Source organism: Caballeronia sp. AZ7_KS35, from assembly GCF_023631045.1.
Lineage (GTDB): Bacteria > Pseudomonadota > Gammaproteobacteria > Burkholderiales > Burkholderiaceae > Caballeronia > Caballeronia zhejiangensis.
In genome coordinates this window covers 226137-282523 of record NZ_JALQDV010000032.1, presented here as the reverse complement: position 1 = coordinate 282523, position 56387 = coordinate 226137, and the positions used below count along the sequence as shown (strand labels likewise).

Sequence of the window (56387 nt, the reverse complement as noted above, 5' to 3'; positions counted from 1 at the left end):
TTTTATGACAGAATACGCAAAGTGCGAGCGGGGCGTCGAGTAAATCTTGCGCATTCCGCCCGGTTTCAACGTTTATCTCTGTGAGGTTAGGTGATATGGGAAGTCTTAGCATCGGGCATTGGCTCATCGTCTTGGCTATCGTCGCGCTCGTTTTCGGCACCAAAAAGCTGCGTAGCGTCGGTTCCGATCTCGGCGGCGCGGTCAAGGCTTTCAAGGATGGCGTGGGCGAAAGCGCGACGCCGGCCGCCAATGCAACGGCGACCATCGACGTCCCGGCCAAGGATGTGACCGCACGATAAGTTGCGCGCGGTGATCGCTCAATCGATGTTCTTCACGCAGCGAAATCCCGCATAGACGTACTGGTAATGCCCCTGGAACCAGTTGCGGAAGCTCGGCCGCAACATGCACGCCGCCGTGCGGGCCGAGCCGCCCTTTATCACGAAATGCTTGCCGTCGAAGAAATTCGCCGAATAGCCGAGATAAAACGGAAACGGCTCGAAGCCGTTCAGCGGGCCGAATTCCGTCGACGTCCATTCCCAGCCGTTGCCGAATTGCCCTTCGACGCCGAACTCGCTGCGATTCTCCGGATGCGCCTGCACCGGCGCCGGGTCCCATCGGCGGAAATCGAAGTTGCCTTCCGCGACATGCGGCGCGCCCGATGCGGCGCGCTGCCATTGCGCCTCGGTCGGCAACGACTTGCCCGCCCAGCGCGCGTACGCCTTCGCTTCGGCGTAGCTCACGTAGACGGGCCAGTCGGGCGGCAGCGCGATTTCGTCGAACATCGTGCGTAGCTGCCATGCGTTCGCGTCGTCGCCGGGAATCCAGAACGCCGGGTGCGCGATGCGCTGCTCTTCCTTCCACGCCCAGTCGGCGTCGTCCCAGTAATCGCGATTCCAGTAACCGCCTGCATCGATGAAACGCAGATAGTCGCCGTTCGTGACCATATGGCGGTCTATCTCGAACGCGGGCACCTCGATGCGTTCCTCGCCGAACTCGTTGTCCCAGCCGAACAGGCCGCTTTCCCGCGTCAGCCCGAGCGTCGTGCTGCCCGCCGGCACGCGCACGCTTTCGTGCGACAGATCGCGATCCGACGAACGTTCCGAAAACGCATTCGATGGCGCGATTTTTCTATCGACCGGCAATTGATGCAGCATGTACGCGAGCGTTTCCGCGTGCATCAGCCGATGCTCGATCGCCACTTCGAGCAGCTTCGCGGGCGGCTCGTCTGCCGAAAGCGGCGCCGCGGCGATCCTGATCGGATCGAAATGCGCGTCGATCTCGGCGCGAACCGTGTCGCGATACGCGCGCACTTCGTCGAGCGAAGGCCAGTCGGACGGTTGATCGGTCGGCAGGCCGCCGTCCACCGGATCGATCCCGAAAGCGAAAAGCTGGTCGTAGGCGGGATTCGGGCTCGGCAGATCGAAGAGCCGCTGATCGAGCAGATTGCGGTCGAAGGCTTCGAGATGCCCGATATAGAAAACGATGCGATGCCGCTCGGCGATCGGCCTGTCGTAAAGGTGCTCGGGCTTGACGACATTGAAAAGCTCGTCGGTGACGCGGCGCGCTTCGGCGAGGCGCTCGAGCAGCGGATGACGCAGGGAAGGTTCGCGGTTCATGTCGCCCAATCTCCGTGGCTGGCCAGTGGCTTCGCAATCGACCAAATCGCGCGCCGTAGCGCGCGTCGGTCGAATCGAAAAGACTAAACCGTAGCGAAGCGCATGCCAACAGAAAAATAGGCGGCGATTATTCGGGCCGACGCAATAATCGCAGACGATGTCCCGTCAGACGGCGCGCAGCGCGTCGAAGTCGCGAATGCGGATGAACTTGCCCTGCGTCTCGATGAGGCCCGCCTTGTCGAAACGCGACAGGGTGCGGCTCACGGTTTCGAGCGTCATGCCGAGATAGCTGCCCATGTCGTCGCGCGTCATACGCAGCGTGAATTCCGACGACGCGTAACCGCGCTTCGACAGCCGCGACGAAAGATCGAGCAGCAGCCGCGCGACGCGCTCGTCGGCCCGCAGCATGCCGAGCCGCACGACGTGATTCGCCTCGCGGTTCACCGCGTGACTCATCATGCGATGCAGGCGCTTTTGCAGCGCGTCGGTTTCGCGGCACATGCGCTCGAAAAGCGAATACGGCACGACGCAGACGGAGCTGTCTTCGAGCGCGATCGCATCGCACGTATGCTCGCCTTCCTCGATGCCTTCGAAACCGAGCGCATCGCCCGCGAGCAGCAGCCCCGTCACCTGCTCGCGGCCGCCGTCGTGCGTGATGACCGTCTTGATCGACCCGGAGCGCACGGCGAACAGGGCATCGAAGCGGTCGCCCGCGCGAAAGAGCGCGTCGCCGCGCTTGACCTTGCGCGTCACCGAAATGATGTTCTCCAGCTTGGCGATGTCGTTCGCGCACAGGCCTTCGGGCATGCACAGATGACGCATCGCGCACGTGGAGCAGTGCGCCGAATTGCGGCGCGCACGGGAAAGTTCGGACACGACGGACATTTTGGGCTTCGTTTTGTTGATGAATGACAAAACGATTCTCCCATAGGGCAACCATTGGCCCGCGTGAAAAATTGACGCGGGCACGGCATCGGTCAAACTTTTTTACCTTACTGGGTTGCTTTTTTACCGAGATCGCCAATGGTCGACGGAATCAGCGCCGATGCTTTTTTGCGATAGGTCGATCTGGCGCAAGTCAGGCCGTACAATTCGTGGTTCTTCTACATCAGCGTCCGCTTAACAAACGGCGGCGCGATCTCTTTTTAGCACCTCTCCATCCCGCCCGCCCGACCGTGACTCAATCGCCGCCTGCTTTACCGTTCAGAACCGCTCTCTACGCGATGCTCGGCATCGGCCTCGTCAACATGCTCGTCGCGCTCGATCAGACGGTGGTCAGCACCGCGCTGCCGTCGATCGTGGCGGAGCTGCACGGCTTCGAGTTCTACGCGTGGATCGCGAGCGCGTATCTGCTGGCGTCGGTCGTGACGGTGCCGGTGTTCGGGCGGCTCGGCGACTACTTCGGCCGCAAGCGCTTCGTGATCGCCGCGGTGATTACGTTCACGGCCGCGTCGGTGCTGTGCGGCCTCGCGCCCAGCATGTTGTTCCTCGTGCTCGCGCGCGGGCTGCAGGGCGTCGGCGGCGGGATGATGGTCGGCACCGCGTTCGCGTCGATTCCCGATCTGTTCCCCGATCCGCGCGCCCGCGTGCGCTGGCAGGTCGTGCTCGCGGCGGCTTACGGCATCGGCACGGCGGCCGGGCCGTCGCTCGGCGGCTGGATGAGCCAGCACTGGGGCTGGCGCTCGACGTTTCTCGTCAATCTGCCGGTCGGCGCGGCGGCGCTGTATTTCATCTGGGCGCATCTGCCGAACCTGCATCGGCCGCGCGAGGGCGGCGTGAAGATCGACTGGACGGGCGCGGCGCTCGTCGCGCTGGTGCTCGGCGGCTTTCAGGCGCTGATCGAGGCGCTGCCGCAGGACGGGCTGACGGCCGCCAATGTCGCGCTCGGCATCGGCGTAGCGGTGTGCGCGGTGGCGCTCCTGATCTGCGAGCGGCGCGCGACGCATCCGATCATCCCGCTCGACATTTTCCGCGACGCGCAGATGAACACGCTCTTCACGCTCTCGTTTCTCGCGGGCTTCGTGATGTTCTCGCTGATCTTCTTCGCGCCGCTCCTGCTGCAAGGCGGCTTCGGCCTGTCGCCGCAGGCCGCGGGTCTGCTCGCGACGCCCATCGCCGCGTGCATCGCGCTCGGCAGCTTCATCAACACGCGCATCGTGATTCACATGAAGAAGCCGGTGAATATCCTGTCGATCGGCTTCACGCTGCTTTTGATCGCGTCGGTCGGACTCGCGTTCGCGCGCGAATCGACGCCGCACGTGTGGATCGAATTGCCGATGGCCGCGACCGGCATCGGCCTCGGCTTCATCCTCAACAACATGAATATCTTCGGGCAGGAGATCGCGGGCCGCGAGCGCTTCGGCATCACGACGGCGCTCCTGCAATCGACGCGCATGGTCGGCGGGATGATGGGCACGAGCATCGTCGGGACGATCGTCGCGCATCACTATGCGAGCGTCGTGGCGCGCACGGTGAGCGTGCTCGGGCCGTCGGTGTCGGCGCAGTGGCTGCCGCGGCTGTCGGATCCGCGCATTCTCGTCGATGAAGCGTTGCGCGAGCGCATCCTCGCCGAACTGGGCGCGGCCGGTCTCGACGGGCCCGCGCTCTTCGATGCCGCCCGCGACGCGCTCGTGCAGTCGATCCACATCGGCGTGCTGCTGACGGCCGTCGCCGCGCTCGTGGCGGCGCTGCTGGTGCGGCGCATCGCGCACATCACGTTCAGGAAGTCCGCGACGCCCGTCGCCAAAACCTGAGGCGCTTCCTTTCGCAAGTGGTGCGTCGCGCCTATAGTTTCTGGCGTCAACGCAAGACCGGTTTTCGCTTCGGCTTCGACCGCGCACCGCATTTGCTTCACCGCTCTCGATGACCACTCGCACGCCTCGCGCGGAACGCTTGCGCGGGGCGCGGGTCACTCGCTTTAGCGGGCGGCCGCGCCCAGCGCTCGCCGCCCATCGCCAACAAGAGATGAGGAGCTGAAATGAAGATCACCGGAGAAATGCTGATCGGGGCATCGGCCGTGCGGGGCACCGATGCCACGCTCCGCGCGTTCGACCCCGCGCGCAACGCCGATCTCGAACCCGAGTTCGGCGGCGGCGGCGCGGCGGAAGTGGCGCGCGCGTGCGAGCTGGCCGAAGCGGCGTTCGACGACTATCGCCACGCGCCGTTCGAAACGCGCGCGCAGTTTCTCGAAGCGATCGCGGACAACATCATCGCGCTCGGCGATACGCTGATCGAGCGCGCGATGGCCGAATCCGCGCTGCCGAAGGCGCGTCTCGAAGGCGAGCGCGCCCGCACGGTCGGGCAGTTGCGGCTCTTCGCATCGCTCGTGCGCGAGGGCCGCTGGCTCTCGGCGACGCTCGATTCCGCGCAGCCGGACAGAAAACCGCTGCCGCGATCCGACCTGCGTTTGCAAAAGATTCCGCTCGGCCCGGTCGCCGTGTTCGGCGCGAGCAATTTTCCGCTGGCGTTTTCGGTGGCGGGCGGCGATACCGCCTCGGCGTTCGCGGCGGGCTGTCCGGTGGTCGTGAAATCGCATCCGGCGCATCTCGGCACGTCCGAACTCGTCGGCCGCGCGGTGCAGAAGGCGGTCGCCGACAACGGCTTGCCCGAGGGCACGTTTTCGCTCGTCGTCGGCGCGGGCAATGCGATCGGCGAGGCGCTCGTCGCGCATCCGGCGATTCAGGCCGTCGGCTTTACCGGCTCGCGGCGCGGCGGGCTCGCGCTCGTCGATATCGCGGCGAAACGCCCGGTGCCGATTCCCGTCTTCGCCGAAATGAGCAGCGTGAACCCGGTTTTCGCGTTGCCGGGCGCGCTGGAAGCGCGCGGCGACACGCTGGCGGCGGCTTACATCGATTCGGTGACGCTCGGCGTCGGCCAGTTCTGCACGAATCCGGGCCTCGTGATCGCGCTGGAGGGGCCGGATCTCGACGACTTCATCGATCTTGCCGCCACCGCGATCATGAAGAAGGAAACGCAGACAATGCTCACCGCGCAGATCGCCGCGGCCTACGCGAGCGGGATCCAGGAACGCGACGCGTCCGGCGCGCGCAATATCGCGACCGGCGTGAAGGGCGACGCACCGAGCGGCGCGCTGCCGGTGCTGTATCGCGTGAATGCGGAGGAATTTCTGGCCAAGCCGCAACTGTCGGGCGAGATTTTCGGACCGACGTCGGTGATCGTCATTTGCCGCAACGAGGACGAGATGATCGCCGTCGCGCGCCATCTCGAAGGCCAACTCACCGCGACGCTGCTGATGGAAAAGGGCGACGTCGAGCTTGCGCGGCGCTTGTTGCCGGTGCTCGAGCGCAAGGCGGGCCGGATTCTCGCGAACGGTTTTCCGACGGGCGTCGAAGTGTCCTACGCGATGGTGCACGGCGGGCCGTTCCCGGCCACATCGGACAGCCGTTCCACGTCGGTCGGCGCGATGGCGATCGAGCGCTTCCTGCGCCCGGTGTGCTATCAGGATCTGCCGGCGGCGCTGTTGCCGGCTGCGCTGGCGGACGACAATCCATTGAACTTGTGGCGTCTGAGGGATGGAGAGCTGGGGCCGAACTGAGCGCCGGCATCGAATATCTGCGGGACGAATAAACGGTATTTATTCTTCTCGCAGATACTCGCTCTGATTTGTAGGTGACCGATTATCTGTGTGGCGAATAAACTGCTTTTATTTCGTCACACAGATAATTTGCGCCATGCAACAAGTTATCGTGACAGTCGCGCAGATGGGCCATGTGCTCGCGGCCGGCCGCAAGCAGGCCGGACTGACGCAGACGCAGGCGGCGGCGCGCCTCGGCATCAGCCAAAGCCGGCTTTCTACCCTGGAGCGCGATTCAAGCTCGCTGACGCTCGATCAACTCCTCGCGGTGTTCGGCGTCTACGGCCTCCAGTTGCTGGTGCAGGCCCGGCCCGACACGTCGCTGATCGAAGCAAACGAGGCCGACCGGTAATGGCCGGGCGTCGGCTTCATTCCCGCGCGTTGTCCGTATGGGCCAACGGAAAGCGCGTGGCAACGTGGAATCTGCCTACGCGCGGACCGGCGGAACTCATATACGACACCGAGTGGATTCGCTCGGACGAGGCACGTCCGCTCTCGCTGTCGCTGCCGATCGGTCTCGACGGCGCGCCGCTGAAAGGCGACGCCGTGCTCAACTACTTCGACAATCTTCTGCCCGACAGCGAGCCGATTCGCCGCCGCATCGCGCAGCGCTTCCAGACCGACAGCGCCGATGCGTTCGACTTGCTGCGGGCCATCGGTCGCGATTGTGTCGGTGCCGTGCAACTGCTTGCCGACGACGAAGCGCCGAAAGACATCGAAAGCATCGAAGGAACGCCGTTCAGCGACGATGACGTCGAAAGCCTGCTGAATCAGGTGGCCGGCGGCATGCCCTTGGGCACCGACCATGACGACGACTTCCGCATTTCGCTCGCGGGCGCGCAGGAAAAGACCGCGCTGCTGCGGCACGACGGACGATGGCTCAAGCCCCATGGCGCGACGCCGACGCGATCTCGCGCGCGTGCTGCAACAGTCGACCGAAGCGCGCCGTGACGTGCAAACGCTCGTGAGCGCGCAGATCCTGTTCTGGCTGCTGGCCGCGCCCGACGGTCACGCGAAGAACTTCAGCATTCATCTGGCGAGGGGCGGACAATACCGCCTCACGCCGCTCTATGACGTCATGTCGATCTGGCCAGTAGAAGGCGACGGCGCCAACCAATGGTCGTGGGACAAGGCGAAGCTGGCGATGGCCATCCCCGGTGCGAGCAGGCGCTACGCGTTTCGCGAGATCAAGCGCCGGCACTTCGACGCGATGGCGCAGAGATGCGGTTTCGGCGACAGCGCGGAGCCGATCATCCGGCACATCGTCGAACCCGCGCCGACGGTCATCGACGAAGTGACAGCGCAATTGCCCGGCGATTTTCCGCCTCGGGTCGCCGAGCGTATCTTCGATGGGCTGAACAGATCGATCGCCGAGTTGACCGGCGTGGCCGCCGGCGAACCGTGAAGACAACCCCCAACCGGAGACAAGAAAGATGACCCACCCCGACCGCCGCTATCCCGACCCCGCCGTGCGCGTGCTGGACCCGCGTTTCAATGCACTGCGCATCGCATCGGCGTCGGTGGAATGTCTGTATCAGGGCGCGCGCTGGTCCGAGGGGCCGGTCTGGTTCGGCGACGGCCGCTATCTGCTCTGGAGCGACATCCCGAATAATCGCATCCTGCGCTGGGACGAAGAGAGCGGCGAAGTCGGCGTGTTTCGCAAGCCGTCGAACAACGCGAACGGCAACACGCGCGATCGCGAAGGCCGGCTCGTAAGCTGCGAGCATCTGACGCGGCGCGTGACGCGCACCGAATACGACGGATCGATCACCGTCATCGCCGATCGCTACGCCGGCAAGCCGCTCAATTCGCCGAACGATGTCGTCGTGAAGTCGGACGGCTCGATCTGGTTCACCGATCCGACCTTCGGCATCGACGGTTTCTACGAAGGCGAAAAGAACGAGGCGCAACTGAAGCCCTGCGTCTATCGCGTCGATGGCCAGAGCGGCGAAATCACGATGATGATCGACGCCTTCGTGGGCCCGAACGGTCTCGCGTTCTCGCCGGACGAATCGGTGCTGTATGTGGTGGAATCGCGCGCGACGCCGCGCAAGATTTACGCGTTCGACGTGCTCGACGGCGGTCGCAGGCTAGGCGAGGCGCGCCCGCTCATCGATGCGGGCCCCGGCACCCCCGATGGCTTTCGCGTCGATATTCACGGCAACCTGTGGTGCGGCTGGGGCATGGGCGACGCCGAACTCGACGGCGTGCGCGTCTTCACGCCGCAAGGCGAAGCGATCGGCCACATCGACTTGCCCGAGCGTTGCGCGAACGTGTGTTTCGGCGGACGGCATCGCAACCGGTTGTTCATGGCGGCGAGTCACGGGCTCTATGCGCTTTACGTCAACACGCAGGGCGTGAAGGGCGGTTAAGCCTTGCCGATCTTCTCCATGATGCGCTCGGGATGCTGGCTCGCCGCGAAGCCGAAGCGCGCGTAGAGCCCGTGCGCGTCGGACGTGACGAGCATCATGCGGCGCAGTCCCTGAAGATCGGGATGCGCCATCACGCATTGGATCATCCATGTGCCGAGGCCCGCGCCTTGATGCTCGGGCAGCACGAACACATCCGCGAGATAGGCGAATGTCGTCGTGTCGGTAATCATGCGCGCATAGCCGATCTGCGCGTTGCCGTGAAAGAGCCCGAACGCGAGCGAATGACGCGCGGCGCGCTCGACCTTTTCTCGCGCGATGCCCGGCGACCAGTACGCCACTTCGCTCAAATAGCGATGCACGACATCGAAGTCGAATTCGTCGATGTCCGTGCTCAGCCGATAGCCGTCCCGGGTCCATTGCATCGCGCGCTCCATGAGTTTTTCGAAGCGCCGAGCATAAGCGATCGATGCGTCGCGCTCCATGCACACTTCGCGCGCGCAAGTGTCAGTGGACGGTATAGATGCGCCCCGTCTCCGCGCCCTCGACACTGCGGCTGTACGCCAGCGCCACGCGCGCGCCGCTCGCGGCCTCGAAACCGCGAAAATACGGGCCGAAGCTTTCGCGCGCCTCTTCGAGCATCGTCGGACTCACGACGTTGATGCGCAGGCCGCGGGGCAGTTCGATCGCCGCGCCGCGCACGAAGCCTTCGATCGCGCCGTTGACCGCCGCCGCGCTCGCGCCCTCGCGAATCGGCTCCGCGCCGACGATGCCGCTCGTCAACGTGAACGAGCCGCCGTCGTTCAGGTAATCGCGCGCGGTGAGCACGAGATTGACCTGGCCCATCAGCTTGTCGTTGAGACCGAGACGGAATTGCTCCGGCGTCATCTTCACGAGCGGGCCGAAGTGCACATGACCGGCGGTCGCGACGATCGCATCCACTTTGCCGATGGTTTCGAAGAGCTTTCTGATGCTGTCGAGATCGAGCAGATCGACGCGATGCGCCCCGCGCGTCGCACCGATTTCGATGACTTCGTGACGGGCTTTCAATTCGGCGACGACCGCCTGGCCGACCGTGCCGGTTGCACCAATGACAGCGATTTTCATGATCGGGCTCGCATGGATGACGTTGAAGGTGGTCATGCATTGTGCGAGCGGACGGACGCGCGAAAAAGCCGCGTCCGCTTCAAGGATTGCAAACCGCGAGTTTCGAATGGCTAGTGCGTCGCGAGGCGTCCTGGCATCGGCGAAAGAAGATAGAGCGACGCCGCGAACTTGCAGACGAGTCCGACGCCGCAGACGAACGCGGCCGCCGGAAAGATATGCCATTGCAGCGCAAGGGTCGGCGCGACGAGGGCGACGGACACGAATCCGAGCACGACGGTCAGCCAGCGCGCCCATTGCAGGCGTGATGCAACGCACACATAGAGCAGGCCGACGAGCACCCGCGACGCGACCATCGCGGCGAGCGGATGGCTCGACGCATCGCCTGGAAGCCCGATGGCGAGCGTCAATGCGAACTCGGCCCATGACAGCGCCCAGGCCGCGCCGAGACACGCGATCGCCGATGTAAAGCGCTGCTCGGGCGTAACGGCGTGGCGCGTAGCCGGTTCAAGTTGCGTGGTCTCTTCGGTCTCTTGCGTGTAACCGTCGTATGCGTGGGTCGTCATGTGGTTTCCCCTTTATCGACTCTCGTGCGCCGGCGATGTATGTTGCGCTGCGGCGCTTCGTTCGCCGTGTCCCTGAGCATACGCCGTGCCACGCTCAAGGAACGCGCGTTGCTTCGCATTACGTCGATTAGCAACGAGCAAAGGAGCAGACGATGGGCAATCTGAAGGAACAGAATCCGCATTCGGAACGTGACGACGAAGATCTCGACAAGGCAGTCGAAGACACGTTCCCCGCGAGCGATCCGCCTGCAACGGGCGGCGTGACGCGCATCGAAACCGATGACGAGAAGGAAGAAAAAAAGTAACGCGCGAAGCCCACGCAAGTAAAAAGAGCCGCATAGTCCATGCGGCTCTTTGCTTATGCGCGACGGCGGTCGTGCTCATTTCCGTTCGAGCTCGAAGAGCCGCGACGGACGCAGATGATTCAGCGCGTAGTGCTTGCGTCCGCGCAAGGTGTGGCCGTGCGGGTCGCGTCCTTCGAAACGCACCTTGTCTTCGACCTCGGGCACCGTCGGCGCGACCATGCCGCGATCGATCAGGCGATAGCCCCGCTCCAGCGCAAGCAACACGCCATTGCGGCCGGGACGGCTGTCGAAGCCGCCGAGACCATCGCCCGGTTCGGGTACAAAGTTCACGGTCGTCGCATTCGAAGTGATGACGGAATCCGGCTCGCGCGCGAGCATTTCCGCTTCGCGTCGCGCATGAATGCTCTTCGCGTCGGCATCGACGGTGTCGTCGAGTCCGTCGTCGTTGGCGACATCGACGCCGCGCGGCGGCTTCTCATAGAGACCTTGCGGGCCGATATGCATGCCTGCCTTCGTCGTCTCCGTCTTCGCACCGGCGCCCGCGCCCGCGTGCGCTTCGCCGCCCGCTGCGGCCTTGTTCGCATCGCTCATCTTCACGTGAGCGGTTTCCGCGCCGGGCGTCTTGATCGGACTGTCGGCGACCTGCTCCTTCTGCTTGTTCTGCGGATCGTTTGATTCAGCGTTGTTCATCGCATTGCTCCGTTGCAGTTGGACCTGAATTGACCAAGCCCTCACGCAAGACTCGTTCCGGATATTTGGCGACGGAACCGCGAGCCTTGCCGGAGAGCGCCTTCGGAGATACTTAAAATTTCAGCCCTTTTTCGACCCCAAGCCGATTTCCTGCAAGTATTATTTGGAACCTGTCGGCGGCAAAGCGCAATACGCGAAACTCGAGCAATCAGGAGGGCGCGTTACCTTGCCGTCGAAAAAGAGCAATGCGATTCGAACGAGCAGGGCACTTTCACACAGGTGACTCATGCAACACGATGCAGCCTTTTCACATCGAGGCTACCTTCTAAACTGCGCGCCCGCCCGGGCCGGAGATGGCAGCTACCAGCCGTACGTGGTGATCTCGCGATCGAGCGATGGCGAGCTCGTCGCGAACCGATTCTTTCCTTCGGAGCTGCGATTCCGCAACGAAGGCGAAGCCATCGCGCACGCGCGCGACTGGGCCGTGCGCTGGATCGACGCAAGCAACGTCACAGCCTGAGCGATGTTCCGCGCGAGCATCGGGGACGCGGGTGCGCGATCGGCCGGACGGCAGGCTTTCGCAAAACCGGTTACGCTTGTCGTTTAATCCGTCCCTCGCTTCTTGCCCGACATGCAGAACATGCCCACGTTCGGCGCAGTACCGCCGCTCGAAACATCCCGCGACACCGCGCTCGACACGCCTCAGGAATGGGGCCTCGCCCGCATCGTCGCGGACTTGCGCCAGTCGCGCGAAGAGCTTCATCGCACGCGGCATCCGCTCGGCATACGTGAACTGCCTTCACGCGAGGCCATCGTCGGGATCGTCAACGGCCTGCGCTCGGCGCTCTTTCCCACGCATTACGGCGCGCCCGATCTGACCGACGAAAGCGTCGACTACTATGTCGGGCAAACGCTCGAAACCAACTTGCGTCTGTTGCGCGAACAGATTCGCCGCGCGCTGCGCTTCCTGCCCGAACATCGCGATACGAGCGAAGCCGATCTCTCGGCGCAAGCCTTCGCGATCGCGCGCGAGTTCGGCGCGCAGTTGCCGCATATCCGCGCGCTGCTCGTGAGCGACATACAAGCTGCTTTCACCGGCGATCCGGCGGCGCAGCACATCACCGAGATTCTGCTGTGTTATCCGGGCGTCTGGGCGATGACGCATCATCGTCTCGCGCATGCGTTGCACAAGCTCGGCGTGCCCTTGCTCGCGCGCTTCATCAACGAGATCGCGCATTCGCTGACGGGCATCGACATTCACCCGGGCGCGACCATCGGGCCGAGCTTTTTCATCGATCACGGCACGGGCGTCGTGATCGGCGAGACGGCGGTGATCGGCCAGCATGTGCGCGTCTATCAAGCCGTGACGCTCGGCGCGAAGAGCTTTCCTTCGACGAGCGATGGCGCGCTCGTCAAAGGCAACGCACGGCATCCGATCGTGGAGGACGATGTCGTCATCTACGCGGGCGCGACGATTCTCGGCCGCGTGACCATCGGCAAAGGCTCGGTCATCGGCGGCAATGTGTGGCTCACGCATAGCGTGCCGCCGGGCAGCAACGTATCGCAGGGCAAGATTCGCGAAGGTTCGGGACCGGGCACGCCGGGCAACGGATTCGGCGCATGAAAAAAGGGCCGCGAGGCCCTTTTTGTTTGTTTGCGTTTGCGTTCGCGCGTGCGCTTTGCTTGCGGCGGCCTTACGTATTCGACACGCTGAACGCGTTCTGATTGCCGACGATGGCAAGAAACTCGCGACGCGTCGACGGATCGTCGCGGAATGAGCCGAGCATGCGCGAGGTGACCATCGACACGCCCGCCTTGTGCACGCCTCGCGTCGACATGCATTGATGCGCGGCTTCCAGAATGACACCGACGCCGAGCGGCTGCAGCACTTCGTTCAGCGTATCGGCGATCTGCGCGGTCATCTTCTCCTGAATCTGCAGACGCTTCGCGAAGGCGTCGACGAGACGCGCGAGCTTCGAAATGCCGACGACGCGTTTGTTCGGCAGATAAGCGACATGCGCGCGGCCGATGATCGGCACCATGTGGTGCTCGCAATAGCTCTCGAAACGAATGTCCTTCAGGACGATCATTTCGTCATAGCCTTGCACTTCCGAGAACGTGCGAGCGAGGATGTCATGCGGATTCTGCGTATAGCCCGCAAAAAACTCTTCATATGCGCGCACGACGCGGCCCGGTGTATCGAGCAGGCCTTCGCGGCGCGGATCGTCGCCCGCCCAGCGCAACAGAACACGGACAGCGGCTTCGGCTTCCTCGCGGGTCGGACGATCGGCTCCATCAGCAGGCATGTCCGAACCTGAAAGATTGTTTTTGCGCGGGGCGCTCATCGAAAGCTCCTATGAGTCAAGGTGCAAATAGTACATGCGATATTTTTGGCACCCCGCCATTGTTTCACGTTTCAGAAGGCCGATACGGATGTCAGGTCTTTCCCCCACCGTCGATGCCCGAACCCGTGCGCCACACCTGCTTGCCTTCTTCCGTCAGCACGCCGCTGCTATGGTCCTTGTTGGGCTCCGTGCCGGGTTCGGCCATGTTCCCGCCCGGCTGTTCCTGCGCTGTCTGCTTGTTGCCCTTGCGTTGCGCGATACGGTCTTCCTGAGAACGTCCGGCGTAGTTGCTCATGGTGCGCCTCCTTTCGAATTGATGCGATGAAAGGCGCGCAAGCCGCGTTCCAGCCGGACGGTCGTCGCATGCTTATTGCGGCTGACCTTCGACGCCGCCGAGCACCATCCAGTTGACGCCGAATTTGTCCGTCACCATGCCGAAGCGCTTGGCGAAGAAGGTTTGCGTCATCGGCATCTGCACCTGGCCGCCGTTCGATAGCGCGTTGAAGTATTTTTCCGCCTGCTGTTCGTCATCGGCCGTGAGCGAAAGCGATACGCCCTTGAACTCGGTGTTGCCGCTGCACATGCCGTCGGAGCCCATCACCATTGAATCGCCGATGGTGAATGCCGCATGCATGATCTTGTTTTCCGATCCCGACGGCACGCCGCAACCGCTCGCGGCTTCGGCCTTGCCGGCGTCGGGGTTTTCGCTGAAGCGCATCATCATGACGACTTGCGCGCCCAGGTTCTCGCGATAGAACGTGATCGCTTCCTCGCAGCGGCCTTCGAAAAACAGATAGGGTTGCACTTGCATGACTGCTCCTTGAGTTATGACGTTTCGTCAGGGTCCATATCCATCATGAGCGGCACCGATGCGTGCTCGTGCACGACACGCCAGTCGCCATCGATCTTTCTGAAGCACACGGTCGCGCGCACGATGTCCTCCTGTTCGCCCACGGCGACGCGGTTGACGGAGTGCGCGTAAGCCAGATCGCCGCTCGCGGCGACTTCCACTTCCCGCATTTCGAATGAGAGCGGGGCTTTCATGCTGTCGAACCAGCGCCGCCAGTTCTCGCGATAGTGCTCGATGCCCCTGATCGACGCGGGCGGCACGACGTCGAACACGACGACATCCGGCGCGTAGTGGCTGACGAGCGTATCGACGTCTTTCGCCAGCACTGCCTGCCGCCACGCCTCGATCATTTCGCGGATGCGCGCGATATCGTCATGCGGATCCGTACGATCATTTGTATTCGCCATGCGAACCTCCTTTCGCATACGATGCCGCCGCGTCGTGACAATGCAACGGCAAACACCGATGCAGAACTATTTTTTGTGTTGTGTACACCGTCCACAAAAAGTAGCAGAGATAATGAACAGTGTCCACATAATCGAAGTCACACGAATCAAAATGACAAATGGCAAGCCGCGCAGCACCTATCGACATGGCGATTTGCGACGCGCGCTGATCGATGCGGGAATCGAACTCGCGCGCGAAGGCGGCCCCGACGCGATCGTCTTGCGGGAAGCCACGCGCCGGGCGGGCGTCGTGCCGAACGCGGCCTATCGTCACTTCGGGAGCCGTCAGGAATTGCTATCGGCGGTACGCTCGGCGGCGCTGTCATTCGTCGCGCAAGCAATGGAAGAGGAACTCGCGTCGCGCCCGAAGAAGCGCCGCCGTGCCGATGCGGCGCGCGCGGGTTTGCGCGCCATCGGCACGGGATATCTTCGTTTTGCGCAAAAGGAAGCGGGATTGTTTCGCACGGCGTTCGCGGCGCCGCAAACGGAATGGACGGAACACGAGGAAACCTATGGCGCGGGGCCGGGCGGTCTCGATCCGTTCGAGTTGCTGAGCCGCGCGCTGGACGACATGGTCGAGGCGGGCGCGCTCGAAGCGAAACGCCGGCCCGAAGCGGAATATCTAGCATGGAGCGCGGTGCACGGCTTCGCGCTCTTGCTGATCGAAGGCCCTTTGCAGGGGCTGAAGCGCACGCAGATCGAACCGCTTGCCGAGCGGCTTCTCGATATGGTCGAGAGCGGTCTTTGAAAGAAATTGCGCCGCGAGGAGCGGCGCGAAGCATCATCGAATCAACTGAATTTCATTTCGCCGGTTCCGATGAGTCGGTTATCGGTTCGACCACGCTGAGCAACAAGAGCAGGCACAGCGTCGCGGTCCCGACCATGTACAGGAAGACCGCGGTCCAGTTATAGCTGTCGAGCAGCAGGCCGACCGCGAGCGGAGCGCAGGCGCCGCCGATTTGTCCGACCGAGTTCACGATGCCGAACGCCGTCGGATAGGTGGCCTTGGTTGCGAGACCCATCGGATACGCGGAGTAGCCTGCGAAGCCGATGCCGAGCATCAGGCCCGCGAGCATCAGCGCCGCGCCGAGATAGGCGACGCTGTCGGGCGCATCGATCAGCAGGAAGGTCATCAGCATCGTGCCGAGCGCGCCGAGCATCATCATCGGTTTGCGGCGTCCGCCAAGCAGACGATCGGAGATGATGCCGCCGAGCATGTTGCCCGTCACCGCGCCGATGAAAGGCGCCGATGCAAGGAAGCCCATCTTCACCGAAGCGAAGCCCTTCACTGTCACGAGATAAGTGGGAATCCACGAGATGAAGATGTTGTGATGCCGATCATGCAGCCATAGCCCAGCGCGATGCCGAAGATATTCCACGAGCCGAAGACCTGGCGAATCGTTTCGAGCTGCGGCACGCGCTTCGTGCGATTGATAGCGTCGAGCCGGGGCATCGGCGTCATGCGCGCGCGCGACAGCGACTTGCCGCCGTTGCTGCCGACGGTCGTTTCATCGGCGATGTAGCGGCGCTCGGCGGGCGAGCAGAAGCGATTCTCGCTGGGCGAGTTCGTCACGAAGAACATCCATACGACGGCGAGCAGAATGCCCGGCACCGCGAACACATAGAAGATCTCGCGCCATCCCCACAACTGGATCACGACGATGCACACCGACGGCACGATCAGCGGCCCGAGCTTCGATGCGGCGATCCACAGGCCGGTGGCCGTGCCTTTTTCCCTTGCGGGGAACCATCGGTTGATGACGTTGGTGCAGCCGATGCCGAGCGGTCCTTCCGACAAGCCGAGACCCACGCGATACGCCATCAGCAGAAACACCGACGATGTCGTGCCCATCAATCCGGTGAATACCGACGTGAGAATCATGAAGACGGAAAACAGCAGGCCGGTGGTCTTTTCGCTGAGTCGCTTGTAGAGGAGGCCGACGGGAATCTGCACGAAGCCATAAGCGAAGGAGAACAGGCTCACGATGAGACCGGCCTCGGTATTGGTGATGTGATATTCCCTCTTCAGATACGGCAGCGCGATGCCGAAGTTGGCGCGATCCGCGCACGCGATCGCCCAGATGCAGAAGATCAGTCCCATCACGACCCAGCGGTGTTTCGTGTGTCTCTCCGCAACAGGTTCCGCTTTCGAGGAAGCGACGATGCCGTCAGCGTTGTTCATTGCGCTGTTGTCTCCGATGTTATGTGCAAGGCTTTATTGTCGATGTGCCTTCCGATGCTTCGAATTGTGGGGAGCGTGGACAAGAGCGTCCAATCTTTTATTGCTATTACCTGATTCCCGGATTGAATCGATCGAAGCGCGGCATGCAATGCGTCGATTCGTGGATCAATTGATAGCGTTTTGGGATTGGACGTTATCGCCGAAAGCAGACATGATCCGCTCCACATCGCAACGAACACCATGGAGCACGCGAATTGAAGCCGAGCATTCTGCAACTCAATCCCATCCTCGTACCGGCCATCAATGAAAAGCTGAATGCGCTTTATACGATGCATCGGCTGTTCGAGCAGGAAGACAAGGACGCGTATATCCGCGAACACGGCGCTTCGATTCGCGGCGTGATTACCGGCGGACATACGGGCATCGCCAACGATCTCATCGAACGCTTGCCTGCATTGCAGGTGATCGCGGTGAACGGCGTCGGCACCGATGCCGTCGACCTCGAATTCGCGCGCTCGCGCGGGTTGCCGGTGACGGGTACGTTCGGCGCGTTGACCGAAGATGTTGCCGATCTCGCCATCGGTCTCATCCTGACCACGCTGCGCGAGATCTGCCCCGGCAACGATTTCGTGAAGACCGGCAAGTGGGTGAACAACCCGAGCCCGAGCGCGATTCCGTTGTCGCGCCGATTCAGCGGCAAGCGCGTGGGCATCGTGGGCCTCGGCAAGGTGGGCCGCGCGATTGCGCTACGCGCCGCCGCGTTCGGTTGTCCGATCGCTTATACCGATGTACGCGCGATGGACGATATCGACTATCGCTTCGTGCCCGATCTGCTGTCGCTTGCGCGCGAAAGCGACATTCTCGTGCTCGCCGCTGCAGCCGATAAAGCGAAGGGCATCGTTAATGCGGCCGTGCTCGATGCGTTGGGCAAGGACGGTTATCTCATCAACATCGCGCGCGGCAAGCTCGTCGAGGAAAGCGATCTCGTCGAAGCGCTGTCGCGTGGCGTGATCGCGGGCGCGGGACTGGATGTTTTCGTCGATGAGCCGAATGTGCCGGCCGAATTGTTCGGCATGGATCGCGTCGTGCTGCAGGCGCATCGCGCGAGCGCAACGGTCGAATCGCGCACGGCGATGGGCGAGATGGTGCTCGCGAGTCTCGCTCAGGCTCTTGCGGGACAGCGCCCCGAAGGCAGCCTCACGACCTGACGCACGCGCATGAACGCGTCCGGGGCGAACATATAATGATCGGCCATCACCTCAACGTCGATTACGAATGCTCGATCTCGGACAAGTACGTTGCTTCGTTGCGGCCGCGACGGAACTGAACTTCAGGCGCGCGGCCGCGCTGCTCAACATGACGCAGCCGCCGCTTTCCAGACAGATTCATCTGCTCGAAGAAAACCTCGGCGTGAAGCTGTTCGAGCGCGTCGGGCGCACGGTCAAGCTGACGACCGAAGGGCGCGTGTTTCTCGCCGATGCAACGCGCCTGCTCAATCTTTCCGAGCAAGCCGAAAGCACCGTGAGGCGCGCGAGCAAGGGCAAGACGGGGCGCGTACGCATTGGCTTCACGGGCGCGGCGGGCTATGAGCTGATACCCGAACTGCTCGTCGCTGCGAAGCGCGATCTGCCCGATATCGACGTCGTGCTGCTCGAGATGATTTCCGTCGCGCAGATCGAAGCCTTCGAGGCAAACGCGATCGATCTCGGCTTCATGCGGCCGCTGCCTTCGCGGCAGAAAGTGGAGTTTCTTCTCGTCGACCGCGAGCCGATGATCGTCGCATTGCCTGCGGGACACGCGCTGTGCCGTTTCGACCGGCTCGAACTCACGCAGTTGCACGAGCAGCCCTTCATCATGCATTCGCCCACGCACGGCAAATACTTCTACGACCGCATCATGAGCATGCTCGTCGCCGATGAAGTGAAGCCGCACTTCGCGCAATACATCGATCAGACGCCGACCATTCTTTCGCTCGTGCGTGCAGGGCTGGGCGTATCGATTCTGCCCGCATCGTCGCAACGGTTTCATTACGACAGTGTCGAGTTCAGGGAAATTGCGGGCAACGCCGTTCAGGCCGAAATGAGCATGGCGTGGCGTGCCGATCAAGACAATCCCGCCGTCACGGCGTTTAGGCACATGGCGGCGGAATACTTCGCTACGCGGCGTGCGTGATCGCGCGCGCGGTCGCATCGATGGCGGCGCGAGCTTTATCGACGATTTCGTCGATCTCGTCATGCGTGACGACGAGCGGCGGCGAAAGCAACATGCGATCGTGACTCGCGCGCATCACGAGATTGCCCGCGAAACAGAAGTCGCGGCATATGGTGCCGATATCGTCGCCATTGGCAAAGCGCTTTTTCGTCGCGCGATCTTCGGCAAGCTGAATGCCGGCGACGAGCCCCGTGCCCGCAATTTCACCGACGATCGCATGATCGCTTAACGCTTCGCGCAATCGCTTTTGAAAGTACGGCCCCGCATCGTGCTTTACGCGCGCGACGATGCCTTCGTCTCGCAGCAACTTGAGGTTAGCCACGGCCACTGCCGCCGCGACCGGATGCCCCGAATACGTGAAGCCGTGATTGAATTCGCCGCCATTCACGATTGCATTCGCGATGCGATCCGATAGCGCGACGGCGCCCATCGGCACATAGCCGCTCGTAAGACCTTTTGCGATCGTGATGACATCCGGCTCGAAGCCGAAGTGCTCGTGCGCGAACCACTCGCCTGTGCGGCCGAAGCCGCCGATCACTTCATCGGCGATCAAGAGCACGTCATGCTTGCGGCAGATGCGCGCGATCTCCGGCCAATAAGTCGATGGCGGAAAGATCACGCCGCCCGCGCCCTGAAACGGCTCGCCGATAAAAGCGGCGACGTTCTCCGCGCCGAGTTCGACGATCATATCTTCGAGCTGACGCGCACGCGCAATGCCGAATTCCTCTTCGTTCATCGCGCCGCCTTCACCGAACCAGTAAGGCTGGTCGATATGCGCGACATGCTCCATCTTCGATGGCATCTGCTCGTGCATATAGCTCATGCCGCCGAGCGTTGCGCCCGCGATCGTCGAGCCGTGATACGCATTCGCTCGCGCGATGACATAGCGTTTTTTCGTTTGTCCTTGCACGGCCCAATAGCGATGCACGGCGCGCAGCGCCGTATCGTTGGCCTCCGATCCGCTGTTGCAATAAAGAAAGCGATTGAACTTCGCGGGCGCGACATCGGCAAGCATCGCCGATAACTCGATGATCGGCGGATGCGTCGTCTTGAAGAAGGTGTTGTAGTAAGGCAGTTCCTGCATCTGTTTCAGTGCGGCATCGGCGAGTTCGCGGCGTCCATAGCCGACGTTCACGCACCACAAGCCCGCCATGCCGTCGATGATGCGCGTTCCCTCCGAATCCCACAGATACACGCCTGAGGCCTTCACGATCACGCGGCTGCCCGCGCGATTGAGCGCGCCCATATCGGAGAACGGATGCAGATGATGCGCGGCGTCGAGCGCGCGGTAATGCGCCGTCGAATCGATTCGATCGTTCATGTTGTCGGCTCCTTCAAACGTGCAATAGCAGATGCTTGCGTTCCCACGAACTGATCACGCGGAAGAACGCTTCGTATTCGGTTTCCTTCAGCGCGAGATAGGCGCGCACGAACTTCTCGCCGAACATTTCGGCAAGCGGCTCGCAAGCGCCCATCAGCGTGAGGCCTTCGTCGAGATTGCGCGGCAATTGATAAGGCTGGCGATAACCATCGCTCGCGAGCGGTTCGGTCGGTTCGAGATGTTGCGTCATGCCGAGATAACCCGCGGCGAGCGTGGCGGCAATCGCGAGATACGGATTGCAATCGACGCCCGGAATGCGATTCTCGATGCGTCGTGCCTGCGGCGACGAGTGCGGCACGCGAAAGCCGACGGTGCGGTTGTCATAGCCCCATTGCACGTTGATCGGCGCGGCCATGAAGCGCGATAGCCTGCGATAAGAGTTGATATACGGCGCGAAGATCGGCATGAGCGCGGGCGTGTATTTCTGCAAGCCCGCGATGTAGCTATAGAAGAGTCCCGTCGGTTCGCCTTCGCGATTGGTGAAGAGATTGCGGCCGGTCTCGTCATCGACGAGGCTCTGATGCACATGCATCGCCGAACCGGGTTCGTTTTCCATCGGCTTCGCCATGAAGGTCGCGTACATCTTGTGGCGCAGCGCGGCCTCGCGCACCGTGCGCTTGAAAAGAAACACGCGGTCCGCGAGATTGAGCGGATCGCCATGCAGAAAGTTGATTTCCATCTGCGCCGCGCCCACTTCGTGAATCAGCGTATCCACTTCGAGCTCCTGCATCTCGCAGTATTCATAGATGTCTTCGAAAAGCGGATCGAACTCGTTGACGGCATCGATCGAGTACGCCTGACGCCCCGTTTCCGCGCGCCCGGTTCTGCCCACCGGCGGTTGCAATGGCAGATCGGGATCGCGATTCATATCGACGAGAAAGAACTCGAGTTCGGGCGCGACGACAGGCCGCCAGCCCTTGGCGGCGAATTTATGAAGCACTTCGCGCAGCACGCGACGCGGCGAAATGGCGACAGGCGTGCCGTCGAAATGCACGCAATCGTGGATGACTTGCGCGGTCGGATCGGTGGCCCACGGAATCAGGCGGATCGTCGCGGGATCGGGCACGCAGACCATGTCGGGATCGGTGACGCCGGTGAAGCTGCCATCGACGGGATAGTCGCCCGTCACGGTCTGGATCATCACGGCTTGCGGCAGGCGCATCGCTTCGCCCGATTCGAACTTGCTGCGCGGAATGATCTTGCCGCGCGCGGTGCCGGCCATGTCGGGAATGATCGCTTCAACTTCGGTGATGCGATGTTTTCGCAGGAATTCGTCGATGCGTTCCATGTTCGTTCTCACGTTTCGATAGGGCGCACGCGTCCACGGCCTTCGCGATGCATCGCGAATGCGCGAAGAAGCAGGACGCGCGCGTTCACGCGTGCGGGCGCACGCGCGCGGACCAACAACTGATGGAGAAGAAAACGAGAGGAGGCGCTACGGCAGCAGCGAAGCCGCGCCGACGCAATGCACGGCGATGAACGCGCGCGCGGAAATCGCGTTGCGACGCCGCACGCAGCGGCGGGAGAGGACGGTCAGAACCGACAGGAAGCGGCGATCGGGAAGCTTGCCGCAGCGATCGGCGCGGGAGTGATGGCTCCTGCGTGCCAGAGGGCTTTGGACTTTCACGATAAGACTCGTTGGTCGAGTGGATTTGCAGAGCGATTGCCCATGCCGACAATTGCCCTTCAGCGAGCATATACGAGACATAAACGCCGTCAATACGTTTTTTCCAGTGGTTTTCACGCGGGATGTTTCTGTCGCGCCACGAGAAGGTTGCGCAATTCATCGATAATGTCGGCTCTTTCCGCCGAAATGCTCACAGAGCCGATGCTCTCCAACCTGCTCGTTCAACTCGTCAACGGCCTCGCCGATGCTTCTGCGCTCTTTCTCGTCGCTTCGGGACTGTCGCTGATCTTCGGCGTCACGCGCATCGTCAACTTCGCGCACGGCTCGCTCTATATGCTCGGCGTGTATGTCGCGTACAGCCTGACGAGCCGCTTCGGCGAAAGCGTCGCGGGGTTCTGGGCGTCGATCGCGGGCGCCGCGCTATTGGTCGGCGCGATCGGCGCAGTAATAGAAGTGAGCGTGCTGAGGCGCATCTATCGCGCGCCGGAGTTGTTTCATCTGCTTGCCACGTTCGCGCTCGTGCTCATCATTCGCGATGCGGCGCTGTGGCTTTGGGGACCGGAAGATCTGTTCGGCCCGCGCGCACCGCATCTCGAAGGCGCGGTGCAGCTGCTCGGTCATGCGTTGCCCACCTATGATCTCGCGCTGATCGTCATCGGCCCGCTTGTGCTGTTCATGCTCTGGTATGCGCTCGCGCGCACGCGCTGGGGCACGCTCGTGCGCGCGGCGAGCGCGGATCGCGAGATGCTCGGCGCGCTCGGCGTCAATCAGGCGTGGCTCTTTACCGGCGTGTTCTTCGTCGGCGCGATGCTTGCGGGACTCGGCGGCGCGCTGCAGGTGCCGCGCATGTCGGCGAATCTCTCGCTCGATATCGAGACCATCGGCAATGCGTTCGTCGTCGTCGTGGTCGGCGGCATGGGCTCGATTCCGGGCGCGTTCGTCGCCGCGCTATTGATCGCCGAAATCAAGGCGATGTGCATCGGCATCGGGAACATAACGATCATGGGCGTCGGCTTCTCGCTGTCGAAGTTCACGCTCGTCGCCGAGTTCGTCGTAATGGCGGTCGTGCTCGTGCTGCGTCCGTGGGGACTCTTCGGCCGTCCGCAGACGATCGCACGTTCCGCCGCGCCCGCCGACCGGCCTTTGCTACCCGCCACGCGAAACATGAGGATCGCGGCGTTCATCGCCGTGATCGCGCTTGCGCTCGCGCCGCTCGCCGCCGATGCGTTTCCGTACATGCCCGTGCTGTTCGTCGAGATCATGATCGCGGTGCTGTTCGCCGCGAGCCTGCACTTCATCATGGGACCGGGCGGCATGCACTCGTTCGGTCATGCGGCGTACCTCGGCCTCGGCGCATACGGCGCGGCGCTGTTTCTCAAGGTATTCGCGTTACCAATGGAAGCCGCGCTCGTGCTCGGGCCGCTGATTGCGGGCATCGGCGCGATCGTGTTCGGCTGGTTTTGCGTGCGCTTATCGGGCGTGTATCTCGCGATGCTCACGCTCGCGTTCGCGCAGATCGTCTGGTCCGTCGTCTTTCAATGGGATGCCGTGACGGGCGGCAGCAACGGCATATTGGGCATCTGGCCGTCGCCGTGGCTATCGTCTCCCGTCGCGTTCTACTACCTCACGCTCTTCTTCGCCGTCATCGGCGTATGGCTTTTGCGGCGCATGCTTTTCTCGCCGCTCGGTCTCGCGATGCGCGCCGGTCGCGATTCGCCGTTGCGCGCCGAAGCGATCGGCGTGAACGTCGCGCGCGTGCAGTGGGCCGCGTTCATCGTCGCGGCGCTCGTGTGCGGGCTCGCGGGTTCGCTTTATGCGTTCTCGAAGGGCAACATCTCGCCGGAAGCGATCAGCGTCGGCCGCTCCGTCGACGGCCTCGTGATGGTCCTGCTCGGCGGCATCCAGACGCTTGCCGGTCCGATCGTCGGCGCGAGCGTGTTCACCTGGCTGCAGGATGCCGTCGCGCGTCAGACCGACTACTGGCAAGCGCTGCTCGGCGCGGCGATCCTCGTGCTCGTCATCGCGTTTCCGCAAGGCATCGCGGGTTTCGTGCGCGAGCGCTTTTTCAGGGAGGCGCAATGAGCCTGCTATCCGTCGCGCATCTCTCGAAGTCGTTCGACGGTGTGCACGCCGTCGACGACGTTTCATTCGATCTCGAAGCCGGTCAATTGCTCGCGCTCATCGGTCCGAACGGTGCGGGCAAATCGACGTGCTTCAACATGATCAACGGTCAGCTCAAGCCGACTTCCGGCGCGATCCGCTTCGACGGTCACGATATCGCGGGCATGCGTCCACGCGATATCTGGCGGCGTGGCGTCGCGCGCACGTTTCAGATCGCCGCGACCTTCAATTCGATGACCGTACTCGAAAACGTGCAGATGGCATTGCTTTCGCGCGAGCGGCGCATCTACAGGCTGTTCGGGCGCGTCGAATCGTGGAGGGAAGACGAAGCGATGGCGTTGCTCGATCTCGTCGGCATGGCGATGCATGCGCGCCGCAGTTGCGCGGTGCTCGCATACGGCGACGTGAAGCGCGTCGAGCTTGCTATCGCGCTTGCAAATCATCCGAAGCTCTTGTTGATGGACGAACCGACCGCTGGCATGGCGCCACAGGAACGCAATGAATTGATGACGCTCACCGCGCGTCTCGCGAAAGAGCGCAACATCGGCGTGCTGTTCACGGAGCACAGCATGGACGTGGTCTTTTCACATGCGGACAAGCTGATCGTGCTCGCGCGCGGACGTCTCATCGCACAAGGCGATGCCGAAGCGATCCGCGACGATGCCCGCGTGCGCGAGGTCTATCTCGGCACGGGCGCATCGTATGCGCCGCGTGCGGCGTTGAATGCGGGGGCATCGTCATGACGCTGCTCAAAGTCGATGCGTTGAATGCGTTCCATGGCCGCGCGCAAATACTGTTCGATGTCGGCTTCGAAGTCGGACGAGGCGAAGTGGTCGCGCTGATGGGCCGCAACGGCGCGGGCAAGTCCACGACGATGAAAGCCGTCATGGGTCTTCTGCCGCGCATATCGGGCGCGGTGTCGTTCATGGGCGAAGACATCGCGGGCATGGCGCCGCATCGCATCGCGCGCAAGGGGCTGGGTTACGTGCCCGAAGATCGCCGCGTGTTCGGCGATCTCACGGTGATGGAGAACCTCGACACGGGCCGGCAGCCGCCGCGCGAAGATGCGCCATCGTGGACGCCCGAAAAGCTCTTTCGCGTGTTCCCGAATCTCGGCGAAATGCGCAATCGCCGCGCGAGCCGCATGAGCGGCGGCGAGCAGCAGATGTTGACCGTATCGCGCACACTGATGGGCAATCCGCGCCTCGTGTTGCTCGATGAGCCATCGGAAGGTGTCGCGCCTGTCATCGTCGAACAAATGGCCGATATGATTCTCGAACTGAAGCGCGAAGGGCTCGCCATACTGCTGTCGGAACAGAATCTGCATTTCGCGGAACTCGTCAGCGATCGCGTTTATGTGCTGGAAAAAGGGCAGATTCGCCATGAAGGCCCGATGCACGCATTCGCGAGCGACGATGCCGCGCGCCGCGAGTTGCTCGGCGTTTAAACGATCATTCAAACGGAGAGGAGAAGATTCAATGGCGCCAATGCGCTTCACTATCGCGGCCATCGCAGCGGGCATGGCGTTCGCCGCGCACGCCGACACCATCAAGATCGGCGAGATCAATAGCTATAAGGCGCAGCCCGCGTTTCTCATGCCGTACAAGAACGGCTGGAATCTCGCGCTCGACGAGATCAACGCGGCGGGCGGCATCAACGGCAACAAGCTCGAAGTCGTCTCGCGCGACGACAACGGCAATCCCGGCGATACAGTGCGCGTCGCGCAAGAGCTCGTCGCGCGCGAGCAGGTGAAATTGCTGTTCGGCGGTTATCTGTCGAATACGGGTCTCGCGCTCGCGGACTTCGCCAAGCAACGGCGCATCTTCTTCCTCGCAGCCGAGCCGCTCACCGACAAGATCGTCTGGCAGGACGGCAACAAGTACACATATCGGCTGCGTCCTTCGACTTACATGCAGGTCGCGATGCTCGTGCCCGAAGCCGCGAAACTCGGCAAGAAGCGCTGGGCGCTCGTCTATCCGAACTACGAGTACGGGCAATCGGCGGTGGCCACGTTCAAGCGCTTGCTGAAGGCCGCGCAGCCGGATGTCGAGTTCGTCGCGGAGCAGGCGACGCCGCTCGGCAACATCGATGCCGGCGCGGTCACGCAAGCGCTCGCCGATGCAAAGCCCGACGGCATCTTCAACGTGCTCTTCAGCGCGGACCTCGGCAAGTTCGTGCGTGAAGGCAATACGCGCGGCCTGTTCAAGAATCGCGCGGTCGTATCGCTTTTGACGGGCGAGCCGGATTATCTCGATCCGCTCGGCAAGGAAGCGCCGGTCGGCTGGATCGTGACGGGTTATCCGTGGTATTCGATCGATACGCCGGCGAACAAGAAGTTCGTCGCCGCTTACGAGGCGAAGTATCACGACTATCCGCGCCTCGGTTCGGTCGTCGGCTATACGGCGATGATGTCGATTGCGAACGGCCTGAAGAAAGCGGGCTCGCCCGACGCCGACAAGCTCGCGGCCGCATTCAAGGGCTTGCCTGTCGATACGCCGTTCGGTCCGATCACGTATCGCAAGGAGGACAATCAATCGACGATGGGCGCGTATGTCGGCGTAACCGGGCTGAAAGACGGCAAGGGCGTGATGACGTCCTTCCGTTATGTCGATGGCGCGAGCGTGCAGCCATCGGACGATGAAGTGAAGAAGCTGCGTCCGGCTGACTGAAGCGTCAATCCTTCGGAAAGGGCTTGCTGACGAATTTCGAACCGGCAAGCCCGAAACGCCACGGCACGTCCATCGCCTTGCTGATGCCGATGCGCGGTCCTTGAACGATCGCGCATTCTTCCTCGGGCGGCTCGATATGAAACGGCGCTTCGAGCAGCGACATGCCATTGTTCTTGTGCGTGATGCCGAGCGCCTGCGCGACGCGGCCCGGTCCCGAGCACAGCAGTTTGATCGGCGCAAGGCCGCGCCGCTCGCGCATTTCATCGATGCCGACGAGCGGTTCGATCGCGCGAATCAGCACGCCCGCGCCATGACCGGCTTCGCGGCACACGAAATTCATGCACCAGTGAATGCCATAAGAGCGATAGACATAGACATGCGCGGGCGGCCCGAACATGGCTGCATTGCGCGGCGTCGGACCGGAGAAGCTATGCGAGGCCGGATCTTCGCGGTCGTACGCTTCCGTTTCGACGATGCGGCCGCCGATACCGTCGACGGTCACGATCGCGCCGATCAGGCGTTGCGCGACGATCTCGGACGGCGCGTAGAAATCGATGGGTTTGGGCTTCGTGTTCACAAGCGGTATTCTAGCCGCGCCCCGTAGCAGATCCTCAAGCTCAGGAGACGCCGAATGAAGACTTCGTGGTTTCTCAGGTTCTCGAATGCGCTCGCGCAATTAGCGGGCCGCGCATCGACCTTCGTCATCGCCGTGGTGCTCGTGATCGTCTGGGCCGTCTCGGGACCGCTCTTTCACTTCAGCGATACATGGCAGCTCGTCATCAATACGTCGACGACGATCGTCACTTTCCTGATGGTGTTCTTGATCCAGAACACGCAGAACCGCGACACCGCAGCGATGCAGATCAAGCTCGACGAACTGATTCGCACAATCGACAAGGCGCATAACGCGCTGCTCGATCTCGAAGAGCTCGATGAAAAGGAACTCACGGTTTTTCGCAAGCGTTATGAAAAGCTCGCGCAAGAAGCGCGCGATAATTTCCGCTCGGCAAGCAGCGATATCGACATGCCTTCTTTTCCACAAGACGAGAAGCGCGATGGATAAAGCTTGCATGGAAAGGCATGAAAGAGGGGCCTTGGATAATAATCTTGCGAGTTGCGCAAACTGCGTGACAAAAGCAGGTAATAAAAGGTAATCTTGCGTTTTCGCGGCGGCGCGGTTCGCGCTGCGCCGCGCGCCTGGCTCCGGATCGCTCAGGTTTTGTCGAGCCGTTTCTTACGAGCGCATTTCGCCAGACATCAGTAAACGGTTTCTCTAAAGTTTGCGGGATCTGCTTAAAACGATAGGGCGCCCGTCTTGTCGATTGGTTAAAAATAAAAAAAGAAAAAATCCACTCTCTAAAGTATTTCGGATTGTTGCCGACAAAGGGCGCGCGCATCGTTTTTCTAAACCTCGGAAAGAGGCCATTTCAGGCTTTAATTCGCGAAGTTATTCCTTCCCAAAATGGCTAGGATGGGTCCTGCCCGGTATTCCTTTTGCCGGGCCCACACCTACCTAAACCCTTGAAGGAAAGAAAAATGCGCAAACTGATGAAGGCATTCGTGCGCGATGAGCGCGGCGTCAGCGCGATGGAGTATGCAGTCCTGGCCGGCATCGTCGTGCTGGCGCTCGGCGCGATGGCGAGCACGTTCAGCACCAGTGTCGGAACGATGTTCTCGACCCTGTTCGACAAGGTCACGACGGCACAAAGCAGCGCGAACTAACAAGCGCCGGCCCACACAACAACGAGACCAACGTGCAGCTCTTGTCTCTTGCCATCCGCCTGATCGTGCTCTGCGTGCTGCTCTGGCTCGCGGTCATCGACGTGCGCTCCCGACGCCTGCCGACCAAAATCGTGCTGGTCGTCGGGGCGCTCTTCTTTGCCGACGCGCTGGCGCGCCGCATGCCGGTCGACGATGTCATCGTGCATCTGCTGCTCGCGATTGGCGTATTCCTGGTCTGCGCCGTGCTGTTCGCGGCGAAAATGCTGGGCGGAGGCGATGCGAAACTCGCCTCCGTGATTTTTCTCTGGGCCGGACTCGCTTTGTCCTTGCCCGCCTTAACCCTGATTTCCGTGATCGGGACCGTCGTGTCCCTCATCAGCCTCGCGACGCGCCACATGGACCCCGTGCAACGGTTCATGCCCATGAAAGCGCTCGCGATGTTCTCCGGCGCGCGCGGCGTTCCGTACGGCGTGGCCCTCGCGCTCGGCGGCGGTCTCGTGATCGTGCTGCCGGCGCTCATGCCTTTCTTTGCGATCCGATAGGACGGCGCGCTCATGTCCAACATCATCAAGTTCGCCATGCTTCTGATCGGCGCGCTGCTCATCGCGCTCATCGTGCGCGTCGTGGTCGCGAGCGCTTCGCGCCCGCCCAATCAGCCCGTGACGACCGAGAAGGTGCAGGTGAGCGCCGCCGATCTGCCCCAAGGCCTGCTTCTGCGCGACGAAGACCTCGCGTGGAAGGCGATGCCCGCCAACCAGATTCCGCCCAACGCGATCATTTCGGGCGCGCAGAACGCGCCCGACCTCAAGGGCGCGCTGCTGCGCCATCCGGCCGCGAGCGGCGCGGTGCTGACCGCGGCCGATGTCTTTTTGCCGAACGCACCCGGCTTTCTCGCCGCGACGCTCAAGCCCGACATGCGCGCCGTGTCCGTCGCGGTCGATGACGTCTCCGGCAACGCAGGTCTGATTCAGCCGGGCGATTACGTCGATCTGTTGCTGACGCAGCAAATGGAGCGCCGCACCGATTCGCCGGACATGGCCGTATCGAGCGAAACCGTGGTCGAGCACGTACGCGTGCTGGCCGTCGGCTCGGAGATCAAGCGGCCCAAGAACAACGGCGACAGCAGCGAGCCCATCGCGCGCGCCCGCACCGTGACGCTCGAAGTGACGCCGCGCATGGGCGAGGTCGTCGCCGTGGCGGCGCGCCTCGGTTCCCTTTCGCTCGCGCTGCGCAGCTTCGCGACCGACAAGCGCGATCCGAACGCATCGGCGACTGCGGCGGCGCCTGCATCGTCCGCGCAGCACGCGCCGATCTGGGCCGGCGACATCTCGCGCGCCGTGCGCGATCTGCCGCGCTCGCGCCAGACGCAGGTCAGCGCGCCGGTTCGCGTGGCGGCGCCCGCGCGTCCGGTCACGATCTATCGCGGATCGGAGAAGGGCGAAGCCGGTGCGACGGTCGCGCAGGTCGGCGGATCGTCGGACGCCGCGCCGCCGATTCCGAGCGTGCCGGCCCGATGAGCATCGTCCGCCGCGGCCGAACGCGGCGCCGATATGGAGCAGCAGCATCAAGTCACGGCAGCACAGTGCCAGGATCGAATCTCATGAGAACGCAGTTGGACTTCAGCAGCATCGAAAGACGGAGCGCGCGAACCGTGCGGAACGCACGAATCGCGCTCGCGTGCGCCGGCGCGCTGCTGGCGGGGTCCGTAGCGGCGGCGCAGCCGGTCATGTCCACGAAGCCGGGCGATGACGCCGCGCCCGCCATGCAGCTCGCGCAGCAGACTCGCGTGCGCGCCGCGGCGCCTGCGCGGACCGCGCTCGCCGCCCAGGCGGACGCCGCCGTCACGCTCGGCCCGCTTACGCTCGACGCGGGCAAGGGCACGATGCTGCGCCTGCCCGAGGATGCGACTTCGGTGTTCGTGGCCGACCCGTCGATCGCGGACGTGCATGTGCCTTCGCCCAAGACCGTGTTCGTGCTCGGCAAGAAGAACGGCACGACGACCTTGTATGTGCTCGGGCCGGGCAACAAGACGCTGCTTCAGCGCACCGTGGTCGTCGCGCGCGACATGCTCTCGGTGCGCAACATGCTCGCCGCGCGCTTTCCGAACCTGAACCTGCAGACGAGCTCGGGCCAGGGCTCGCTGCTCGTCTCCGGCCAGGTGCCGACTTCCAGCGATGCCGATGCGATCGTGCAGGCGCTGACGCCGTTTCTCGCCGACAAGGAAGTGCTCATCAACCGCCTGACGGTGGACCGTCCGCTGCAGGTGCAGTTGCGCGTGCGCATCACGGAAGTGGACCGCAACGTGACGCAGCAGCTCGGCATCAACTGGCAGGCGCTCGGCAATTCGGGCAACTGGCTCGGCGGGCTCTTCGCGGGCCGCGCGATCCAGAATCTGAGCCAGCCGATCGTCGGTTCGAACGGCGGCGTCGTGTATCCGATCAACCTGCCGTCCAACAACGCGTTCTCCGTTCTCGCGGGCTTCAAGGCGGGCAATACGGACATTCGCGCGCTCATCGACGCACTGAATCAGGAAGGCCTGCTCACCGTGCTCGCCGAGCCGAATCTCGTCGCGATGTCCGGCCAGACCGCGAGCTTCCTCGCGGGCGGCGAGTTTCCGATTCCCGTCTCGCAGACCAACGGCGCGATCTCGGTCGAATTCAAGCAGTTCGGCGTCAAGCTCGACTTCACGCCGACCGTGCTCAACGAACGCCGCATCAGCCTGAAGGTGCGCCCGGAAGTGAGCCAGATCGATTCGACCGCGAGCGTGACGACCGGCGGCGTGACCGTGCCGGGCCTCTCGGTGCGCCGCGCCGATACGACCGTCGAGCTGGCGAGCGGCCAGAGCTTCGCGATCGGCGGGCTGTTGCAGAGCAATACCACCGACATCGTTTCGCAGATTCCCGGCATCGGCTCGATTCCGGTGCTCGGCAAGCTGTTCTCGTCGTCGAATTACCAGAACAACAAGACCGAGCTGGTCATCATGGTGACGCCGTATCTCGTCGAGCCGACCGATCCCGCGAAGCTGCGTTCGCCGCTCGATTCGCTGATCTCGCCTTCGAGCGACGTCGAATACAGCTTCCAGCGCAAGGCGGGCGCGCAGCCGTCCGCAACCGAACCGCGTCTCGTCGGCGCGGCGGGCTACGTCTACTGAGCGCCCAGCCATGAAACTCGCACTTCGCCCGACCCGCGTCTCGACCCTCGCCGTGCTGCTCGCGCTCGCGTGCGGCCTGTCCGGGTGTTTCCACCCGCCGCGCAACATGCCCAACGAATCGGTGATCGGCTATGACGGCACCGGCGCCGTGCCGCCCGATTGCGCGGCGCTCTCGCGCCCGCCCGTTCTCTCCGATGCCGGCAGGCAGCGCCCGTCGATGCAATGGGGCTGCGCGACCTACACGAATCTCGCGGCGCAGCTCGCGCATCCGGCCGATATCGTCGCGCCGCAGCCGCTCGGCCCCGCCGACGGCGCGACCGCCGCCAGTGCGATGCGCCGCTACGAAACCGGCCACGTCCTCCAGCTCGACAAGTCGTCGACGCGCGATTCGAACTAGCGCCTTCACGGACCGAGAACATGAGCACCACCGAGATCAGCTTCTTCAAAGGCAAGCAGGGCGTCCGGATCGCCGACTTCATCGCGTTCGTGGCGGACCGCAAGACCGAGCAGGTCCTGAAGAGCTTCGTGCTCGAACAGGCGATGCCGCACGTTCACATCGCCGTCGGCAACGTGGACGACGCCATCGCGCATCTGTCGAAGATCGAGCGATCGCCGCTCTTTCTGCTCGTCGATCTGGAAGGATCGGTGATGCCGCTCTCCGACCTCGGCCGTCTCGCGGAAGTGTGCGAGCCCTCGGTGCAGGTGGTCGCGATCGGGGAGCGCAACGACGTCGGCCTGTTCCGCAGCCTGCTCAAGATCGGCGTGCGCGACTATCTCGTCAAGCCGCTGACGGTCGAGCTGCTCAAGCGCACCGTCAACGTCTCCGAGGGCAAGGTGAGCCCGGTGACGCTCGCGCGCGCCGGCAAGACCATCGCGTTCGCGGGCGCGCGCGGCGGCGTCGGCGTGACGACGCTCGCGCTCAATCTCGCGCGTTATCTCGCCGAGGACACGCATCGCCGCGTGGCGTACGTGGACCTGAAGATGTGCGGCGGCGCCGCCAACAGCATGCTCGGCACGCAGAGCAACAACGGCCTCGTCGACGTGCTGCAGAACGTGCATCGTCTCGATCCGCAATATGTCGAACGCACGCTGGTCTCGAACGGCAGCCGCCTCTTCATCCTGTCGGCGGATATCGACTACGGCACGACGAAGCAGTTCGAGCCGGGCGCGCTGCGCCGCGTCGTCGAGCTTCTGTGCGACAGCTTCCACTACGTGATTCTCGATATCGGCGATCCGAACGGCCCGCTCGCCGCCGAAGCCTTCGATCACGCGTCGCGCGTGTATCTCGTCGCGGACCGCTCGGTGCATGCGACGCGCGAGACGATCCGCATGCTGCGCTACATCGAGGATCGCGACAACAATCCGCCGACTTCCGTGGTGCTCAACAATCCGAACGCGGCGGCCGCAGGGAAGGTGCAGCAAACGGATTTCATGACGGCGATCGGCCGCACCGTGCTGCACGAAGTGCAGTTCGAGCCGAAAGCGCTCGCGACCGCCGAGAACCTTGGCGAAGCGCCGGTCGAGCGCGCGCAGAACGGCTTCACGCAGACTATCGCGCGCATCGCCAATGACCTCACCGGCCAGCACGCGACGGTCGAGCGCTCGTTCCTGAGCAAGTTCAAGCTCCGGAGGGCGTGATGTTCGGGCAAAAGCAGGTGCGCGCAGAGCCGCCGTCCGATTCCCGCGACGGCGCGAACGGACAGCCGCAAGGTGAGGCGCCGCCGCTTTCGCTCGTCGAGAAGCAGGCCGCCGCGCCCGCGCCTGCGCCCGTGCGCTCGCAGCAGCCGGACGGCAACGAAGCGCTCGTGCGCTCCGATCTCTTCAAGACGATCCGCGCGGGCGTCTTCGCGGCGATGAATCCGTCGGCGGCCGTCGGCAAGACGCGCGAGCAGATGAAGCCTGCGGTCGAAACGCTGGTGCTCGATGTCGCGGAGCGCGAGCGCCTGAACGTCACGATCGCGGAGCAGGTGCAGATCGTCGGCGAGCTGCTGAACGACATGTTCGGTCTCGGCCCGATCGAACCCTTGCTCGCCGATGAAACCATCACCGACGTGCTCGTCAACGGTCCCGATCAGGTCTGGGTCGAGCGGCACGGCCGGCTCGAACTGACCAACTGCAAGTTCCGCGACAACGCGCACGTCGTCAACGTCGCGCAGCGCATCGCGGCGGGCGTCGGACGTCGTGTCGACGAAAGCAGTCCGATGGTCGATGCGCGTCTCGCCGACGGCAGCCGGGTAAACGTCGTGCTGCCGCCGCTCGCGATCCACGGCGCGTCGATCTCCATCCGCAAGTTCTCGAAGCGCAACATCACGCTGCATCGCATGGCGACGCAGGGCAACCTGTCCGCGCAAATGGCGACCGTGCTCAAGCTCGCGAGCACATGCCGCCTCAACATCATCGTGTCGGGCGGCACCGGGTCGGGCAAGACGACGCTGCTCAACGCGCTGTCTCATTTCATCGGCCACGGCGAGCGCACGGTGACGATCGAGGATGCGGCCGAACTGCAACTCGTGCAGCCGCACGTCGTGAGTCTGGAGACGCGGCCGGAGAATGCCGAAGGTCTCGGCGCCGTGACGCAGCGCGATCTCGTGCGCAATGCGCTGCGGATGCGCCCGGACCGCATCATCCTCGGCGAAACGCGCGGCCCCGAAGCGTTCGACGTGCTGCAGGCGATGAATACCGGCCACGACGGTTCGATGACCACGATCCACGCGAACACGCCGCGCGACGGCATCACGCGTCTCGAATCGATGGTGATGATGGCGAACGGCAACCTGCCGCTCTTGTCGATCCGCCGTCAGATTGCGAGCGCCGTGCATTTCATCGTGCAGATCGAGCGCATGCGCGACGGCATGCGGCGCGTGACGCGCATCACCGAGCTCGTCGGCATGGAAGGCGACGTCATCATCACCCAGGATCTGTTCACGTTCCGCTACGACGCGAGCGCCTACAGCGAAGAAGTGAAGGGCGTCTTCGAAACCGCCGCCGTGCGTCCGGCCTTCGCGCAGCGCGCCGCGTACTACGGCCTCGAAGATGCGCTTCTGGAAGCGATGAAGCCATGAACCTCGTCAATCTCATCACCGTCGCTTCGTTCGTCTGCGTGATGCTGTTCGGCGTGATGGTCGTCATCGTGCAGGACATGCGCAACAATCAGCCGCCGTCGCGCATCCGCCAACGCATGCAGACATCGTTCGCCGGGCGCGGCGCGAACGTGGCGAAGGCCAGCAAGCACGATCTCGACATCTTCCACGTCAATCGCCACGAGAACGCTTTCACGCGCTGGACCGGGCCGCGCCTCGCGCGCCTGCGCACGGTCGCGGGCGCGAACGGCCTTCGTATCGTGATCGTCGCGACGCTCGCGGGCGAGCTCGTCGCCGTCATCGTCAACCGTTTCGCGCCGATGCCGGATTTTCTGCCGCCGCTCGTGTCGATCGGCCTGCCGGCGCTCGCGCTGACCCAGTCGTACCGCTTTCTCGTCGAGCGTTTTCGCAAGCGCTTTCTCGACGGCTTCCCCGATGTCATCGACATGATCGTGCGCGCGGTGCGTGCGGGCGTGCCCGTGACGCAGGTGATCGGCAGCGCGGCGAGCGAATGCCGCGAGCCGCTCAAGAGCGAGTTCCAATTGATGGCCGACTCGCTGCAGGTCGGCCTCGATCTGGAAGAAGTGCTCGCGGTGGCGATGCGGCGCATCGAGATCGCGGATTTTTCGTTCTTCTGCGTATGTCTGCTGCTGCAGCGCGAAACCGGCGGCCAGCTCGGCGAGACATTGGAAAACCTGTCGGGCATCGTTCGCACGCGCCGCGAGATTCGCCAGAAAACCAAGGCGCTGACGGGCGAGGCGCGCATCACGACGAAGATTCTCGCGGCGATTCCGGTTGTCATCATGGGATCGATGTACGCGCTCAACCGCGACTATCTGATGGTGCTGTTCAACACCGATTCGGGTAACAACGTGCTCACGTTCGGCGTGATTTCCATCGTCGTGGGCCTGATCGTGATCGGCAAGATGTCGAAACTCGATACCTCGCGATGAACCAGAACCAGTTCGAAACGCTCATCAATCTGCTGATGCTGTTCGGCCTGTTCGCCGCGCTCGCCATCTGGTGGATGACCAAGCACGGCGGCACGCGCGGGCGCATCGCGGAGCGCGCGCGCATGGCCGCGGCCACGCACCGCTCCGACAACGTCGCGACGGACGACGACGGCGATACGATGACGCGCGGCGAGCGCGTGATGCGCCGGCTCGCGCGCATCGGCGACAAGATCCCGTTCTTCGATGCGAAATATCGGCTCAAGCTACAGAAGGAAATGGTGCGCAGCGGCTATCGCAGCAACCTCGCGGTGTCGATCCTGCTCGCGGTGAAATTCTTCTGCGGGCTCGCCTGCGCGGCGGCCACCGTGATGCTCGGCTCGCGCATTCCGATGGTCGGCGCGTATCCGGCCGCACGCGGCATCGCGATGCTGATGGTGTTCATCGTCGGCATGATCCTGCCGGAGTACGTGGTCGCGTTCCGGGCGTCGCGCCGCCGCAAGATGATGGCCGGCTGCCTGCCCGATGCGCTCGATCTGCTCGTCATCTGCACGAACGCGGGCAACAGCCTGGGCGTGTCGATCCGGCGCGTGGCCAACGAGCTGAAGACGATCTGCCCGCCGCTCTCCGACGAATTCGCGCTCGCCGCCGACGAGCTCAAGCTATCCGGCGACAGCACGCGCGCGCTCAACAATCTCGCCGAGCGCATCGATCTGCCGTCGATTCGCGCGCTCATCTCGACGCTCACGCAGTCGATGCGCTACGGCACGCCCATCACGCAGGCGCTGCGCACGCTGTCGCGCACCGAGCGTCTCGCGCATATCGTCTCGCTCGAAGAGAAGGCCGCGAAGCTCGCGCCGAAGATGGTCGTGCCGATGATGCTGTTCATTCTGCCCGCCATCATCTCGATCGCGGCGGGCCCTGCCGTCATTCAGTTGCTTGCGTTCATCGCGGGAAATAAATGAAGCCATCCTTCCAACGCACCGCGCGTATCGCGGCACTCGCCTCCATGCTCGCACTCGTGCTGGCCGCCACCGGCTGCACGACCACCGTGCGCCAGGTGACCGAAACGCGCCCCGTGCTGCGCAACTCCGCGCCGAGCACGATGAGCGAACTGCGCATCGCCGACACGGCGCTCGAATCGAACAACTTCGAGCTCGCGACTTCGCTGTACGAGAAGATCGTGCAGGCCGATCCGAAGTCCGTGCCCGGCCTGACGGGTCTCGGCAACACGCTGTACGGCGTCGGCGATTTCACGCGCGCGGGCGTCTACTATCAGCGCGCGAGCCAGATCGATCCGAAGGCGACGCCGCCGCTCATCGGCATCGCGCGCGTGGCGATTCATCAACGACGTTTCGCCGACGCCATCGCGACGTATCATCGCGTGCTCGCGATCACGCCGAACGATCCGCTCGCCTGCGCGGGCCTCGGCGCGGCGCTCGATCTCTCCGGCGATCACGCGCACGCGCAAGCGCTGCTGCGCGAAGCGCTGATCGCGAATCCGGGCGATCCGATGCTGTCGCTGAATCTCGGTCTTTCGCTCACGCTGTCGGGCGATCCGCGTCAGGGCGCGAACGTGCTGCTCGACGTGACGCGCTTTCCCGCCGCGCCGCCGCAAGCGCGCCAGAATCTCGCGCTCGCGTACGGCCTGCTCGGCAACGATGAAGCCGCCGCCGCGATCCTGTCGCGCGATTTGCCCAAGGCGTCGGTGCGCGACAACCTGCGTTACTACGAACTGCAGCGCGAGCGCGACGGACAGACGAGCGCGCAGCCGTCGAAGAGCGTCGCCGTCTCCGCGATCGCGACGCCCAAGGTCCAGACGGCGAGCGTGAAATGATCTTGCGCGCGCGGTCGCTCGGAAACCGCCGCTTCTGGAAGCGCATCGCGCGCGACGAGCGCGGCGTATCGGCGATCGAGTTCGCGATCGTCGCGCCGGTGCTGTTCATCCTGATTCTCGGCACGGTCGAAGTCGCGCTCGACATGATCGTCGACGCCTCCGTGCAATACGCGGCGCAGCAGGCCTCGCGCGCGGGGCTCACGACGACCGATCCGTCGAGCGGCACGCGCAGCCAGGAGGCGGCGCGCATCGTCAACAACATTCTCGGCGGCTGGAAGAACATCAACGGCACCGTCGATATCAAGACCTACGCGTACGACTCGTACAACGATATTTCCGCAGGCAACTACGAGGACACGATGGGCGGCTTCGGCGATGTCGTGCTCTACCAGATCACGGTGACGATGCCGACCTTCTCGGGCATTCCGAAGCTCTTCGGCATCAACTCGATGACCTTCCAACGCAACTATCTCGTGCAAAACGAAAAATGAAGCCCGTCAGCGCAACGATGCGATCCCTGTTCGCGGCGGCCGTCACGCGACGCGCGCGCTCGGTGTCGAGACGGCTCATGCGCTCGGAGCGCGGCGCCGTGACGATCGAATTCGTGATCGTCGTGCCCGTGATGCTGCTGATCCTGCTCGGCTTCACCGAGCTGTATCTGTACATGCGCGCCGTGAGTCTCGTCGAGCATACGGCGTTCACGCTCGCGGATTCGATCGGCCAGATGAGCAACGTCATCGACGACACGTCGGACAAGAACAACGCGACCAACGCGAACAGCCTCACGTCGATCTGGGCGGCGGCGGTCACGCTCGCGCAGCCGAACACGCTCGACAGCAAGGGCGGCGTCATCATCACGGCGATCTGCGACCAGAATGTGAACTGCAATTGCACGCAGATGGGCGGAACGCTCGCGCAGACCAAGGGCACGCCGGCGATCATGTGGAGCGCGAAGCCGAAATGGCAGCCGACGGGCATGACGTCGAGCGTCACGGCGACGAAGGTCGTGCCGAGCAACTGGCCGTTCCGCTACGGCGATTCGGCGGTGGCGATCGAAGTCTTCTACCGTTACACGCCGTTCTCGATGACCGCGCCGTTCTGGCGCAGCGCTCCGGGCGAGACGACGATCTACGAGCGTGTCTTCGTTCGTCCGCGCAACGGGCAGGTGCTGGCGCTCTCGAACCCATCCTCGACCTTGTCGACATCGCAATGCGAAAGCAGCACGGCCCTCTGAGCGCGCGCAGCGCGCGCAATCTGGTGTGCGGCGACGAGGGCGCCGTCACGATGATGTTCGCGATCTGCGCGAGCATGATGATCGGCTCGATGTGCATGGCCATCGACTCGATCCACTACGAAATGACGCAGGCGCGCATGCAGATGGCGCTCGACGTCGCGACGCTCTCGGCGGGCGCGGATCTCGCGCACTACGACACCACCAAGCCCGCCGATCTCGCCAACTGGAAGACCGACGCGCGCGCGTTCTACGACGTCAACATGCCGTCCGGCTATCTGTCGCTGAACATGCCCAACGCGAATTTCTCGGCGTCGGTGACGGGCGCGCCCGCGACGGGGCAGACCATCAAGCTCTCGGCATCCGGCTCGATGCCGTTGCTCGCGCCGGTCTTCTTCGGCAAGGCCAAGACGGACACGGGTTCCGACAGCGGCAACAACCAGACCAATCCCGACACGGCGACCGTCAGCGCGAGCAACGCAGCGCTGCGCCTGCCCAAGAGCACGCTCGAACTGGTGATGGTGCTCGACAATACCGGCTCGATGTCCGACTACGCGAACACCAAGGACTACACGGCGGGCACGAAGATCACGGGCTTGCGCGCGGCCGCGCAGAATCTCGTCACCAGCATCTTCCAGTCGTCCACGACCGATTCGTATGTCGGCCTCGTGCCGTTCACGACGATGGTCAACGTCAAGAATGCGTTGCAGCCCACCGGCAAGTGGATCACGCCGCTGTTCGACAACTACAACGCCCAGCATATGTCGATGACCGCCAGCAAGAACTGGAAGGGTTCGGGCTGGGGCGGCTGCGCGGTCGAGCCGCGCGACGCGGGCGGCAACCTGCGCGCGGAGGCCTACGAGCCGGCGTCGTCGCCGAACTTCAGGCCCTTCTTCTGGAATGTGCCGAAGAACAGCTTCTCGGTCTACACGTACACCAAATCGACGAAGAACAAGATCACCACCTGCACGATCAACAGCAACCCGACCGTCACGGTCGGCGCGCCGCTCACGTATCTCACGAGCGGCAGCGTGACGACTTCGTGTGGTACGACATACTCGGGCGCAACGCCGCCCGCGATTTACGACCAGTGGTACGTCAATTCGAGCAGCAATTCGACTTCAACCACGACCTACGATCAGAACGGCAATACCAACTACGGCACCAACGGTCCGTGCAACATCGCGCCTGCGCTCTTTCTCACGAAGAGCCAGAGCGATCTGACGACCGCCATCACCAACATGAAGGCGGCCGGCTCGACGCTGATCCCGACCGGTCTCCTGTGGGGCTGGCGCATGCTGAAGTCGTCGTGGTCGGACAATGTGGCGGGCGCGGGCAACGGCTTCATTTCTACCGACACGTCCTTGCCGCGCCCGGAGACGACGCAGGGCTTGCAGCGCGTGGTCATCGTGCTGACGGACGGCGAGAACGATCCGGGCGGATCGACGGGCTTCATGCCGCCGCAGGCATTCAACGGATTGTCGGGCGTGGGCCGCGCGGATCTGACGTCGAGCACGGTGTTCCCCAAAGGCCCCGGCTCGATGGGCTCCGTCGACGACATCAACACCTACCAGCTCGCGGTGTGCTCGGCGATGAAGCAGGACGGCATCATCATCTATTCGATTACGTTCGGCACTTACGGAACGGATACGGCCAGCGTGAGCGCGCAGACGACGATGCAGAACTGCGCGAGCCCCGGCAACTACTATCACGCGCCGAGCAACACGACGCTCAATCAGATCTTCCAGCAGATCGCGGGCAATCTAGGCGTGCTGCGTCTTACACAGTAAGGTTTTCGGGCGAGGCGGGCACGCACGTTGCTCGCTTCGTCAGGGCAAGTCCACTTCACCAAGGAGGTCCGACATGCCCGAAAAGAAAACTCTCGAGCGCGCGGCGAAAGCCAAACGCGAAGGCAAGTCCCCGAGCACGCAAGCCGGCGCATTCGTGAAGGAGCAGATCGATCACGTTCGCGAGGGCAAGCACGGCGCGAAATCGGCGAAGCAGGCCATCGCCATCGGTTTGTCCGAGGCGCGTCGCTCAGGCGTGAAGATGAAGCCGCCGAAGAAGGGCACGGCGTCCGAGGCGACACGCAAGAAGGCCGCGCAGGACACCAAGGCCGCGCATCGGACGAAGAAGAGCCCGAGCACGGAGTCGAAGGCGAAGCGCTCGGCAACGTCCACGCGCGTGCTCAAGCGCGAAAGCACCAAGGCCGCTTCGCACAAGTCGCTGTCGCGGCAGACGCATGCAGCCGCGAGCCGGCGCTCGGCGGCGGATCGCTCGGCAGCCGCGAAGAAGGGCTGGGCGACGCGCCGCAGGAACGCGGCCGCGAAGTCCAAAGGCTCGCATGCGCGTCACGCATCGCGTTGAGTCGGCAGCATCCGGGCGTACGACACGGCCATCGTCGCGAGTTCCTGCGCGGCGGGCGTGAGCGGCACGCCCGCGCAGCGCAGCAGGCAGACGGGCGTTCTCCCGGCACGTTCGGCGATCGGCACGATCTCGACGTGCTCGCGAAAGAACGGATGTCCGGCGAGGCTCGCGGGTTCGAGCCCGAGATAATCGCTCGACGCAAGGCAATGCAGCGTGTCGAAGACCGCTTCGGTCGTCGCGGCGATGCGCGGCGGCGCGAGCTTCGCGTGCTCGAAGAGCGCCGATAGCTTGTTGGCCGGCGCGCCGCCGCCGCGCTGGCGTGTGCTGACCCATTCGGCGTTCTGCAAGTCGGCCAGTGCGCGCGAACGTGCGAGCGGATGACCGCGCCGCGCGATCACCGCGACGTCGGAATCGAAGAGCGGCGTCGTTTCCATGTCGTGGATGTCCGCGCCCGGTGCGATGAGCGCGAGCGCGAAATCGAGGCTGCCGTCGCGGACCCACGAAGTCAGCATCCGCGACGTCGCGCTCGTCAGATGCACATCGATGCGCGGACAGCGCTCCCGATAGCTCGCCAGCAGCGCGGGAAAAAGCCGCATCGTCGCTTCGGCCGCGAGTCCGAGCGCGACGCGACCCGTCAGTTCGCCGCGCAACTGGCGCATCTCGTCTTCCGTCTTGCGGCATTCCCCCAGAATCAAGTCGGCGCGTACACGCAAGCGCTCGCCGATCGGCGTGAGCCGCGCGCCGCGCACGTCGCGTTCGAAGAGCGGCCCGCCCGCGATCGCTTCGAGCTTCTGCAACTGCTGCGTGATGCCGCTTTGCGCAACGTCGAGCCGGCGCGCGGCGGCGCGCACGCTGCCCGCATCGGCGACGGCGACGAACATGCGCAACTGCGTGAGAGTCAGATCCACGTTCGGCGTCTCCGTCGGTGATCTCGAAAACTGAACATGATAAGCAAAACGCCTCTTTTTGCGAGCGTTTTGGGCCCGTACCATCGGTGGCCACAATCAGGAGGCACCGCGTTCATGCTCAGACTCAGCACGCTTTTTCTCGCCGCCGCGCTCGCCGCCGCCGCGCCGGTTCACGCTAAAGACGCCGACACCTTGCGCCTCGGCATCGATCCCGGTTATCCGCCGATGGACGTGAAGACGCCCGATGGCCACGTCGCGGGCTTCGACGTGGATCTCGGCGATGAAATCTGCCGCCGCATCGCGATGCGCTGCCAGTGGGTCGAACTCGAGTTCTCGGGGATGATTCCCGCGCTGCAGGCCCGCAAGATCGACGGGATCATGTCGTCGATGGCGATCACCGACAAGCGCATGAAGCAGATCGCTTTCTCCACCAAGCTCTTCCAGTTCCGCTCGCGGCTGATCGCGAAGCAGGGCGCGCCGCTCACGGCGAGCGCGCAGGGCTTGCGCGGCAAGCGCATCGGCGTGCAGAGCGGCAGCCAGTTCGAAACCTACGCGATGAAGAACTGGCAGCCGGGCGGCGTCGAAGTGGTCGCGTATCAGAGCATGGACGGCGTGCTCAACGATCTGACCGCGGGACGCATCGATGCCGCGCTGCTCGGTTCCGTCGAAGCGGAGCACGGCTTTCTGAAGACGCCGCGCGGCGCGGGCTTCGCGTTCGTCGGCGAGCCGCTGTCGATGGGCGATCACGGCGTCGGCATGGGTCTGCGGCAGGAGGATGCGGCGCTGAAGGCCCAGGTCGACAAGGCCGTGGGCGACATGCGCGCGGACGGCACGTATCAAAGAATCGCGCGCAAGTATTTCGATTTCGACGTCTACGGCGACTGAACATGCACACTCAACGTCATCCGCTCGTGTCGACGACGCTCGGCACGTCGCGCGAACTCGTCAGCTTTCATTTCGGCGATGCCGCGAACGGCGAAAGCGTTTATCTGCAAGCGTCGCTGCACGCCGACGAAACCCCCGCCATGCTCACCGCGTGGACCTTGAAGCAGCGTCTCGCCGCGCTCGAAGCCGAAGGGCGCATGCGCGGCGAAATCGTGCTGGTGCCGGTGGCGAATCCCATCGGCTTGTCGCAGCATGTGCTCGGGCAATTCCTCGGGCGCTTCGAGGCGAACAGCGGCCACAACTTCAACCGCAATTTTCCGATGCCGTCCGCTGCCGCGCTGATCGAACGCGTGGGCGCGCGCTTATCGTCCGGCGATGCCGCGCACAACGCGCGTCTGCTGCGCGGCGCGCTCGTCGAGATGCTCGGCGAAACGACCGCGAAGAACGAGTTCGAATCGCTGCGGCTTGCGCTGCTCGGGCTGGCGTCGAAAGCGGATGTCGTGCTCGATCTGCATTGCTCGCTCGAAGCGACGATGCACATCTACACGAGTCCCGCGAGCTGGCCCGCGATCGAGCCGCTCGCGCGCTATCTCGGCGCGAACGGCGTGCTGCTGGCGACGGATTCGGGCGGTCAATCTTTCGACGAGGTTCATGCGCTTTTGTGGAACGAGCTGCGCGAGCGCCTCGGCGATGCAACGCCGCTCGGCGCGCCGAACATTGCGGCGACGATCGAGCATCGCGGCCAGCGCGATGTCGATTACGACACGGCGTCGCAGGATGCGGAGGCCATCGTCGATTATCTGATCGCGCGCGGCGTGATCGAAGGCGAGGCGAAGGACGCGCCGCCGCTCGCGCAGGCCGCGACGCCGCTCGCGGGCAGCCAGCAACTGACGGCGCCGGCGAGCGGGATCGTCGTGTATCGCGCGAAAGTGGGCGCGCGGCTGCAAGCGGGCGATCCGGTCTTCGATATCGTCGATCCGGTCACCGACTCGGTGACGACCGTCACGACGGCCAACGACGGCGTGTTCTACATGCGACGCGCGGTCCGCTTCGTGTACGCGGGCGCGCCGATGGGACGCGTAACGGGTGAGAAGGCGATCAGGAGCGGGGTGTTGATCGGGGCGTGAGCGCGCCGAGCGCGTGTTTTCACTGCTCGCTAGAATGACTCCTCGCTTTCGAGGAGTCTCGCCATGCTGGATTTCGCACGCCACGCGCGCACGCTGACGCTCGATATCTCTTACGCCGATTCCGGTCCCGCCGACGCGCCCGTCGTGCTGCTGATCCACGGATGGCCGGATGCGGCGCGCGCGTGGAATGCCGTGGCCGCGCGGCTCAACGACGCCGGCTATCGAACCGTCGTGCCGGAGTTGCGCGGGGCGGGCGGCACGCGTTTCCTGCGCGACGACGCCGTGCGCGACGGCTCGGGCGTCGCGCTCGCGCGAGACGCCGTCGATCTCGCCGATGCGCTCGGCATCGCCACGTTCGATGTCGTCGGCCACGACTGGGGCGCGCGCGCCGCCTACACGATCGCCACGCTGTTTCCCGAGCGCGTGCGCCGCATGGCCGCGCTCGCGCTGGCGTATCAGCCGCGCGGCGTCTTCGAATTGCCCGACTTCTCGCAGGCGCGGCGCTTCTGGTACCAATGGTTCATGTCGCTCGACGGCGGCCCGGACGCCGTCGCCGCCAATCCCAAAGGCTTCGCGCGCATCCAGTGGGACACATGGTCGCCGCCCGGCTGGTTCGACGAAGTCGAATTCGCGGCGACGGCGCGCGCATTCGACAATCCCGACTGGGTGCCGATCACGCTGAACGCGTATCGCCGGCGCTGGCGGAGCGATCAGCCGTCCGATCCGGCGCTCGCCGATCTGTACGCGCGGCTTGCGACGATCGATCGCATCGGCGTACCGGCCTTGATGATTCAAGGCGGCGCGGACGCCTGCGACGAACCGGCGAGCTCGGAAGGCCAAGCGCGCTACTTCACGGCGGGCTATCGGCGCGTCGTTATCGATGGCGCCGGGCATTTTCCGCTGCGCGAGGCGCCGGATGCCGTCGCGGATGCGGTCATCGAACATCTGAAGTGATCGCCGAGCAGGCGAGCCCCTTGCGCAGTGTCACCGGACACTTCCGACACGTTTGGCGGCAAACACTGTATGCGTGTACAGTACTGATCGCTATGGCGGCCACGCACTTCCGAACACTCGTGCGACCTCGTCGAACACTTCGAGGGTGCCGCCTAACTTATTGAACCGGTTGAAAAATTGGCATCGAATAACGCAATCCGCATTCGCGGCGCACGTCAGCACAACCTCAAGAATCTCGATCTCGACCTGCACACCGGCCAGATGACGGTGGTGACCGGCCCGTCCGGTTCCGGCAAGTCGAGCCTCGTGTTCGACACGCTCTACGCGGAAGGCCAGCGGCGCTACGTCGAAACCTTCAGCGCGTACGCGCGCCAGTTTCTCGACCGGATGGACCGTCCGCAGGTCGATCGCGTGGACGGCGTGCCGCCCGCGATCGCCATCGACCAGACGAATCCGGTGCGCAGTTCGCGTTCGACCGTCGGCACGATGACCGAACTGAACGATCATCTGAAGCTCTTCTACGCGCGCGCCGCCGAACTTTTCGACAAGAAGACGTCGCATCGCGTGCGTCACGACACGCCCGAGACGATCTACGCCGAACTGCTCGAACGCACGCGGGCCGATGATCCGCGTCTCGCGATCACGTTTCCGGTCGAATTGCCCGACACCGCGAGCGACGAGGAGGTCGAGCAGTGGCTCTCCGCGAGCGGCTATACGCGCGTGCAGGCGAAACGCCACGTCGAAACCGCAAGCGGCAAACGGCAGATGCTCGATGTCGTCGCGGATCGTTTTCGCTTGCAGAACATCGAGCGTTCGCGTGCGCTGGAGGCGATCGAAAGCGCGTTGCTGCGCGGCACGGGCCGCGTCGACGTCTATGTGCTGAAAGACGAAGGCGAGCCGGAGATCTGGCGTTTTTCCACCGGCCTGCACAGCCCGGAAAGCGATCTGCGCTACGCCGATCCGCAGCCGGCGCTGTTCTCGTTCAATTCCGCGTATGGCGCTTGCGAGACGTGCCGCGGCTTCGGACGCGTGATCGGCGTCGATTACGGTCTCGTCATCCCCGATGAAAAGAAGACGCTGCGCGAAGGCGCGATCAAGACATTGCAGACGCCCGCGTGGAAAGAGAACCAGGACGATCTCGTGCGCTACGGCGCGAAGGCGGGCATTCGCCTCGGCGTGCCGTGGAAGGATCTCACGCAGCAGGAGCGTGACTGGGTCATCAAGGGCTCGCCGGACTGGACGGGCAAGTGGCAGAACCAGTGGTACGGCGTGCAGCGCTTCTTCGATTATCTGGAGTCGAAGGCGTACAAGATGCACATCCGCGTGCTGCTGTCGAAATATCGCAGCTATACGACGTGTCCGGTGTGCGCCGGCGCGCGTCTGAAAACCGAATCGCTGCTGTGGCGTCTCGGCACGAAGGAACAGGCCGACGCAGTGCTTGCGCCGCAAGATCGCTTCATGCCGGAAGGCGTCGACTGGACGCGCGCGCAACTCGAAGCGCTGCCGGGCCTCACGGTGCACGATCTGATGCTGATGCCGATCGAGCGCATCCGCCGCTTCTTCGATTCGCTGACGCTGCCGTCGACCTTGCTCGACGAAGCGCTCAAGCTCTTGCACGCCGAGGTCCGCACGCGCCTGAAATATCTCTGCGATGTCGGTCTCGGTTATCTGACGCTCGATCGCCAGTCGCGCACGCTGTCCGGCGGCGAAGTGCAGCGCATCAATCTGACGACCGCGCTCGGCACGTCGCTCGTAAACACGCTGTTCGTGCTCGATGAACCGAGCATCGGTTTGCATCCGCGCGATCTGAACCGCATCGTCGAAGCGATGCATCGTCTGCGCGACGCGGGCAATACGCTCGTCGTCGTCGAGCACGATCCGTCGGTGATGCTCGCGGCCGATCGTCTCATCGACATGGGACCGGGTCCGGGCGAGCGCGGCGGGCAGATCGTCTATGACGGCGCACCCGACGACATTCAAGTCACCGACACACTCACCGGCGCGTATCTCGGCGGCCGCAAGCATGTCGCGCATGCGTCGAACTGGAATCGCCGCGTCGTCGATGCGAACACGCCGCGCCTCACGCTCGAAGGCGCGAGCGATCACAACCTGCGCGACGTCACGGTCGACATTCCGCTGCAACGTCTCGTGTGCGTGACGGGCGTATCGGGCTCGGGCAAATCGACGCTGATCCAGGACGTGCTCGCGCCCGCGCTGATGCGTCACTTCGGCAAGGCGACGGAAGCGCCCGGCGCGTATCGCGACCTGAAGGGCGCGGAGCATTTGAGCGATGTCGTGTTCGTCGATCAGTCGCCGATCGGCCGCACGGCGCGCTCGAATCCGGCGAGCTATGTCGGCGCGTTCGACGAAATTCGCAAGCTCTATGCGAAGGCGCCGCTCGCGTTGCAGCGCGGCTATAGCGCGAGCATGTTCAGCTTCAACTCGGGCGATGGACGCTGCCCGACGTGCGGCGGCTCGGGCTTCGAGCACGTCGAGATGCAGTTCCTGAGCGATGTCTACTTGCGTTGCCCCGATTGCGACGGACGCCGTTATCGCGCGGAAATCCTCGAAGTGAAGATCGAGCGCGGCGATCGTCAGTTGAGCGTCGCCGATGTGCTCGAACTGACGGTGAGCGAAGCCGTCGCGCTGTTCGCCGGCGACAAGGAAGTGCTGCGCGTGCTGCAGCCGATCGTCGATGTCGGTCTCGAATACGTGAAGCTCGGCCAGCCCGTGCCGACGCTTTCGGGCGGCGAGGCGCAGCGTCTGAAGCTCGCGGGCTTTCTCGCCGAAACGTCGCAGACCAGCAAGAGCGAAAGCCGTCTCTTCATGTTCGACGAGCCGACGACGGGCCTGCATTTCGACGACATCGCGAAGTTGATGCAGGCACTGCGGCGCCTGCTCGAACGCGGTCATTCGCTGATCGTCATCGAACACAATCTCGATGTGATTCGCGCGGCCGACTGGATCATCGATCTCGGTCCGGAAGGCGGCGATGGCGGCGGGCAGCTCGTATGCGTCGGCACGCCGGACGATGTTTCGGCATGCGAACAATCGCATACGGGCCGCGCGCTGGTCGAATACGAAGAAGCGATGGCGCCCGGCGCGGCTCAAAAGCGCGCGGGCGTGCCGCTGCAACTCGCGGCGGAAGTCGCGAGCGCGCGACGTGCGTTGCAGGGCGAGAACGTGGTGCGGATCGTCAACGCGCGCGAGCACAATCTGAAGTCGCTCGATGTCGATATTCCGCATAACAAGTTCAACGTCGTGACGGGCGTGTCCGGTTCGGGCAAGTCGACGCTCGCGTTCGATATCCTTTTCCACGAAGGTCAGCGCCGTTACCTCGAATCGCTGAACGCATATGCGCGCTCCATCGTGCAGCCGGCGGGCCGTCCGGAAGTCGATGCCGTCTATGGCATTCCGCCGACCGTCGCGATCGAGCAGCGCCTGTCGCGCGGCGGACGCAAATCGACGGTCGCGACGACATCCGAAGTCTGGCACTTCCTGCGCTTGCTGTACGTGAAGCTCGGCATTCAACATTGCATTCACGATGGCACGCCGGTCCAGTCGCAAAGTTCCGAATCGATCGCCGCGCAGATCATGCGCGATTTCAAGGGGCAGCATGTCGGACTGCTCGCGCCGCTCGTCGTCAATCGCAAGGGCGTCTATACCGATCTCGCGAAATGGGCGAAGGCGCGCGGCAATACGCATCTGCGTGTGGATGGCGAATTTCTGCCCGTGAGTCCGTGGCCGAAGCTCGATCGCTTTCGTGAACATACGATCGAATTGCCGGTTGCGGATCTCGTCGTGTCGGCGGACAACGAAGCGGAACTGCGGCGTTTGCTCGACGACACGCTCGAAATCGGCAAGGGCGTCATGCATCTTTGCGCGCCGCTCGATGAATTGCATGGGTCGTGGCACGACGGCGCGCGTCGCGGCAAGGAAGAAACGCGCGTGTTCTCGACGAAGCGCGCGTGCCCGGTTTGCGGCACGAGTTATCCGGAGCTCGATCCGCGCATGTTCTCGTACAACAGCAAACACGGCTGGTGCAACACATGCGTCGGGACGGGCGTGAAGCTCACGCGCGAACAGCGCGCCGCGTTCGACGACACGCTCTTCGCGCAGGACGATCGCGGACGCGAGCAGAGCATCGGCTCGGTCGATCAGGAACCGGACGATATCGTGGATCAGCCCTGCCCGGAATGCGAAGGCACGCGTCTGAACGATGTTGCGCGCGCCGTCACGTTCGGCAATTATCCGATCACGGAAGTCGGACGATGGACCGTCAGCGATACGCGCGAGTGGATTGCATCGCTCAAGCTCAAGGGCCGCGATGCGGATATCGCGCGTGACGTGGTCAGTGAAATCGAAGGGCGCTTGCAATTCCTCGAAGAAGTCGGGCTCGGCTATTTGAGCCTCGATCGCGCCGCACCGACGCTTTCCGGCGGCGAAGCGCAGCGCATCCGTCTCGCGGCGCAACTCGGCAGTAATCTGCAAGGCGTGTGTTACGTGCTCGATGAACCGACCATCGGTTTGCATCCGCGCGACAACCTGATCCTGCTCTCCGCGCTCAAGAAGCTGAACGACAAAGGCAATACGCTCGTCGTCGTCGAGCATGACGAAGACACGATTCGCCGCGCGGATCACATCATCGATATCGGGCCGGGCGCGGGCAAGCGCGGCGGTACGGTCGTCGCGCAGGGCAACGTGACGGATCTCGCGGCGCACAAGGCGTCGCTCACGGGCCAGTTCCTCGCGAATCCGATCGTGCATCCGTTGCAGCCGCGCCGCGAAGTGCGCGCGGCGACCGCGAAGCGCGCCGCCGTGCCGGAGCAATGGCTGACGGTCGAAGGCGCGACGCTGCACAACTTGCGCAACGTGACGGCGACGATGCCGCTGAATCGGCTCGTCGCGATTACGGGCGTGTCGGGTTCGGGCAAATCGACGCTCGCGCGCGACGTGCTGATGACGAACCTGCTCGATGCCGTCGGCCGTTCGGTGTTGTCGTCGCCTGCGGTGCGGCGCGCGCGCAAGGCCGCGCAAGCGGACAAGCCCGCTGCCGGGTCGCGCGCCAGCGTGCTCGCGCGCGAAGCGCCGCGTCCGACGTTCGATGTCGCGCATGCGTGGCAGGGCTGCGCGGGCGTAACCGGTTTCGAGGCTATCGATCGCGTGCTCGAAGTCGATCAGACGCCGATCGGCAAGACGCCGCGTTCGTGCCCGGCCACCTACATCGGCATGTGGGACACGATCCGCAAGCTCTTCGCCGATACGCTCGAGGCCCGCGCGCGCGGCTACACGCCGTCGCGTTTCTCGTTCAACACGGGCGATGGCCGTTGCCCGGCATGCGAAGGCCAGGGCGTGCGGACCATCGCGATGAGCTTCCTGCCCGATGTCAAAGTGCCGTGCGACGTGTGCCACGGCCAGCGCTTCAATCCGGAAACGCTCGCGGTGACATGGCGCGGCAAGAACATCGGCGAAGTGCTGACGATGGAGATCGACGAAGCCGTCGAGTTCTTCGCGTCGATGCAGAGCATCGCGCATCCGCTGCAATTGCTGCGCGATGTCGGCCTCGGCTATCTGACGCTCGGCCAGCCGTCGCCGACGCTGTCGGGCGGCGAGGCGCAGCGCATCAAGCTCGTCACCGAACTGTCGAAAGTGCGCGACGACGTCACGCGGCGCGGCCAGAAGCCGCCGCACACGCTTTATGTGCTCGATGAGCCGACCGTCGGCCTGCATATGGCGGACGTCGCGAAGCTGATACGCGTGCTGCATCGTCTGGTGGATGGCGGGCATAGCGTGATCGTCATCGAACACGATCTCGATGTGATCGCCGAAGCCGACTGGGTGCTCGATCTCGGCCCGGAAGGCGGCGTGAATGGCGGCACGATCGTCGCGGCGGCGGACCCGGACACGCTCGCGACGCATCCGCGCAGTCATACCGGCGCTGCGCTGCGGCCGGTTTTGGCGCGGACACGGGAGACCGAAGATGCTGCGTGATCTCGATACGCTGATCGCGTCGATGGAGCCCGAACTGCAGCCGGGCGCGTACGTGTTCGCGTCGCTGCCGCACGATGCGGTGGCGAGCGGCGCGGGCATCGTCGCGACGTTCCGCGAGCGCGAGGGATTGACGGTCGTGATGGAAGAAAGCGCGGCGCAGGCGGCCGGCGTCGCGCCGCTCTTTCGCGCGGCCTGGATCACGCTGACCGTTCATTCGGATCTGAACGCGGTCGGCTTGACGGCGGCGTTCGCGCGTGCGCTCGGCGAGGCGAACATCAGTTGCAATGTGATTGCGGCGGCGTATCACGATCACATCTTCGTTCCGGTCGAAGAGGGCGAACGCGCCGTCGAAGTCCTTCGGGATTTGCAACGCGCTGCTGGTAAGCTTTCGGCCTCATCAAAACCATGAAACCGACATAGATGGAAACGCAGGACAAAGCCGTCGCGCTGAGAAGAATGAAATGGTTCGCCGCCGGGCTGCTCGTCGCGGCCGGCGCCTTGTTCGCGCTCGCGAAAAGCCAGCACGATGCGGGCGCGTGGGCGTGGGTGTCGTCGTTCGCGGAAGCCGCGATGGTCGGCGCGCTCGCCGACTGGTTCGCGGTGGTCGCGCTGTTTCGGCATCCGCTTGGCGTGCCGATTCCGCACACCGCGATCCTGCCCGCGAACAAGGCGCGCGTCGCGGACAACCTGGCCGTGTTCGTTCGCGACCGTTTTCTCGGCACCGATGCGCTCGTCGCGCGCGTGAATGCGTTCGATCCGGCGAGCCGTCTGTCGATGTGGCTGGCCGAGCCTGCCAATGCCGAGTTGCTCGGCAAGAAGGCCGTGGGCGCGGTCGGGCAACTGCTGTCTTTCGTCGATGACGAGCGCGTGAAGTCGATGCTCTACGAGACGCTGCGCCGTCGCGCGGAGTCGTTCGATCTGGCGAGCGCGACGGGAAGCGTGCTGTCGACGCTGATATCGGACCGGCGTCATCAGTTGCTGCTCGATGAGGGCCTGAAGCAACTGGCCGGGTGGCTCGACAAGCCCGAAGTGCAGGAGATGCTCGCGACGCGCATCGTCGCGGTGGCGGGCGAGGAGTATCCGAAGCTCGTCGGTATGCTGGGATTCGTCGGACTGAATGCTGAAGACCTTGGCAACAAGTTTGCGGCCGGTCTCGTGCGCGGCGCGAATCAATGGCTGCACGATGTAAGCAGCGATCCCGAGCACGAACGTCGCAAGGCTTTCGATGCGGCTGTGGAGCGGTTTGTCGAGCGGTTGAAGACGGATCCGGCGTTCAAGGCGCGCATCGACGAGCACAAGCGTGAGTGGCTGGAGCGGCCCGAGTTGCGGGCATACGTGAACGGGCTGTGGGACGAGTTCATCGCGTGGCTCGATGCGGATATCAAGCGGCCGGATTCGGCGCTGCATGCGAAGGTCGTCGCGATGGCGGGCGGTTTTGCCGAGGCGCTCGGCAGCGATCCGGCATTACGCGAGTCGATTAACGAGCATATGCGCGATGCTTTGAAGGCGCTTGCGCCGGAGTTGCGCGATGGCATCGCGAAGCATATTGCCGCCACCGTCAAGCAGTGGGACGATGCGACGCTCGTCAGGGATGTTGAGCTTAATATTGGGCGGGATTTGCAGTTCATTCGCGTGAATGGGACGCTTGTGGGAGGCGCCGTCGGGATTTTGATTCACGCTGTGAGTGTGGTTCTTGGTTGATTTTGTTTCTTCGCTGGATCCCGTGATTGTGTCGGGTCGGGGTTTCGCCGGATCCCGTATTCGCGTCGGTCTATTAGCGTTGCCCCTGTGCGGGGCGGCACTTACTTTCTTTGCTGCTGCAAAGAAAGTAAGCAAAGAAAGCAGCTACTGATACGCCCGCGGTCACACGCAATTTGGGTAGTCCTCTCGTCGATCGTGGGCTGCCTAAAGAGTGCCCTCATAGGCCCCATCGGGCTTGGCTCGCGCACGGTCTGAACCATCGCACCACACACCAAACTGGTTCAGCACCAAATAGCTCCAGCCCGCTTCGCGGCCGACCGGTCCATCGGGGATGCATGTGCTTCTCTACTAACGTCTCCATCTCACTGCAATCGCCGCACGTTGGTTTCCCTCGCATACCGGGCGGCAGCGCGTAGCGCTGTGCCGGATGTATGATTGCTGGACCCGCGCGTTGTAACTACTAGCTAGTCAGACCGTGCGCGAGCCAAGCCCGGTGATTGTGATGAGGGCACTCTTTAGGCAGCCCACGATGGACGAGAGGACTACCCAAATTGCGTGTGACCGCGGGCGTATCGGGAGCTGCTTTCTTTGGTTACTTTCTTTGCAGCAGCAAAGAAAGTGACTGCCGCCCCGCACAGGGGCAGTGCTAATAGACCGACACGAAAGCGGGATCCGGCGAAACCCCGAGCTGCCACGAAAGCGGGATCCGGCGAAACCCCGAGCTGCCACGAAAGCGGGATCCGGCGAAACCCCGAGCCGCCACGAAAGCGGGATCCGGCGAAACCCCGAGCCGCCACGAAACCGGGATCCGGCGAAACCCCGAGCCGCCACGAACACGCAATCCAGCAAAAAAAACAAAACCATGACACGCATCGAACGCACCGATGAATCGCCGATCGACGCTGCGCGTCTGGAAGACGAATGGCTCGAACCCGATGCTTACGGCGGTTTCGCCTCCGGCACGGTCGGCACGATGCGCACACGTCGCTACCAAGCGCTGCTGCTGACGGCGACTCAACCGCCCGCTGGCCGTGTCGTGCTCATCAACGGCATGGAAGCATGGCTCGAAACGGGCAACGCGCGTATCCCTCTGACGATGCAGCGCTACGCCCCCGACATCCTCTATCCCGACACGACGGCAAGCCTCCTTTCATTCGATACAGATCCGTGGCCCACATGGCGCTACCGCATCGGTCACGACGACGCAACGATCATCGTCGCAGAAGCGTTCGTTGCAAAGGAAGCCCGCCAAACCGTCCTGCGCTGGCGTCTCGAGGGCGCATCGAAAGCGGCCAAGTTGGAAGTCCGCCCGCTGCTCTCAGGCCGCGACTACCACGCGCTGCACCACGAAAACGCGGCATTTTCCTTCGATGCCACACTGGAAGGCGAGCGCGTGCAATGGCAGCCGTATGGCGATTTGCCGACGATTTGCGTCACGTCGAACGGCGCTTACGATCACGCCCCCGACTGGTATCGCAACTTCTGCTACGTGCGCGAACGCGAGCGCGGACTCGATTTCACCGAAGACCTCGCGACGCCCGGCATCTTCAGCTTCGATCTCGCGCGCGGCGAAGCCGTGATGATCCTCCACGCGCACGCCGGCCACGACAAGCCGTTCGAAGACAGCGCGCTCGCGCACGCATCGCATCTCGCCTCGCGGGAAAAGGAACGGCGCGCGGCGTTCGGCTCGCGGCTCGCGCGCAGCGCCGATGCGTACGTCGTCACGCGCAATGTCGGCAAAACGATCATCGCGGGCTTTCCGTGGTTCACCGACTGGGGCCGCGACACCTTCATCTCGATGCGCGGCCTCCTGCTCGTGTCCGGCCGGCATCAGGAAGCGGAATCGATCCTGCTCGAATGGGCCGATACGATTTCCGAAGGCATGGTGCCGAACCGCTTTCCGGACAGCGGCGGCCTGCCCGAATACAACTCCGTCGATGCCTCGCTGTGGTTCGTCGTCGCCGTGCACGATTATCTGGCGACGGGGCACGCGCACGCGGCGACGACAAGCCGCCTGCAAAGCGCCGTCGATGCGATTCTCGACGGCTATTCGCGCGGCACGCGCTTTCGCATCGCCGCCGATGTGGACGGTCTGCTGCGCGCGGGCGTGCCCGGCGTCCAGCTCACATGGATGGACGCGAAGGCAGGCGACTGGGTCGTGACGCCGCGTATCGGCAAGCCGGTAGAGGTGCAGGCGCTGTGGATCAACGCGCTCACGATCGCGAGCGCGTGGAATCCGCGCTGGCAGGCGTTGCGCGATCAGGCGCAGTTGTCGTTCGCCGCGCGCTTCGTCGATCCGGACACGCATACGCTCTTCGATGTCGTCGACGTCGATCACGAACCCGGTCGCGTCGATCGATCGATTCGCCCGAATCAGATCTTCGCGGTCGGCGGCTTGCCGTTTCCGCTCGTCGATGGCGATATCGCGCGCGCGGTCGTCGATCAGGTCGAAACGCAACTTCTCACGCCGCCCGGTTTGCGCACGCTCGCGCCGTCCGATCCGGCCTACAGGGCGAACTACGCGGGCGGCGTGCTGGATCGCGATGGCGCGTATCACCAGGGCACCGTCTGGCCGTGGCTGATCGGCCCGTTCGTCGAGGCGTGGGTGCGCGTGCACGGCGCGGCGGGCGCGCGCGAGCGTTTTCTGACGCCGCTCTACGCGCATCTCGATCGCTACGGTCTCGATCACGTCAGCGAAGTCGCCGATGCCGATGCGCCGCACACGCCCGGCGGGACGCCGTTTCAGGCGTGGTCGCTCGCGGAGCTCCTGCGCATCGAAAAGCTGCTCGGCGCAACCTAGCGCGGCGCGCGCGGGCCGGCGTCAAAACGCGCTAAATTACGAGACTTGCCCGTCGTTCAGCACGCCGCCATCGAGGAGTCGCCCATGTCGAAATCGCGCCCCGTCAACCAGCTCGAAACCGTCGAGGGCCTGAGGCTCCATTCGAAGGACTGCCCACGCTGGCAGCGCTGGGGACCGTATCTGAGCGAACGCCAATGGGGCACCGTGCGCGAGGACTACAGCGAATTCGGCACCGCGTGGGAATACTTTCCGCACGATCATGCGCGCAGCCGCGCGTATCGCTGGGGCGAGGACGGTATCGCCGGTTTCGGCGACGACAAACTCAACTGGTGCATCTCGCTCGCGCTCTGGAACGGCTGCGATCCGATCATCAAGGAGCGGCTCTTCGGTCTGACGAACCAGGAAGGCAATCACGGCGAGGACGTGAAGGAACTGTACTTCTACATCGACGGCACGCCGACGCATTCCTACATGCGCATGCTCTACAAGTATCCGCATGCGGCGTATCCGTATGCCGATCTCGTCGATGAAAACGCGCGGCGCGGCGCCGACATGCCCGAATACGAAGTGCTCGACACGGGCGTGTTCGACGACGCGCGTTACTTCG

General features: G+C 63.8%; 53 protein-coding genes and 2 pseudogenes (1 of these 55 only partly in view). 39 read left to right on the top strand and 16 right to left on the bottom strand.

What is annotated here, in order from left to right; all coding sequences use genetic code 11:
- Positions 1-95: 95 nt before the first annotated feature.
- The gene (gene tatA, locus NCT05_RS21100; RefSeq protein ID WP_008352869.1) at positions 96-299 is read left to right on the top strand and encodes a Sec-independent protein translocase subunit TatA; all 204 of its coding nucleotides are present in this window, start codon (positions 96-98) and stop codon (positions 297-299) included.
- Between the two features lie 18 nt (positions 300-317).
- On the opposite strand, the gene NCT05_RS21095 is transcribed toward tatA, so the two are convergent.
- Entirely contained in the window at positions 318-1616 is a 1299-nt protein-coding gene (locus tag NCT05_RS21095) for an SUMF1/EgtB/PvdO family nonheme iron enzyme (protein WP_008352871.1), read from the bottom strand.
- A 165-nt stretch (positions 1617-1781) separates the two neighbouring features.
- On the bottom strand, positions 1782-2501 hold the full coding sequence (locus NCT05_RS21090) for a helix-turn-helix domain-containing protein (protein WP_008352872.1): 720 nt from the start codon (positions 2499-2501) through the stop codon (positions 1782-1784).
- 338 nt (positions 2502-2839) lie between these two features.
- On the opposite strand from NCT05_RS21090, the gene NCT05_RS21085 reads away from it, so the two are divergent.
- From NCT05_RS21085 to NCT05_RS21065, 5 genes and pseudogenes are all read left to right on the top strand, one after another.
- Entirely contained in the window at positions 2840-4369 is a 1530-nt protein-coding gene (locus NCT05_RS21085; protein ID WP_250503123.1) for an MFS transporter, read from the top strand.
- Positions 4370-4593: 224 nt separating this feature from the next.
- Positions 4594-6171, top strand: coding sequence for an aldehyde dehydrogenase (NADP(+)) (locus NCT05_RS21080; protein WP_250503096.1), 1578 nt, complete (start codon positions 4594-4596; stop codon positions 6169-6171).
- 136 nt (positions 6172-6307) lie between these two features.
- On the top strand, positions 6308-6562 hold the full coding sequence (locus NCT05_RS21075) for a helix-turn-helix domain-containing protein (protein ID WP_250503095.1): 255 nt from the start codon (positions 6308-6310) through the stop codon (positions 6560-6562).
- Positions 6562-7615: pseudogene (locus NCT05_RS21070) on the top strand (HipA N-terminal domain-containing protein). Before NCT05_RS21075 ends, NCT05_RS21070 begins: the two are co-directional and overlap by 1 nt.
- A 28-nt stretch (positions 7616-7643) precedes the next feature.
- Complete coding sequence (locus NCT05_RS21065; protein ID WP_250440726.1) at positions 7644-8582, top strand: SMP-30/gluconolactonase/LRE family protein; 939 nt, start codon at positions 7644-7646, stop codon at positions 8580-8582.
- Here the strand turns inward: NCT05_RS21065 and NCT05_RS21060 are convergent.
- The 3 genes from NCT05_RS21060 to NCT05_RS21050 form a co-directional block, all read right to left on the bottom strand.
- The gene (locus NCT05_RS21060; RefSeq protein WP_034473104.1) at positions 8579-9004 is read right to left on the bottom strand and encodes a GNAT family N-acetyltransferase; all 426 of its coding nucleotides are present in this window, start codon (positions 9002-9004) and stop codon (positions 8579-8581) included. The genes NCT05_RS21065 and NCT05_RS21060 overlap by 4 nt on opposite strands.
- Before the next feature lie 82 nt (positions 9005-9086).
- Entirely contained in the window at positions 9087-9689 is a 603-nt protein-coding gene (locus NCT05_RS21055) for a short chain dehydrogenase (RefSeq protein WP_175979582.1), read from the bottom strand.
- A 107-nt stretch (positions 9690-9796) separates the two neighbouring features.
- Positions 9797-10249: a hypothetical protein gene (locus tag NCT05_RS21050; RefSeq protein WP_175979520.1), complete on the bottom strand. Its 453-nt coding sequence runs from the start codon at positions 10247-10249 to the stop codon at positions 9797-9799.
- 152 nt (positions 10250-10401) lie between these two features.
- On the opposite strand from NCT05_RS21050, the gene NCT05_RS21045 reads away from it, so the two are divergent.
- Positions 10402-10554, top strand: coding sequence for a hypothetical protein (locus NCT05_RS21045; RefSeq protein ID WP_008352886.1), 153 nt, complete (start codon positions 10402-10404; stop codon positions 10552-10554).
- Positions 10555-10629: 75 nt separating this feature from the next.
- Here the strand turns inward: NCT05_RS21045 and NCT05_RS21040 are convergent, their stop codons facing one another.
- The gene (locus tag NCT05_RS21040) at positions 10630-11244 is read right to left on the bottom strand and encodes a DUF3005 domain-containing protein (RefSeq protein ID WP_250503094.1); all 615 of its coding nucleotides are present in this window, start codon (positions 11242-11244) and stop codon (positions 10630-10632) included.
- 286 nt (positions 11245-11530) lie between these two features.
- Here NCT05_RS21040 and NCT05_RS21035 point away from each other — a divergent pair, with 286 nt between their 5' ends.
- Together NCT05_RS21035 and epsC are read left to right on the top strand one after the other, a co-directional pair.
- The gene (locus tag NCT05_RS21035; protein ID WP_008352888.1) at positions 11531-11764 is read left to right on the top strand and encodes a hypothetical protein; all 234 of its coding nucleotides are present in this window, start codon (positions 11531-11533) and stop codon (positions 11762-11764) included.
- 111 nt (positions 11765-11875) lie between these two features.
- Positions 11876-12868, top strand: a complete 993-nt coding sequence (gene epsC, locus NCT05_RS21030) for a serine O-acetyltransferase EpsC (RefSeq protein ID WP_239294389.1) — start codon at positions 11876-11878, stop codon at positions 12866-12868.
- A gap of 70 nt (positions 12869-12938) precedes the next feature.
- Here epsC and folE read toward each other — a convergent pair whose 3' ends face one another.
- From folE to NCT05_RS21010, 4 genes are all read right to left on the bottom strand, one after another.
- Entirely contained in the window at positions 12939-13589 is a 651-nt protein-coding gene (gene folE, locus NCT05_RS21025) for a GTP cyclohydrolase I FolE (RefSeq protein ID WP_008352890.1), read from the bottom strand.
- A gap of 91 nt (positions 13590-13680) precedes the next feature.
- Positions 13681-13884 carry a hypothetical protein gene (locus NCT05_RS21020; RefSeq protein WP_008352891.1) on the bottom strand — a complete coding sequence of 68 codons (204 nt, stop codon included), beginning with the start codon at positions 13882-13884 and terminating at the stop codon, positions 13681-13683.
- Positions 13885-13956: 72 nt separating this feature from the next.
- Entirely contained in the window at positions 13957-14400 is a 444-nt protein-coding gene (locus NCT05_RS21015; protein WP_008352892.1) for a VOC family protein, read from the bottom strand.
- 14 nt (positions 14401-14414) lie between these two features.
- On the bottom strand, positions 14415-14846 hold the full coding sequence (locus NCT05_RS21010) for a YybH family protein (protein WP_008352894.1): 432 nt from the start codon (positions 14844-14846) through the stop codon (positions 14415-14417).
- 151 nt (positions 14847-14997) lie between these two features.
- Between NCT05_RS21010 and NCT05_RS21005 the strand changes: the two genes are divergently transcribed.
- Positions 14998-15633 carry a TetR/AcrR family transcriptional regulator gene (locus tag NCT05_RS21005; protein ID WP_175979518.1) on the top strand — a complete coding sequence of 212 codons (636 nt, stop codon included), beginning with the start codon at positions 14998-15000 and terminating at the stop codon, positions 15631-15633.
- Between the two features lie 52 nt (positions 15634-15685).
- On the opposite strand, the pseudogene NCT05_RS21000 reads toward NCT05_RS21005, so the two are convergent.
- Positions 15686-17067: pseudogene (locus tag NCT05_RS21000) on the bottom strand (MFS transporter).
- Positions 17068-17321: 254 nt separating this feature from the next.
- Between NCT05_RS21000 and NCT05_RS20995 the strand changes: the two are divergent.
- Positions 17322-18275, top strand: a complete 954-nt coding sequence (locus tag NCT05_RS20995; RefSeq protein WP_008352899.1) for a 2-hydroxyacid dehydrogenase — start codon at positions 17322-17324, stop codon at positions 18273-18275.
- A 67-nt stretch (positions 18276-18342) separates the two neighbouring features.
- Complete coding sequence (locus tag NCT05_RS20990; protein ID WP_250503093.1) at positions 18343-19239, top strand: LysR substrate-binding domain-containing protein; 897 nt, start codon at positions 18343-18345, stop codon at positions 19237-19239.
- On the opposite strand, the gene NCT05_RS20985 is transcribed toward NCT05_RS20990, so the two are convergent.
- The 3 genes from NCT05_RS20985 to NCT05_RS20975 all read right to left on the bottom strand — a co-directional run bounded on the left by NCT05_RS20985 (position 19223) and on the right by NCT05_RS20975 (position 22286).
- The gene (locus NCT05_RS20985; protein WP_250458013.1) at positions 19223-20599 is read right to left on the bottom strand and encodes an aspartate aminotransferase family protein; all 1377 of its coding nucleotides are present in this window, start codon (positions 20597-20599) and stop codon (positions 19223-19225) included. The genes NCT05_RS20990 and NCT05_RS20985 overlap by 17 nt on opposite strands.
- 13 nt (positions 20600-20612) lie before the next feature.
- On the bottom strand, positions 20613-21947 hold the full coding sequence (locus NCT05_RS20980) for a glutamine synthetase family protein (protein WP_008352904.1): 1335 nt from the start codon (positions 21945-21947) through the stop codon (positions 20613-20615).
- Between the two features lie 147 nt (positions 21948-22094).
- A complete protein-coding gene (locus NCT05_RS20975) occupies positions 22095-22286 on the bottom strand; it encodes a hypothetical protein (protein WP_008352906.1) in 192 nt (63 codons plus the stop codon).
- A 201-nt stretch (positions 22287-22487) separates the two neighbouring features.
- Here NCT05_RS20975 and NCT05_RS20970 point away from each other — a divergent pair, with 201 nt between their 5' ends.
- The 4 genes from NCT05_RS20970 to NCT05_RS20955 are packed head-to-tail and all read left to right on the top strand — an operon-like array spanning position 22488 to position 27076.
- Complete coding sequence (locus NCT05_RS20970) at positions 22488-24368, top strand: ABC transporter permease (RefSeq protein WP_250503092.1); 1881 nt, start codon at positions 22488-22490, stop codon at positions 24366-24368.
- On the top strand, positions 24365-25150 hold the full coding sequence (locus NCT05_RS20965; protein ID WP_250503091.1) for an ABC transporter ATP-binding protein: 786 nt from the start codon (positions 24365-24367) through the stop codon (positions 25148-25150). Before NCT05_RS20970 ends, NCT05_RS20965 begins: the two co-directional genes overlap by 4 nt.
- Complete coding sequence (locus tag NCT05_RS20960; protein ID WP_249798690.1) at positions 25147-25854, top strand: ABC transporter ATP-binding protein; 708 nt, start codon at positions 25147-25149, stop codon at positions 25852-25854. The genes NCT05_RS20965 and NCT05_RS20960 overlap by 4 nt, the downstream gene beginning before the upstream one ends.
- A gap of 31 nt (positions 25855-25885) precedes the next feature.
- Positions 25886-27076, top strand: coding sequence for an ABC transporter substrate-binding protein (locus tag NCT05_RS20955; protein ID WP_008352910.1), 1191 nt, complete (start codon positions 25886-25888; stop codon positions 27074-27076).
- Between the two features lie 4 nt (positions 27077-27080).
- Here NCT05_RS20955 and NCT05_RS20950 read toward each other — a convergent pair whose 3' ends face one another.
- Positions 27081-27653 (bottom strand): DNA-3-methyladenine glycosylase, encoded by a 573-nt coding sequence (locus NCT05_RS20950; protein WP_008352911.1) that lies wholly within the window; start codon positions 27651-27653, stop codon positions 27081-27083.
- 54 nt (positions 27654-27707) lie between these two features.
- Between NCT05_RS20950 and NCT05_RS20945 the strand changes: the two genes are divergently transcribed.
- From NCT05_RS20945 to NCT05_RS20875, 15 genes are all read left to right on the top strand, one after another.
- Positions 27708-28139, top strand: coding sequence for a low affinity iron permease family protein (locus tag NCT05_RS20945; RefSeq protein WP_250503090.1), 432 nt, complete (start codon positions 27708-27710; stop codon positions 28137-28139).
- 473 nt (positions 28140-28612) lie between these two features.
- Positions 28613-28798: a Flp family type IVb pilin gene (locus NCT05_RS20940; RefSeq protein ID WP_175979510.1), complete on the top strand. Its 186-nt coding sequence runs from the start codon at positions 28613-28615 to the stop codon at positions 28796-28798.
- A gap of 32 nt (positions 28799-28830) precedes the next feature.
- Positions 28831-29340: an A24 family peptidase gene (locus NCT05_RS20935; protein ID WP_008352914.1), complete on the top strand. Its 510-nt coding sequence runs from the start codon at positions 28831-28833 to the stop codon at positions 29338-29340.
- Positions 29341-29352: 12 nt separating this feature from the next.
- On the top strand, positions 29353-30315 hold the full coding sequence (gene cpaB, locus NCT05_RS20930) for a Flp pilus assembly protein CpaB (RefSeq protein WP_250503089.1): 963 nt from the start codon (positions 29353-29355) through the stop codon (positions 30313-30315).
- A gap of 245 nt (positions 30316-30560) precedes the next feature.
- Positions 30561-31949 (top strand): type II and III secretion system protein family protein, encoded by a 1389-nt coding sequence (locus NCT05_RS20925; protein ID WP_033536724.1) that lies wholly within the window; start codon positions 30561-30563, stop codon positions 31947-31949.
- A 10-nt stretch (positions 31950-31959) separates the two neighbouring features.
- Complete coding sequence (locus NCT05_RS20920; RefSeq protein WP_175979509.1) at positions 31960-32346, top strand: CpaD family pilus assembly lipoprotein; 387 nt, start codon at positions 31960-31962, stop codon at positions 32344-32346.
- 20 nt (positions 32347-32366) lie between these two features.
- Positions 32367-33587 (top strand): CpaE/TadZ family protein, encoded by a 1221-nt coding sequence (locus NCT05_RS20915; RefSeq protein ID WP_008352922.1) that lies wholly within the window; start codon positions 32367-32369, stop codon positions 33585-33587.
- Positions 33587-35011 (top strand): TadA family conjugal transfer-associated ATPase, encoded by a 1425-nt coding sequence (locus NCT05_RS20910; RefSeq protein WP_008352923.1) that lies wholly within the window; start codon positions 33587-33589, stop codon positions 35009-35011. The genes NCT05_RS20915 and NCT05_RS20910 overlap by 1 nt, the downstream gene beginning before the upstream one ends.
- The gene (locus NCT05_RS20905) at positions 35008-35982 is read left to right on the top strand and encodes a type II secretion system F family protein (RefSeq protein WP_175979508.1); all 975 of its coding nucleotides are present in this window, start codon (positions 35008-35010) and stop codon (positions 35980-35982) included. Before NCT05_RS20910 ends, NCT05_RS20905 begins: the two co-directional genes overlap by 4 nt.
- The gene (locus NCT05_RS20900) at positions 35979-36944 is read left to right on the top strand and encodes a type II secretion system F family protein (protein WP_175979507.1); all 966 of its coding nucleotides are present in this window, start codon (positions 35979-35981) and stop codon (positions 36942-36944) included. The genes NCT05_RS20905 and NCT05_RS20900 overlap by 4 nt, the downstream gene beginning before the upstream one ends.
- The gene (locus tag NCT05_RS20895; protein WP_250503088.1) at positions 36941-37816 is read left to right on the top strand and encodes a tetratricopeptide repeat protein; all 876 of its coding nucleotides are present in this window, start codon (positions 36941-36943) and stop codon (positions 37814-37816) included. The genes NCT05_RS20900 and NCT05_RS20895 overlap by 4 nt, the downstream gene beginning before the upstream one ends.
- Positions 37813-38307, top strand: coding sequence for a TadE/TadG family type IV pilus assembly protein (locus NCT05_RS20890; protein ID WP_008352927.1), 495 nt, complete (start codon positions 37813-37815; stop codon positions 38305-38307). The genes NCT05_RS20895 and NCT05_RS20890 overlap by 4 nt, the downstream gene beginning before the upstream one ends.
- Positions 38304-39050, top strand: a complete 747-nt coding sequence (locus NCT05_RS20885; protein WP_250503087.1) for a TadE/TadG family type IV pilus assembly protein — start codon at positions 38304-38306, stop codon at positions 39048-39050. Before NCT05_RS20890 ends, NCT05_RS20885 begins: the two co-directional genes overlap by 4 nt.
- Positions 39026-40837, top strand: a complete 1812-nt coding sequence (locus NCT05_RS20880) for a TadE/TadG family type IV pilus assembly protein (RefSeq protein WP_250458006.1) — start codon at positions 39026-39028, stop codon at positions 40835-40837. Before NCT05_RS20885 ends, NCT05_RS20880 begins: the two co-directional genes overlap by 25 nt.
- A 73-nt stretch (positions 40838-40910) precedes the next feature.
- Positions 40911-41414, top strand: coding sequence for a DUF6496 domain-containing protein (locus NCT05_RS20875; protein WP_008352931.1), 504 nt, complete (start codon positions 40911-40913; stop codon positions 41412-41414).
- On the opposite strand, the gene NCT05_RS20870 is transcribed toward NCT05_RS20875, so the two are convergent.
- Positions 41399-42322, bottom strand: coding sequence for a LysR family transcriptional regulator (locus NCT05_RS20870; protein WP_250503086.1), 924 nt, complete (start codon positions 42320-42322; stop codon positions 41399-41401). The genes NCT05_RS20875 and NCT05_RS20870 overlap by 16 nt on opposite strands.
- 114 nt (positions 42323-42436) lie before the next feature.
- Here NCT05_RS20870 and NCT05_RS20865 point away from each other — a divergent pair, with 114 nt between their 5' ends.
- The 8 genes from NCT05_RS20865 to NCT05_RS20830 form a co-directional block, all read left to right on the top strand.
- Positions 42437-43207, top strand: coding sequence for a transporter substrate-binding domain-containing protein (locus NCT05_RS20865; protein WP_008352936.1), 771 nt, complete (start codon positions 42437-42439; stop codon positions 43205-43207).
- A gap of 2 nt (positions 43208-43209) precedes the next feature.
- Positions 43210-44334 carry a succinylglutamate desuccinylase/aspartoacylase family protein gene (locus NCT05_RS20860; protein WP_250503085.1) on the top strand — a complete coding sequence of 375 codons (1125 nt, stop codon included), beginning with the start codon at positions 43210-43212 and terminating at the stop codon, positions 44332-44334.
- 63 nt (positions 44335-44397) lie between these two features.
- Positions 44398-45288, top strand: coding sequence for an alpha/beta fold hydrolase (locus NCT05_RS20855; RefSeq protein ID WP_250503084.1), 891 nt, complete (start codon positions 44398-44400; stop codon positions 45286-45288).
- A gap of 177 nt (positions 45289-45465) precedes the next feature.
- The gene (uvrA, locus tag NCT05_RS20850; RefSeq protein WP_250440712.1) at positions 45466-51279 is read left to right on the top strand and encodes an excinuclease ABC subunit UvrA; all 5814 of its coding nucleotides are present in this window, start codon (positions 45466-45468) and stop codon (positions 51277-51279) included.
- Entirely contained in the window at positions 51269-51688 is a 420-nt protein-coding gene (locus NCT05_RS20845) for an ACT domain-containing protein (RefSeq protein ID WP_250458001.1), read from the top strand. Before uvrA ends, NCT05_RS20845 begins: the two co-directional genes overlap by 11 nt.
- An 11-nt stretch (positions 51689-51699) precedes the next feature.
- Positions 51700-52980, top strand: a complete 1281-nt coding sequence (locus NCT05_RS20840) for a DUF445 domain-containing protein (protein WP_250503083.1) — start codon at positions 51700-51702, stop codon at positions 52978-52980.
- A gap of 862 nt (positions 52981-53842) precedes the next feature.
- Positions 53843-55780, top strand: coding sequence for an amylo-alpha-1,6-glucosidase (locus NCT05_RS20835; RefSeq protein ID WP_250503082.1), 1938 nt, complete (start codon positions 53843-53845; stop codon positions 55778-55780).
- Between the two features lie 84 nt (positions 55781-55864).
- Positions 55865-56387 carry the start of an MGH1-like glycoside hydrolase domain-containing protein gene (locus NCT05_RS20830; RefSeq protein WP_008352950.1) on the top strand. 2216 nt of this gene lie beyond the right edge of the window, so 523 of the gene's 2739 nt are visible here — the first part of the coding sequence; its start codon is at positions 55865-55867; the stop codon falls past the right edge of the window.

What these genes read in the sequence shown, in the direction of transcription:
- tatA (WP_008352869.1), top strand. Translation starts at nt 96, where the DNA reads ATGGGAAGTCTTAGCATCGGGCATTGGCTCATCGTCTTGGCTATCGTC.
- NCT05_RS21095 (WP_008352871.1), bottom strand. Translation starts at nt 1,616, where the DNA reads ATGAACCGCGAACCTTCCCTGCGTCATCCGCTGCTCGAGCGCCTCGCC.
- NCT05_RS21090 (WP_008352872.1), bottom strand. Translation starts at nt 2,501, where the DNA reads ATGTCCGTCGTGTCCGAACTTTCCCGTGCGCGCCGCAATTCGGCGCAC.
- NCT05_RS21085 (WP_250503123.1), top strand. Translation starts at nt 2,840, where the DNA reads ATGCTCGGCATCGGCCTCGTCAACATGCTCGTCGCGCTCGATCAGACG.
- NCT05_RS21080 (WP_250503096.1), top strand. Translation starts at nt 4,594, where the DNA reads ATGAAGATCACCGGAGAAATGCTGATCGGGGCATCGGCCGTGCGGGGC.
- NCT05_RS21075 (WP_250503095.1), top strand. Translation starts at nt 6,308, where the DNA reads ATGCAACAAGTTATCGTGACAGTCGCGCAGATGGGCCATGTGCTCGCG.
- NCT05_RS21065 (WP_250440726.1), top strand. Translation starts at nt 7,644, where the DNA reads ATGACCCACCCCGACCGCCGCTATCCCGACCCCGCCGTGCGCGTGCTG.
- NCT05_RS21060 (WP_034473104.1), bottom strand. Translation starts at nt 9,004, where the DNA reads ATGCAATGGACCCGGGACGGCTATCGGCTGAGCACGGACATCGACGAA.
- NCT05_RS21050 (WP_175979520.1), bottom strand. Translation starts at nt 10,249, where the DNA reads ATGACGACCCACGCATACGACGGTTACACGCAAGAGACCGAAGAGACC.
- NCT05_RS21045 (WP_008352886.1), top strand. Translation starts at nt 10,402, where the DNA reads ATGGGCAATCTGAAGGAACAGAATCCGCATTCGGAACGTGACGACGAA.
- NCT05_RS21040 (WP_250503094.1), bottom strand. Translation starts at nt 11,244, where the DNA reads ATGAACAACGCTGAATCAAACGATCCGCAGAACAAGCAGAAGGAGCAG.
- NCT05_RS21035 (WP_008352888.1), top strand. Translation starts at nt 11,531, where the DNA reads ATGCAACACGATGCAGCCTTTTCACATCGAGGCTACCTTCTAAACTGC.
- epsC (WP_239294389.1), top strand. Translation starts at nt 11,876, where the DNA reads ATGCAGAACATGCCCACGTTCGGCGCAGTACCGCCGCTCGAAACATCC.
- folE (WP_008352890.1), bottom strand. Translation starts at nt 13,589, where the DNA reads ATGAGCGCCCCGCGCAAAAACAATCTTTCAGGTTCGGACATGCCTGCT.
- NCT05_RS21020 (WP_008352891.1), bottom strand. Translation starts at nt 13,884, where the DNA reads ATGAGCAACTACGCCGGACGTTCTCAGGAAGACCGTATCGCGCAACGC.
- NCT05_RS21015 (WP_008352892.1), bottom strand. Translation starts at nt 14,400, where the DNA reads ATGCAAGTGCAACCCTATCTGTTTTTCGAAGGCCGCTGCGAGGAAGCG.
- NCT05_RS21010 (WP_008352894.1), bottom strand. Translation starts at nt 14,846, where the DNA reads ATGGCGAATACAAATGATCGTACGGATCCGCATGACGATATCGCGCGC.
- NCT05_RS21005 (WP_175979518.1), top strand. Translation starts at nt 14,998, where the DNA reads ATGACAAATGGCAAGCCGCGCAGCACCTATCGACATGGCGATTTGCGA.
- NCT05_RS20990 (WP_250503093.1), top strand. Translation starts at nt 18,343, where the DNA reads ATGCTCGATCTCGGACAAGTACGTTGCTTCGTTGCGGCCGCGACGGAA.
- NCT05_RS20985 (WP_250458013.1), bottom strand. Translation starts at nt 20,599, where the DNA reads ATGAACGATCGAATCGATTCGACGGCGCATTACCGCGCGCTCGACGCC.
- NCT05_RS20980 (WP_008352904.1), bottom strand. Translation starts at nt 21,947, where the DNA reads ATGGAACGCATCGACGAATTCCTGCGAAAACATCGCATCACCGAAGTT.
- NCT05_RS20970 (WP_250503092.1), top strand. Translation starts at nt 22,488, where the DNA reads ATGCTCTCCAACCTGCTCGTTCAACTCGTCAACGGCCTCGCCGATGCT.
- NCT05_RS20965 (WP_250503091.1), top strand. Translation starts at nt 24,365, where the DNA reads ATGAGCCTGCTATCCGTCGCGCATCTCTCGAAGTCGTTCGACGGTGTG.
- NCT05_RS20960 (WP_249798690.1), top strand. Translation starts at nt 25,147, where the DNA reads ATGACGCTGCTCAAAGTCGATGCGTTGAATGCGTTCCATGGCCGCGCG.
- NCT05_RS20955 (WP_008352910.1), top strand. Translation starts at nt 25,886, where the DNA reads ATGGCGCCAATGCGCTTCACTATCGCGGCCATCGCAGCGGGCATGGCG.
- NCT05_RS20945 (WP_250503090.1), top strand. Translation starts at nt 27,708, where the DNA reads ATGAAGACTTCGTGGTTTCTCAGGTTCTCGAATGCGCTCGCGCAATTA.
- NCT05_RS20940 (WP_175979510.1), top strand. Translation starts at nt 28,613, where the DNA reads ATGCGCAAACTGATGAAGGCATTCGTGCGCGATGAGCGCGGCGTCAGC.
- cpaB (WP_250503089.1), top strand. Translation starts at nt 29,353, where the DNA reads ATGTCCAACATCATCAAGTTCGCCATGCTTCTGATCGGCGCGCTGCTC.
- NCT05_RS20925 (WP_033536724.1), top strand. Translation starts at nt 30,561, where the DNA reads ATGCAGCTCGCGCAGCAGACTCGCGTGCGCGCCGCGGCGCCTGCGCGG.
- NCT05_RS20920 (WP_175979509.1), top strand. Translation starts at nt 31,960, where the DNA reads ATGAAACTCGCACTTCGCCCGACCCGCGTCTCGACCCTCGCCGTGCTG.
- NCT05_RS20915 (WP_008352922.1), top strand. Translation starts at nt 32,367, where the DNA reads ATGAGCACCACCGAGATCAGCTTCTTCAAAGGCAAGCAGGGCGTCCGG.
- NCT05_RS20910 (WP_008352923.1), top strand. Translation starts at nt 33,587, where the DNA reads ATGTTCGGGCAAAAGCAGGTGCGCGCAGAGCCGCCGTCCGATTCCCGC.
- NCT05_RS20905 (WP_175979508.1), top strand. Translation starts at nt 35,008, where the DNA reads ATGAACCTCGTCAATCTCATCACCGTCGCTTCGTTCGTCTGCGTGATG.
- NCT05_RS20900 (WP_175979507.1), top strand. Translation starts at nt 35,979, where the DNA reads ATGAACCAGAACCAGTTCGAAACGCTCATCAATCTGCTGATGCTGTTC.
- NCT05_RS20895 (WP_250503088.1), top strand. Translation starts at nt 36,941, where the DNA reads ATGAAGCCATCCTTCCAACGCACCGCGCGTATCGCGGCACTCGCCTCC.
- NCT05_RS20890 (WP_008352927.1), top strand. Translation starts at nt 37,813, where the DNA reads ATGATCTTGCGCGCGCGGTCGCTCGGAAACCGCCGCTTCTGGAAGCGC.
- NCT05_RS20885 (WP_250503087.1), top strand. Translation starts at nt 38,304, where the DNA reads ATGAAGCCCGTCAGCGCAACGATGCGATCCCTGTTCGCGGCGGCCGTC.
- NCT05_RS20880 (WP_250458006.1), top strand. Translation starts at nt 39,026, where the DNA reads ATGCGAAAGCAGCACGGCCCTCTGAGCGCGCGCAGCGCGCGCAATCTG.
- NCT05_RS20875 (WP_008352931.1), top strand. Translation starts at nt 40,911, where the DNA reads ATGCCCGAAAAGAAAACTCTCGAGCGCGCGGCGAAAGCCAAACGCGAA.
- NCT05_RS20865 (WP_008352936.1), top strand. Translation starts at nt 42,437, where the DNA reads ATGCTCAGACTCAGCACGCTTTTTCTCGCCGCCGCGCTCGCCGCCGCC.
- NCT05_RS20860 (WP_250503085.1), top strand. Translation starts at nt 43,210, where the DNA reads ATGCACACTCAACGTCATCCGCTCGTGTCGACGACGCTCGGCACGTCG.
- NCT05_RS20855 (WP_250503084.1), top strand. Translation starts at nt 44,398, where the DNA reads ATGCTGGATTTCGCACGCCACGCGCGCACGCTGACGCTCGATATCTCT.
- NCT05_RS20845 (WP_250458001.1), top strand. Translation starts at nt 51,269, where the DNA reads ATGCTGCGTGATCTCGATACGCTGATCGCGTCGATGGAGCCCGAACTG.
- NCT05_RS20840 (WP_250503083.1), top strand. Translation starts at nt 51,700, where the DNA reads ATGGAAACGCAGGACAAAGCCGTCGCGCTGAGAAGAATGAAATGGTTC.
- NCT05_RS20835 (WP_250503082.1), top strand. Translation starts at nt 53,843, where the DNA reads ATGACACGCATCGAACGCACCGATGAATCGCCGATCGACGCTGCGCGT.